The sequence below is a fragment of the Roseomonas sp. TF40 genome (assembly GCF_057219975.1).
The window spans coordinates 1-45,226 of record NZ_JBXVVR010000014.1; the positions used below are offsets into that span (position 1 = coordinate 1).

Annotated in this window: 34 protein-coding genes, 1 tRNA gene and 2 pseudogenes; 14 read left to right on the plus strand and 23 right to left on the minus strand. The window is 69.3% G+C overall.

Annotation, left to right across the window (positions count from 1 at the left end):
* The 5 genes from AC2D9U_RS23935 to AC2D9U_RS23955 all read right to left on the minus strand — a co-directional run.
* A partial coding sequence (locus AC2D9U_RS23935) for a hypothetical protein (protein WP_484754088.1) occupies window positions 1-187 on the minus strand: 187 nt, incomplete at its 3' end.
* A 49-nt stretch (window positions 188-236) separates the two neighbouring features.
* A complete protein-coding gene (locus tag AC2D9U_RS23940) occupies window positions 237-1,019 on the minus strand; it encodes an ABC transporter ATP-binding protein (protein ID WP_484754090.1) in 783 nt (260 codons plus the stop codon).
* On the minus strand, window positions 1,003-1,764 hold the full coding sequence (locus tag AC2D9U_RS23945) for an ABC transporter permease (protein WP_484754092.1): 762 nt from the start codon (window positions 1,762-1,764) through the stop codon (window positions 1,003-1,005). Before AC2D9U_RS23945 ends, AC2D9U_RS23940 begins: the two co-directional genes overlap by 17 nt.
* 10 nt (window positions 1,765-1,774) lie before the next feature.
* The gene (locus AC2D9U_RS23950; protein ID WP_484754094.1) at window positions 1,775-2,752 is read right to left on the minus strand and encodes an ABC transporter substrate-binding protein; all 978 of its coding nucleotides are present in this window, start codon (window positions 2,750-2,752) and stop codon (window positions 1,775-1,777) included.
* Between the two features lie 141 nt (window positions 2,753-2,893).
* Entirely contained in the window at window positions 2,894-3,694 is an 801-nt protein-coding gene (locus AC2D9U_RS23955) for a TetR/AcrR family transcriptional regulator (protein WP_484754096.1), read from the minus strand.
* Window positions 3,695-3,909: 215 nt separating this feature from the next.
* Between AC2D9U_RS23955 and AC2D9U_RS23960 the strand changes: the two genes are divergently transcribed.
* The gene (locus tag AC2D9U_RS23960; RefSeq protein ID WP_484754098.1) at window positions 3,910-6,237 is read left to right on the plus strand and encodes a xanthine dehydrogenase family protein molybdopterin-binding subunit; all 2,328 of its coding nucleotides are present in this window, start codon (window positions 3,910-3,912) and stop codon (window positions 6,235-6,237) included.
* A 298-nt stretch (window positions 6,238-6,535) separates the two neighbouring features.
* Here the strand turns inward: AC2D9U_RS23960 and AC2D9U_RS23965 are convergent, their stop codons facing one another.
* Window positions 6,536-16,936, minus strand: coding sequence for a hypothetical protein (locus tag AC2D9U_RS23965; RefSeq protein WP_484754100.1), 10,401 nt, complete (start codon window positions 16,934-16,936; stop codon window positions 6,536-6,538).
* Window positions 16,937-17,224: 288 nt separating this feature from the next.
* Between AC2D9U_RS23965 and AC2D9U_RS23970 the strand changes: the two are divergent.
* Window positions 17,225-17,370 (plus strand): annotated as a pseudogene (locus AC2D9U_RS23970) (IS3 family transposase); the annotation flags it as partial.
* Between the two features lie 378 nt (window positions 17,371-17,748).
* On the opposite strand, the gene AC2D9U_RS23975 reads toward AC2D9U_RS23970, so the two are convergent.
* The 11 genes from AC2D9U_RS23975 to AC2D9U_RS24025 form a co-directional block, all read right to left on the minus strand.
* Window positions 17,749-18,399, minus strand: a complete 651-nt coding sequence (locus AC2D9U_RS23975; protein WP_484754102.1) for a hypothetical protein — start codon at window positions 18,397-18,399, stop codon at window positions 17,749-17,751.
* A complete protein-coding gene (locus tag AC2D9U_RS23980; RefSeq protein ID WP_484754104.1) occupies window positions 18,396-20,525 on the minus strand; it encodes a SulP family inorganic anion transporter in 2,130 nt (709 codons plus the stop codon). The genes AC2D9U_RS23975 and AC2D9U_RS23980 overlap by 4 nt, the downstream gene beginning before the upstream one ends.
* Window positions 20,522-21,760 (minus strand): adenylate/guanylate cyclase domain-containing protein, encoded by a 1,239-nt coding sequence (locus tag AC2D9U_RS23985; protein WP_484754106.1) that lies wholly within the window; start codon window positions 21,758-21,760, stop codon window positions 20,522-20,524. Before AC2D9U_RS23985 ends, AC2D9U_RS23980 begins: the two co-directional genes overlap by 4 nt.
* Window positions 21,757-22,152 carry a response regulator gene (locus AC2D9U_RS23990; RefSeq protein WP_484754108.1) on the minus strand — a complete coding sequence of 132 codons (396 nt, stop codon included), beginning with the start codon at window positions 22,150-22,152 and terminating at the stop codon, window positions 21,757-21,759. The genes AC2D9U_RS23985 and AC2D9U_RS23990 overlap by 4 nt, the downstream gene beginning before the upstream one ends.
* Complete coding sequence (locus tag AC2D9U_RS23995; RefSeq protein WP_484754110.1) at window positions 22,149-24,092, minus strand: sensor histidine kinase; 1,944 nt, start codon at window positions 24,090-24,092, stop codon at window positions 22,149-22,151. Before AC2D9U_RS23995 ends, AC2D9U_RS23990 begins: the two co-directional genes overlap by 4 nt.
* Window positions 24,089-25,051, minus strand: coding sequence for an ABC transporter substrate-binding protein (locus AC2D9U_RS24000; protein WP_484754112.1), 963 nt, complete (start codon window positions 25,049-25,051; stop codon window positions 24,089-24,091). The genes AC2D9U_RS23995 and AC2D9U_RS24000 overlap by 4 nt, the downstream gene beginning before the upstream one ends.
* Window positions 25,052-25,056: 5 nt before the next feature.
* Complete coding sequence (locus AC2D9U_RS24005) at window positions 25,057-26,004, minus strand: ABC transporter substrate binding protein (RefSeq protein ID WP_484754114.1); 948 nt, start codon at window positions 26,002-26,004, stop codon at window positions 25,057-25,059.
* A complete protein-coding gene (locus AC2D9U_RS24010) occupies window positions 26,001-26,987 on the minus strand; it encodes an ABC transporter substrate-binding protein (protein ID WP_484754116.1) in 987 nt (328 codons plus the stop codon). The genes AC2D9U_RS24005 and AC2D9U_RS24010 overlap by 4 nt, the downstream gene beginning before the upstream one ends.
* Window positions 26,984-27,160, minus strand: a complete 177-nt coding sequence (locus AC2D9U_RS24015) for a hypothetical protein (protein ID WP_484754118.1) — start codon at window positions 27,158-27,160, stop codon at window positions 26,984-26,986. The genes AC2D9U_RS24010 and AC2D9U_RS24015 overlap by 4 nt, the downstream gene beginning before the upstream one ends.
* 323 nt (window positions 27,161-27,483) lie before the next feature.
* On the minus strand, window positions 27,484-28,437 hold the full coding sequence (locus AC2D9U_RS24020; RefSeq protein ID WP_484754120.1) for an ABC transporter substrate-binding protein: 954 nt from the start codon (window positions 28,435-28,437) through the stop codon (window positions 27,484-27,486).
* Window positions 28,434-29,360, minus strand: coding sequence for an ABC transporter substrate-binding protein (locus AC2D9U_RS24025; RefSeq protein WP_484754122.1), 927 nt, complete (start codon window positions 29,358-29,360; stop codon window positions 28,434-28,436). The genes AC2D9U_RS24020 and AC2D9U_RS24025 overlap by 4 nt, the downstream gene beginning before the upstream one ends.
* A 359-nt stretch (window positions 29,361-29,719) precedes the next feature.
* On the opposite strand from AC2D9U_RS24025, the gene AC2D9U_RS24030 reads away from it, so the two are divergent.
* Window positions 29,720-30,463, plus strand: coding sequence for a Crp/Fnr family transcriptional regulator (locus AC2D9U_RS24030; protein ID WP_484754125.1), 744 nt, complete (start codon window positions 29,720-29,722; stop codon window positions 30,461-30,463).
* A 6-nt stretch (window positions 30,464-30,469) separates the two neighbouring features.
* On the opposite strand, the gene AC2D9U_RS24035 is transcribed toward AC2D9U_RS24030, so the two are convergent.
* Entirely contained in the window at window positions 30,470-30,979 is a 510-nt protein-coding gene (locus tag AC2D9U_RS24035; protein WP_484754127.1) for an SgcJ/EcaC family oxidoreductase, read from the minus strand.
* A 206-nt stretch (window positions 30,980-31,185) separates the two neighbouring features.
* Between AC2D9U_RS24035 and AC2D9U_RS24040 the strand changes: the two are divergent.
* Window positions 31,186-31,434, plus strand: a pseudogene (locus AC2D9U_RS24040) (transposase); the annotation flags it as partial.
* A gap of 353 nt (window positions 31,435-31,787) precedes the next feature.
* On the opposite strand, the gene AC2D9U_RS24045 reads toward AC2D9U_RS24040, so the two are convergent.
* The 4 genes from AC2D9U_RS24045 to AC2D9U_RS24060 are packed head-to-tail and all read right to left on the minus strand — an operon-like array spanning window position 31,788 to window position 35,439.
* Window positions 31,788-32,780: a Bug family tripartite tricarboxylate transporter substrate binding protein gene (locus tag AC2D9U_RS24045; protein WP_484754129.1), complete on the minus strand. Its 993-nt coding sequence runs from the start codon at window positions 32,778-32,780 to the stop codon at window positions 31,788-31,790.
* A gap of 16 nt (window positions 32,781-32,796) precedes the next feature.
* Window positions 32,797-33,318 carry a 3-isopropylmalate dehydratase small subunit gene (locus tag AC2D9U_RS24050; RefSeq protein WP_484754131.1) on the minus strand — a complete coding sequence of 174 codons (522 nt, stop codon included), beginning with the start codon at window positions 33,316-33,318 and terminating at the stop codon, window positions 32,797-32,799.
* A 58-nt stretch (window positions 33,319-33,376) separates the two neighbouring features.
* Window positions 33,377-34,663, minus strand: coding sequence for a 3-isopropylmalate dehydratase large subunit (locus AC2D9U_RS24055; protein ID WP_484754133.1), 1,287 nt, complete (start codon window positions 34,661-34,663; stop codon window positions 33,377-33,379).
* Complete coding sequence (locus tag AC2D9U_RS24060) at window positions 34,660-35,439, minus strand: IclR family transcriptional regulator (protein ID WP_484754135.1); 780 nt, start codon at window positions 35,437-35,439, stop codon at window positions 34,660-34,662. Before AC2D9U_RS24060 ends, AC2D9U_RS24055 begins: the two co-directional genes overlap by 4 nt.
* Before the next feature lie 85 nt (window positions 35,440-35,524).
* Here AC2D9U_RS24060 and AC2D9U_RS24065 point away from each other — a divergent pair, with 85 nt between their 5' ends.
* The 10 genes from AC2D9U_RS24065 to AC2D9U_RS24110 are packed head-to-tail and all read left to right on the plus strand — an operon-like array spanning window position 35,525 to window position 44,759.
* Window positions 35,525-36,409, plus strand: coding sequence for an isocitrate lyase/PEP mutase family protein (locus AC2D9U_RS24065; protein ID WP_484754137.1), 885 nt, complete (start codon window positions 35,525-35,527; stop codon window positions 36,407-36,409).
* Window positions 36,406-37,737, plus strand: a complete 1,332-nt coding sequence (locus AC2D9U_RS24070) for an amidase (protein ID WP_484754139.1) — start codon at window positions 36,406-36,408, stop codon at window positions 37,735-37,737. The genes AC2D9U_RS24065 and AC2D9U_RS24070 overlap by 4 nt, the downstream gene beginning before the upstream one ends.
* Window positions 37,734-37,889 (plus strand): hypothetical protein, encoded by a 156-nt coding sequence (locus AC2D9U_RS24075; RefSeq protein ID WP_484754142.1) that lies wholly within the window; start codon window positions 37,734-37,736, stop codon window positions 37,887-37,889. Before AC2D9U_RS24070 ends, AC2D9U_RS24075 begins: the two co-directional genes overlap by 4 nt.
* Before the next feature lies 1 nt (window position 37,890).
* Complete coding sequence (locus AC2D9U_RS24080; RefSeq protein ID WP_484754144.1) at window positions 37,891-39,438, plus strand: ABC transporter substrate-binding protein; 1,548 nt, start codon at window positions 37,891-37,893, stop codon at window positions 39,436-39,438.
* Complete coding sequence (locus AC2D9U_RS24085) at window positions 39,438-40,379, plus strand: ABC transporter permease (protein ID WP_484754146.1); 942 nt, start codon at window positions 39,438-39,440, stop codon at window positions 40,377-40,379. Before AC2D9U_RS24080 ends, AC2D9U_RS24085 begins: the two co-directional genes overlap by 1 nt.
* Window positions 40,376-41,275, plus strand: a complete 900-nt coding sequence (locus AC2D9U_RS24090) for an ABC transporter permease (protein WP_484754150.1) — start codon at window positions 40,376-40,378, stop codon at window positions 41,273-41,275. The genes AC2D9U_RS24085 and AC2D9U_RS24090 overlap by 4 nt, the downstream gene beginning before the upstream one ends.
* Window positions 41,272-42,255, plus strand: a complete 984-nt coding sequence (locus tag AC2D9U_RS24095) for an ABC transporter ATP-binding protein (RefSeq protein ID WP_484754154.1) — start codon at window positions 41,272-41,274, stop codon at window positions 42,253-42,255. The genes AC2D9U_RS24090 and AC2D9U_RS24095 overlap by 4 nt, the downstream gene beginning before the upstream one ends.
* Window positions 42,252-43,283: an ABC transporter ATP-binding protein gene (locus AC2D9U_RS24100; RefSeq protein WP_484754157.1), complete on the plus strand. Its 1,032-nt coding sequence runs from the start codon at window positions 42,252-42,254 to the stop codon at window positions 43,281-43,283. The genes AC2D9U_RS24095 and AC2D9U_RS24100 overlap by 4 nt, the downstream gene beginning before the upstream one ends.
* An 11-nt stretch (window positions 43,284-43,294) precedes the next feature.
* Window positions 43,295-43,936 (plus strand): isochorismatase family protein, encoded by a 642-nt coding sequence (locus AC2D9U_RS24105; protein ID WP_484754160.1) that lies wholly within the window; start codon window positions 43,295-43,297, stop codon window positions 43,934-43,936.
* Window positions 43,937-43,952: 16 nt separating this feature from the next.
* A complete protein-coding gene (locus AC2D9U_RS24110; RefSeq protein ID WP_484754162.1) occupies window positions 43,953-44,759 on the plus strand; it encodes a glutaredoxin domain-containing protein in 807 nt (268 codons plus the stop codon).
* Between the two features lie 391 nt (window positions 44,760-45,150).
* Here the strand turns inward: AC2D9U_RS24110 and AC2D9U_RS24115 are convergent.
* Window positions 45,151-45,224, minus strand: a tRNA-Met gene (locus AC2D9U_RS24115).
* Window positions 45,225-45,226 lie beyond the last annotated feature (2 nt).

The following is a 45,226-nucleotide window of genomic DNA, read 5'->3' on the forward strand; positions in this document are numbered from 1 at the left end:
CCGCATTGGCATCGTAGAAGCCGGGCTTGAGCGGGTTGCCCATGGGGCCGATGCCCGGCACTTGCCCCGGCGACCAGCCTTCATAGGCGATGTTGAAGATGATGCCGACACGCGCCCCGCCGGGAAAGCGGAACGCCTCGGTCGGGCGCATGATCATGGTCGCGGCGGTCTGGGCTGCTGGGCTCACTCACTTTCCTCCATGGCTGGTCGGGCGTCGCCTGCCCGATCCAGGTGGCTCAGCTCATCCCGAGCAGGCCATAGATCTGCCGAGAATAGGCGCCGAAGGCCTCGCCGGTCTTCAGTTCGAGCGTGCGATTGGCCGGCAATTCGATCGGGATATCGGCCGCCATGCGCGCCGGCCCAGCGGTCAGCACCACCACGCGCTGGCCAAGGAAGACGGCCTCGCCGATGCCATGCGTGACCAGCACGATGGTCTTGCCGCTCTTCTCCCAGATGCGCAGCAACTCGACATTCATGCGCTCCCGCGTCAGGGCGTCGAGTGCCGCGAAGGGTTCATCCATGAGCACCAGCTTGGGGTCATGCACCAGCGCACGCGCGATGGCGACGCGCTGCTGCATGCCGCCCGAAAGCTCATAGGGGTATTTGCGCTCCGCCTGAGACAGGCCGACGAGGTCGAGCAGATCGCGCGCGCGCTCGATGCTCTCGCGTCGCGGCAGGCCGAGGATCTCGGCCGGCAGCAGCACGTTCTCCAGCACGCGGCGCCATTTCAGCAGCAGCGGTTGCTGAAAGGCGATGCCGACATCGCGCCCGGGCGTGAAGGGCGCGCCCGGCCCGCCGATGCTGACGGTCGAGCCTTCATCGGCTTTGAGAAGCCCGGCGAGAATGCGCAGCAGCGTGCTCTTCCCGCAGCCCGAGGGGCCGACGAGGCAGACGAATTCGCCCGCGCGGACATCGAAACTGGCATCCGTCAACGCCTTGAACTCGGCCCTGTCGCGCGAGAATGTCTTGGCGACGTTGCGCAGCCGGATGAAGGGCGTGGGCTCAGTTGAGTCGCGCATCACGCACCACCACCAGCGCCTCGAGCGCCGCCACCAGGCCATAGAGCGCGATGCCGATCAGGCTGATCAGCAGCACCGCCATCATCATCGCGGCTGTGTCGAGTCTCACCTGCACTTGCAGCATCAGGTAGCCGAGACCCGCCTCCGAACCGATGAACTCGCCCACGATGGCGCCCGCCACCGCGAGGATGGAGCCGACCTTCATGCCGGAGAACAGGTACGGCAGCGCGCCGGGCAATTGGATACGTGTGAAGATCTGCCAGCGTGTTGCGTGCAATGCGCCGACCAGCTCGAGCAGCTCCGGTTCAGTCTCGCGCAAGCCGCGCAGCGTGGTCAGCAGGATCGGAAAGAAGGCGATGGAGAAGGCGATGACGATGTTGGTCACCACGCCGTAGCTCATCCACACGATCACCAGCGGGCCAAGGGCGACCTTGGGGATCATGTTGAAGGTGATCAGCAACGGCATCAGCAGCGCGATGCCAAGCCGGCTCCAGGTGAACAGCAGGGCCAAGGTCAGTCCGAGCACGGTGGCGAGGAAGAAGCCGCCGAAGATCTCGATGGCCGTGACGGCGGTGTTGTTCCACCAATCGTAGCGGGCGTTGCCCAGCGTGGCCAAGGTGGCCATCGGCGAAGGCAGGATGAAGGCCGGCAACTGCCCGATCTCGACCGTCAGATGCCATGCCAGCACCGCAAGCAGATGGGCGAGCAGCGCAATGCCCGCGACCCGAAGCGTCTTGCGCTGCACGCCCATCGCCTCAGTTCGCGCGGCGCGCGGGCAGGCGCAGCGTGGTGTCGAGCAGCGCGTTGGTGGCCACCGCATCAGCCTCGAAGGGCCGCGCGAGTTCGAAGGTCTGGCGCACCACTTCCAGGTCGGCGCGCACGCGCTCGGGCACGAACCAGCCGAAGGCCTGGTTACGGAAGGCGTCGTCGTCGAACAGGGCGGAGACGGTCAGGTTCCAGTTCTGGATTTCCTCCTCGGCCTTGATGCCGGAGACGGCGGCGGTCATCGCGGCGATGCAGGGATCGGGCGTGGCCACGCAATGCAGATAGGCGCGCTGGGTGATGCGCGTGACGGCGCGGGCCGTCTGCTCCTTCTCGCGCAGGAAGCGGGCATTCGCGATCAGGCTATTGCCATACAGGTTCAGCCCGAGCGAGCGCCAGGACGCGAAGCCGAGATCAGCGCCCATCTCACGCTGCATGATGTAGTGGTAATTGTAGAAGAAGGTCGTGCCTTCGACCTGCCGCGAGAGCAGCGCAGCGGGCTTCGCGGCGGGGTTGATGTTCACCCAGGTGACCGAGCCGGCCTCCATGCCGATCTGGCGCGCGATGGCGGGCCACATGACGCGCGCCGCATCGCCCGGCGGATTGCCGAGGCGCCGGCCCGCGAAATCGCGCACCGACTGGATGCCTGAGGAGCGCAGCCAGTAGAAGCCCTGTGGCGAATTGGCGAAGATGTTCATCACCGCGATGATGTCCGCCCCGGCACCACGCGCCACCATCACCGAGCCGAGGTCAGAAATGCCCATCTCGGCCCCCGCTCCGACCCGCGCGGCGGAGGCACCGGAGCCACGACCGATCTCAAGGCGCAGATCGACACCCGCCTCGCGATACCAGCCCTGCTGGATGGCGTAGTAGATCGGCGCGTGATCGCCCGAAGGCGTCCAGTTCAGCACCAGGGTCACGCGTTCCTGCGCCATGGCCGGGGTGGCCAGCTGCAGACCGATCGCGGCCATTGCCGCAACGAACAATCGACGCATCGACATCTCCCTCCGGCCGGGCGGTTCGATCCCGCCGGCTCCGTTGCGGGCACGCTTGGTCGTGCCTATTAACTAGTTAATCAAGCTATCCTTGCGGTGCGGCGCCGGTCAAGCGGGTCAAGCCGGCTGGCGCAGCCGCTGCGTGCCATCCGCGCCATGGCGGAGATAGGACAGCACGACATCAACGATATGCCGGCGCCGCCGCTCCCGCCGCGCCCGCCCGTTAAGGTCCGTGCGCAGGATGACCCCCAGCGTGTGGCGGTTCGACAGGTAGAAATAGGACAGGCCGGTGATGGTGATGAATAATTCCTCCGCCTCCACCTCGGCGCGGAACACCCCCTGTTCGCGCCCGCGCTCGACCTGGCGGCCGATCAGCGCCAGCAAGGGGTCATAAAGATGCGCGATCCTGGCCGAGCCGCGAATGTGCTCGGCGTGATGGATGTTCTCTGTCGAGAGCAGGCGGATGACATCGTCCGAGGCGACGAACAGGTCGAAGGTCGCTTCCGTCAGCCGCCGGATGGCTTCCTCCGGTGACAGGGCTTCAAGTTCGAGATCGCCGTGATGCGAGCGGACATCACCATAGACCTCCTCCATGACTGCAACGAACAGTCGCTCCTTGGAGCCGAAGTAATGGTAGAGCAGGTTCGGATTCACTCCCGCCGCCCGCACGATGCTCTCGGTCCGCGCCCCGGCAAAGCCCTTCTCGGCGAACTCTGCGCGGGCTGAGGCCAGGATGCGCCGCTGCGCCTCCCCGGGCAGGCGTGCTGGCGTGGTGATGTGTGGCTTCTCCGGGCGCCGCGCACTCTTGCGGGGAGCTGCCTTGGGGGGCGGCGCTGCTTCGTCCGTCGGCGTCGCGGGCTGGGCCGCCGCCTCGGGTTGCGCGTCGCGGGCGCGTTGCTTGCGCAGGGCTGATTGCATCGTCAGCTTTTATTCCCGTTGCCGTCCCGCCGCGCAAGCCACCGCCTCGTCCGCCTTGACCCAGCCGAGCGCCGACGTCTAGGCTTAACTATACAGTTAATATCACTCGCCACCCGGAATCGGCGAGGCTTTTTCCGAGGGAACGTCATGCAGCGCCGCCGCCGATGGGACCATCCCCGGTCCGTCGCCTCTCCAGCCCTCCTGCGGCCCATCGCATGAGCCTGTCGCGGCCAAGTCGGCGACGGGAGGATGCACGCCTGCTGACCGGGCGCGGCGTCTACACGGATGACATCGACCTGCCCGACCAGACCCATGCGGTCTTTGTCCGCTCGCCAGTCGCGCACGGCATTCTTCACGGCGTCGATGTCACGGCCGCCCGCGCGGCACCCGGCGTGCTCGGCATCTTCACCGCCGCCGATCTGCGCGCCGCCGGCATCGGGCGCATCCCCTATCTGCCGATCCCGGGCTTCGCCATGCCTACCCCGGTCGAAGCGCCCCGCCCCGCTTTGGCTGAGGGGCGCGTGCGCCATGTCGGCGAGCCCATCGCCCTGGTCGTCGCGGCCACCCGGGCGCAGGCCGAGGACGCAGCGGAGTTGATCCTGCCCGAGATCGAAGCGCTGCCGGCAGCGGTCGATACGGCCGCAGCCGTGCAACCCGGCGCGCCCCAGGTCTGGGACGATGCGCCGAACAACATCGGCCTGACCTGGCATGGCGGCGATCAGGCCGCCACGGCGGCGGCCTTCGCGCGCGCCGCCCATGTCACGCGGTTGCGCGTGATCAACAACCGCGTCATCGCCAACCCGATCGAGCCGCGCACCGCGATCGCCAGCTATGATGCGTCCAGCGAGGCCTGGAGCCTGATCTGCGCCAGCCAGGGCGTGCAATACATGCTGCGCGTGCTGTGCGACCACACCTTCAACGTGCCGCGGGAGCGCATGCTGGTCTTCACCCATGATGTGGGCGGCGCCTTCGGCGTGAAGGAGCAACCCTACCCCGAGGACGTGTCGATCCTTCATGCCGCGCGCGTCATCGGCCGGCCGGTGAAGTGGCGCGGCACGCGCAGCGAGCATCTGCTCTCCGACAATCACGGCCGCGACGCGGTCATGGATGCGGCGTTGGCACTCGACCCAGACGGCAACTTCCTTGCCGTGCGTCTCAACGTATTGGACGCGATGGGCGCCTACTATTCCGTCCACGGGCCCTATGTGACCATTCGCAACACCACGAATGGTCTGCCGCTGGTCTATCGCACGCCCGCCATCGACGTGACGGTGAAGCTGGTGCTGACCAACACCGCCTCGACCGGCCCCTATCGTGGCGCCGGGCGCGAGGCCGCGGCGCTGGTCATGGAAAGCCTGGTGGACGCCGCCGCGCGCGAGACCGGGCGCGACCCCGTGCTGCTGCGCCGGCAGAATCTGATACCCACCGCGGCGATGCCGTATCGCTCGCCCTCGGGCCGCCTCTACGATAGCGGCGAGTTCGAGGCCGTGCTGGACAAGGCGCTCGTGCTTGCCGACTGGGAGGGTTTCGCCGCGCGCGAGATCGCTTCCCGCGCGGCGGGACGTCTGCGCGGCCGTGGGCTCTGCTGCTTCCTCGAATGTGTTGGCGGGCTGCTCTATGAGAGTGCGGAGATCCGCTTCACTTCGGATGGCGGCGTGGATCTGGTCGTTGCGACCCAGTCGAGCGGCCAAGGTCACGAGACGAGCTTCGCCCAACTCGTGGCTGCTCGCCTGGGTATTCCGGAAGAACTGGTCCGTCTGCGCCAGGGGGACAGCCGCGACGTGCCGCGCGGCCTTGCCTCCATCGCGTCCCGTTCATTGCTGATGGCGGGATCGGCCCTTTCGCTCTCCTGCGACCAGATCATTCGCAAGGCCCGCATGCTCGCCGCCCATAGGCTTGAAGTGGCGGAGGCGGACCTGGAATTTGAGGCAGGCCGCTTCCGTGTGGTCGGCACGGATCGCAGCATGGGCCTGCTTGCCATCGCGCAGTGGCTGCGTCTGGAGCCGCTCCTTCCGGAAGGCCTGCCGCACAAGCTCGACTCCAACGGTGACTTCGACGCCGCCGAGCTGAACTTTCCCAACGGCTGCCACGTCTGCGAGGTGGAGCTCGATCCCGACACCGGCGAGACCAGGGTCGTCCGCTACACCGCCGTGGACGATGTGGGGGTCGTCATCAACCCCGACATCGTGCATGGCCAGGTGATGGGCGGCATTGCGCAGGGTCTAGGCCAGGCGCTGATGGAGCGCATCGTCCATGATGCGGATGGGCAGCTGCTCTCCGGGTCCTTCATGGACTACGCCATGCCGCGCGCGCTCAACGTGCCCGCGATGCAGGTGGAACTGCATGAGGTGCCCGCACGCAGCAACCCGCTCGGGGTGAAGGGGGCAGGAGAGTCGGGCGTCACCGGGTCGCTCGCTGCTGTCTCCAACGCGGTTGCCGATGCGCTCTCACGTGCAGGTGTCGCGGGCCGTGTCGAGATGCCGGCGACGTCCGAGAAGGTCTGGCGCGCCCTCCAAGGGCCCCGAGCGGCGCAGACTCGATAGCGACGACGCACCTGCCGCGGCGATGATCTCGGCCAGGCACGGTGCTGGCGATGCAGGATCGTGACCGAACCTTGTGTCTGGTCCGCCGCGCCCGGGATTTGGGAAGGCAGCCGGCTTCAAGCCTGCGGCGAGTGTCCGCCGCCAGCGCCAGGCACTCGCGGGCGAAGTCATCCACCACGGCCAGGGCGCGGAACTGCCGCCCTCAGGCCACGAGACACCGCAGCCGGTCTCCGCCACCCGGAGGCAGGCACATCGCGCGCCGGGGAATGCGCGCTGGAACCGCCGTTGCTGGCCGAACTCAGCCGATCAGCACGATGTCCGCGGCCGTGACAACCGGCCGCGCGGCGAACTGCATCATCGCCACCGACGCCCCGCCGCCGCCGCCATCCACGTCGAACCACAGGCGGCCGGTATCCGTCTCGTAGATGAATTGCGGCGTGCCGCCCGCCGAACTCGCCACGCCCGTGGTGTTCGAGGCGAAGTTCCCCGCCGCCAACGCACCGGCCGCGAGGTTGCCGAAGCCCGCGCGCGCGAATTCCAGGCGGTCCACCAGATGCTCGAAGCCGAACACGCGGTCGCCCGTCGTCTCCGCGACATTGGCCCAGCGGAAGACATCGGCCACGCCGGCCTCGCCCGTCAGGCGATCCGCGCCCGTGCCGCCGATCAGCGTGTCGCCGCCCCCCCCGGCGGAGAGAATATCGTTGCCCGCGCCACCCTCCAGCAGGTCGGCACCGGCCTGGCCGTTCAGCACGTCATTGCCATCGCCGCCCAGCAGGGTGTCCGCACCGCCCGCGCCGTTCAGCGTGTCATTGCCGCCGAGGCCCGCGAGCAGGTTGGCGCCGGCATTGCCGAGCATCTGGTTGCCGCCCGCATTGCCGGTGCCCGAGAGGTTCGTGCTGCCGAGCAGGCGCAGGATCTCCACCTCCGCCGCCAGCGTCGTCGTGACCGTGGCGCGCACCTCATCCTTCGTGCCCTCGCCCGCGATCTCCAGCACCACGTCGAGCGCATCGCGGATCAGGTAGATGTCGTCATTCGCGCCACCCACCAGACTATCCGCGACACCGGTGCCGCCATCGAGCGTATCGGCGCCGACACCACCCAGCAGCGTATCCGCACCGTCATTGCCGTTCAGCACATCGGCGCCGCCCAGGCCCGAGATCAGGTTCGCGGCGCTATTGCCCTCAATGGTGTTGCCGCCCTCGCTGCCCGTGCCGTTCACGGCACCAGCGAGCATCACCAGCGCCTCGAAGCCATTGGCGAGGGTGAAGGTGACGCTGCTGCGCACCGTGTCGCGGCCATCGCCGCCGGACTCGCTCAGCACATCGCCGGCCGCATCGACGATGTAGACGTCGTCGCCCAACCCGCCGAACATCCGATCCGCGCCGGTACCACCGTCGAGCGTGTCGGCGCCATCGCCACCCAGCAGGCGGTCATTCTCGGTCCCGCCCTGCAACAGGTCGGCGCCCGCCTCGCCCTCGAGCGTATCGGCACCCGCGCCACCTTCGAGACGGTCATTGTCGGCGCCGCCGAAGAGGCTGTCCTGACCGATGTCGCCGAACAGGCTGTCATTGCCGTCATTGCCGATCAGCCGGTTGTTCGCGGTGCTGCCGCGCAGGGAATCGCCGCCGCTACCGCCGGACACATGCTCGACGCCGGTCATGGCCCGCGCCAATCCGTCATCATAGGTTCCAGCGGCGAGGTCGACGGTGATCCGGAAGCCGACATAGCCACTGGCATCAACATGATCGATGCCGCTGCCGCCGAAGATGTCGCCGGTGAAGAACGCATTGCTGAGGATGAAGGTGTCGTCGCCCTCGCCACCGTCACTGCGGGCATTCTCGCCCGGCCCGGTCGTGCGGAACAGGTCGTTGCCCGCGCCGCCGATCAGCGTATCGGACCCGCCGCCGCCTTCCAACGTATCGGCACCGTTGCCACCATCGATCCGGTTCGCCAGCGCATCGCCGACCAGGTTGTCGGCATGGGCGCTGCCGGTGAGGTTCTCGATGCCGGCATGGGTGTCGCCGGTGGCGTCGCCGGTGTTCAGGGCCGCATTGACGAGGTTGACCACCACGCCGCCCGTCGCCGCCGAATAATCAGCCGTGTCGATCCCCGCGCCACCATCCAGCGCATCGCCGCCCGCGCCGCCGATCAGGATGTCATCCCCCGCGCCGCCGTTCACCGCATCATTGCCAAGACCGGCATCGAGCGTGTCCGCGCCCTCGTCACCGTTCAGCGTATCGTCGCCGGCCTCGCCCAGCAGCGTGTCGTTGTCGGCGCCGCCCTGCATCTCATCGGCACCGTCGCCACCGAGCAGGCTGTCGTTGCCGAGGTCGCCCTGCAACAGGTCATCGCCACCCTCGCCCATCAGCGTGTCATGGTCTGCCTGCCCCTTCAGCAGGTCACGCCCCGCACCACCCTCCAGACTGTCATTGCCCGCCCCGCCTTCCAGCACGTCATCGCCGTCAACGCCAAACAGCGCATCGCGGCCAGCACCGCCCTGCAGGCGGTTGTCACCCGCATTGCCGCCCAGCGTGTCGTCCCCGAGGCCACCGAGCACGCCTTCGACATTGAACAATAGATCGAAAATCGCCGCGCCGTCGGTCACGGCCTTGCCGCTGTTGGAGAGCACGACGAAAGCGGCCGAGAGGGCCGCGGCGTAGGAGACGATGTCGAATCCCGCCCCGCCGTCGATGTCGTCAAGGCCGCCGGCGACCAGCGTGTCGGCCCCGTCGCCACCGCGCAGGGTGTCGGCCACGTCGCCAGACGTCAGCAGGTCATCGCCGCTGCCGCCCTCTTGCACGCTTGTGGCGCCGATCCCGCCGATCAGGATGTCGTCGCCCTCGCCACCGGAGAGGCTGTCGAGACCCTCGCCATTGCCACCACGCAGCGTGTCATGGCCGCGCCCGCCTGCGATCGTATCGCCGCCGGCGCTGCCATCGATGCTGTCATCGCCGGTTTCGCCGCGCAGATTGTCGGCGCCCTCACCACCCAGGATCGTGTCGTTGCCCGCACCGCCGAACACGGTGTCGTCGCCGATCCCGGCGTCGATGCTATCGCCCAGATCGGCATCGGTGACGCCTCCGAGGATGCTGTCATTGCCGTCACCGCCCTGCAGCGTGTCCGACAGGTCGCCGCCAAACAGCGAATCATCCCCGCCACGGCCCGAGATCAAATCCCGTCCACCATTGCCGAAAATGCTGTTGGCCAGATCATCGCCGCGAAGGGCATCCGCCTGAGCGCTGCCGATGACGTTCTCCACCGCGACAAGGGTCGCCATGTTCACCCTTGCGCCCGTGCCCAAAGTGGCAGCGCCGCGGTGGAACACATCGACCCCGGTTCGTGTGAGGTCGAGGTCGATCGCGAACTGGAATCCGGCAAAGCTGGCTGTGTCACGGTCGGCTCCGCCATCCAGCACGTCGAGACCGGCGTCATGGATCAACAGGTCGTTGCCCGCCCCGCCGCGCAGCGTGTCATTGCCCGCCCCGCCCGCAAGCACGTTGTTGAGCCCGTTGCCGGTGATGGAATCGTTGAAGCCCGTGCCCTCCACGCCTTCGACGTCGCCGCCGAACGCGGTCACGATCGTGCGGAACACACCACCCGTCGCCGTCGGCGTGTCGTTCGTGCGCGCCGTCGCCGATAGATTGGCCAGATCCACCACGACCGCGGCGGAGAACTCCGACAGGTCCAGCGTGTCGACTCCCAGGCCGCCGGTGAAGACATCAACGCCCGAGGTATAGATCAGCGTGTCGCCGCCATCGCCGCCGAAGAACACGTCATCGCCCTGGCCGCCACGGAAGCTGTTCGCGCCGGCATCGCCCACCAGCGTGTCGGCGCCGGTGCTCCCGAGGATGTTCTCGATCCCGCTGATCGCCAGGTTCGCATAGCTCGCCGTTAGATCGATGTCCCAGCTGGTGAGCCCATTGATCTGCAGGCTGTCCACGCCGGCGCCGCCATCGATCCCGTAGAAAAAGATCGGCAGTTGTCCTTGCGAATCGAAGGCCGGAACGAAGATGCGGATCAGATCATCACCCGCGCCGCCGATCAGGACCGTATCGCCACCAAGCCCGACCAGCGTGTCGCTGCCATCGCCACCTTGGAGTTCCGACACCGTGATGTTCTGCCCAAGCGGGCGCATCACGTTGCCTTCCAGGTAATCGCCATGGCGCGAGCCGACCACAACGTGGATGTCGTCGAACACCGCGGCGCGGCGTGTGCCGTCGCCGGTGATGGTCGCCGCATCGTCGGTGCGCGCAACACCCGAGCCCATCCGCACATTCATCGCGCCGTCGAACTGCGCGAAGCTCAGCGTGTTGCGCCCGCCGAGGAACACGTCGGTGCCAGTGATCTGATCGAAGCCGCCTGTATAGGCATAGGCCTGCAAGAATTCCCGGTTGGACGGGTTCAACGGGTTCACCCCGGACAGCCTGACCACATCATCGCCGGAACCGCCCACGACCTGTTCGATCCCGTCCAGAAAGCCGATCTGGACGCCATTGGCGAAGACCTGGCTGCCATTGATCGTCAGGCCGAGCTCGAACTGGTCGTAGGCGGCGGTGTCGAACCCGGCGCCGCCGAACATGTTGTCGAAGGTCGTCAGGGCATCCGCGACCAGGACATCGTTGCCCTCCTCGCCGCGCAGCGTGTTGCTGCCGTATCCGCCAAACAGCGAGTCCTTGCCGAAGAAACCCAGCAACGTGTCGTCGCCGCCTTCGCCAAAAAGCAGGTCGTCGCCGTTCAGCCCATTCAGGAAATCGTTGCCATCCCCGCCGGATAGTTCGTTGTCATCATCGCTGCCCTGGATGTTGTCGGCAAAGAACGTCCCCTGGATGATCGCGATGTTGAACAGCCGATCGAAATGGCCGTGGCTGTCGGTGCCCGCGATATGCGGTGACAATCCGGGGGTGAAGGACTGGAACACCAGGTCGATGCCCCGCGTGCCGGTCTCCCGGTTGTAGTCGACAAAACCCCGCGTACCGCCGCTGATGAAGGTATCGGCGCCGGCATGGCCCACCATCACGTCGAAGCCGAGCCCGCCATCGATGACGTTGTCCAGATCATTGCCGAACAGGTCGTCGCCAAAATCCGTGCCGCGGATGTTCTCGATGCCGCTCAGGCCGGCGATGGTGGTCTCATTCACGCCGTCGGTGGAACGGACCGGCACGCCGCTCAGCAGGTCGACCGCGATCGCCCCCGTATGCTGACGGAAATCGGCCCAGTCGCGGCCCAGGCCACCGTCGATGATGTCGAACCCGTCGCCGACATACATGACAACGTCGTCACCGTCGCCACCCTGCGCGGTGTCATTGCCGTTGCCGGTCTCGATCAGGTCGTCGTTCTCGCCACCATCGAGGCTGTCATTACCATCGCCGCCACGCAGCACGTCACTGCCGTTGTAGCCAATGAGGGTGTCATGGCCTTCGTCGCCCTGCAGCACATCGTCGTCATTGCCGCCATTCAGGCTGTCGTCGCCGAGCCCGCCGAACAGCGCGTCATCGCCATCGTCCCCGGACAGGGTGTCGCTACCGAGATCCGCGACGAAGGTATTCGCCGTCGCTGAGCCGATCATCAGGTCATCGAAGCGCGACCCTGCCGCGTGCTCGATGGAGCTGTAGAGGTCGCCTTCGGCGTAGTTGCCGGTACCGTTCTGCAGGCGCAGGTTGATCGTCACGCCACCCGTGGCGTCGATATAGGAGACACCGTCCTGGCCGGGGCCGCCGAAGAACCGGTCCTGCCCGGCGCCGGCCCGCGCGAAATCATCGCCCCCGCCCATGTGGATCTCGCGACCGACATGGTTGCCGGCGCCGAAATCATCATCAGAATCGTTACCGCTCATCACCGTATGCACGGCGATCGCGAGGCCGGTGAAGGCCCCGAAGCCCGACAGATCGATGGTGAAGAACGCGTCCGTCGTCATGATCGCGAAATTCGATCCGTTCGGACCAGCCGCGAAGTAATTCTCTACGCGCAAGGTGCTGCTGACGAAGTCTGCCGGCGAGGTGGTGATCACCAGATCCAGCCCGTCTGCCGCGAAAGCGAGTTCGGCGAAGGTCGCGCCGGTGAACATCAGGATGGTGTCGGTGTCGATCTCGTTCAGGATCACCGCTGACCCGAACAGGGCGCTGAAGACATAGGCGTCGGATCCCGAACCACCCATGAGCACATGGTTGCCCTGCCGTACGATCAGCACGTCGTCACCCGCGCCACCGGCAAGCAGGGACTGGCCGTTCCCGCTCATCAGCACGTCATTGCCGGCGCTGCCAGTGGCGAAGACTTCGGTTGCGCCATTATAGAAAATGGAGCTGTCGCCGTGTGTCAGCAGCGTCGCGTAAACTGACGAATCGCCGAGTGCCTGCTGGAACACCGTCATGTCCTGAAGGCCGTCCAGGCGCGACAGGACCGGTCCGATCTGCTGGCCACTGGTGTTGAGGAGCCGGATCTCGGCCGCGCCGCTCGCGGTGTAGATCAGCGTGGTGCCCGACCCGGCACCGAACATCGTGTCGGCGCCGCCGATGTGTTCGAACAGCCCACCCTCATCGCCGACGATGAAGAGGTCATTGCCGGTCCCCGACAGGAAGGTGATGAAGCCGGTCGTGCCCTCGACATGGTCACCGAGATCGCCACCACGTACCAGATGAGCGCCGTCGCCGAGCAGCAGGTGGAAGCGCTCGAAGCCGCCGAGCTTCAGGTCCTCGGCGGCCTCGTAGACATCGCCGGTGCGGGCATCGAAGACCATGTCGCCGAAGCTGCGGCCGGGATCGATCTTGAAGCGGAAGTCGCCTGCGAAGAGGTCCGCATCGCCGCTGCGTTCGCCACCGAGGTAGTTCTCGCCGTACTGGAACAGCACGATCTCGTCATGCGCATCCGTGCCCGCGAATTCGACGCGCGAGATGTTGGCGTAATCGAGGGTGAAGGTGCCCGCGTCGTAGAGGAATCGCGACGCGAACAGCGCCTGTTCGACGGCGCTGGCCAGGGCCTGGTGGCTTGAAGCGGCGGTCAAGGGCCCGCCCGTGGTCAGTTCCACCCCCGAAGGCAGGAAAATCCGAAGGCCGGACGCCGCATCGCCACCCGATTGCACGAGTACGTCGCGTGCATTCAGGTCGCGGGACGCACCGCCGGTGATGGTGCCGTTGCCCTCGGCCATCCACATCAGCAGGTCGTTGCCGTCGCCGCCGTGCAACTCATTGTTGCCGGCCCCGCCATACAGCCTGTCCGCGCCGGCCCCGGCCGAGAAATAATCATCGAGCCGACCGCCGACCAGCAGGTCATCGCCCGCCCCGGTGGTCAGAACGCCGCGGTCGATGCCCTCGATGTAGATGGTGTTGGCGAGCGTATAGCCGTCGGACCCGTCCAGCGCCTCATCATCCTTGATGACGAAGGTGATCGCGGCGCCAAAGGCGGAGAGATCGGCGACGAAGGTGTCCTGGTCATTGGCCGTCTCGCCACCGACATAGGTGATGCCGCCCTGGTAGAGCAGCACATCGTCACCCGTGGCCGAACCGCGGATGTTCGTCGTCTCCAGCTGATAGGTGCTGGCGTAGACATCGGTCACGAAGCTGATGTCCATGGAATAGAAGCTGGAAAGCGTGCGGGTGAAGTCCAACGCATCCAGCAGCAGCGAGGCGCTGTCATAGGCCCAGTAGAACACCTCGCTGCCGGAAACGACCTGATTGTTGCTGAAGCTGACGAAGCGATAGCGCAGCCCGTGGCTCTCCAGCCCATCCGCCGCGATGTCCAGACGATCGATGCCCTCGCCGCCGCGGATGTTGTCAGCCCCGCCATTGGCCCAGAACATGAGGTCATTGCCGCCGTCACCCGACAGGGTATCGGTCGCGTTGCCACTGCCGCCCGACAGCACATCATTGCCGTCGCCGCCACCAAGGTAGTCGGCCAGCACGCCGCCCACCAGCACGTCCTTGGCCTTGGTGCCCGCGACCAGCAGACGCTCGAATCCGTCGATGACGGTCTCGCCATAGAACCCGTCGATCCCGTCACGACCGACGACGATGTTGATGCCGCCACGCGTGCCGAAGACGCTTTCCGTCTGGCTGAAGTCCGCGGCGAAAGCGTCGATCCCCGCACCACCCTCATAGCGGGTGCCGCCCATGAAGATGGCCAGGTCGTTGCCCGTCCCGCCATCCACGATGCTGACGTATTCCACGTCGCGCGCCAGCCGCAGGCCGTGCGGCCCTGCACCGTCGCTCAGCAGCACATAGTAGTCGGGCGTGACGGCATCGACCGTCGCGACGAGTGGGGCCGGATTGGACGCCACCGTGGCATAGCCGAAGGCGCGCAGATCGAAATAGAATTGCTGAATGTCGCCGAAGCCGGCATCGGCGCCGATCCCGCCGGCAAAGCGCGGCGCCGGCGTGGGTGAGTCGAAGGTGTCGACGATGATGTTGTACCGCAGGCCTTGCGTCGCGGTCGTGACGAAGACGTTGTCGATGCCGCTGCCGCCATAGACCACGTCCGACACTGTGGCCGCACTGGTGCGGGTGACGAAGGCGGTGACATAGACATCGTCACCACCTTCGAGCACGGCCAGATCAGCAGCGTTGTCGGCTGGCATGATGACGATGTCAGCACCGCCACCGGTGACGAACACATCGCCCTGCAACCAGCCCACAAGGTAGTCATCGGCGCCTCCCGTGCGCAGCATGGCGCGCTCGACATTGCGCACGGTCAGGTCGGTGATGGCTGGGTCATCGTTGAACAGCGTGATGCCGCCCCCCGCACCGGCCTGCTCCGCGGTGACCGAGGCGTTGAGGTCCCAGCGGATCGCGGCATCGCCGTAATAGGCCGCGAAGTTGGCCATGAAGGTGTCGAACCCACCCGATCGCTGCGCACCGCCATCGATGAAGCTGGTGTCGTCCTTGTAGAGGTAGATGAAATCGTTGTTGGCCGTACCTTCGACATTGACCGAGCCGTTGGTGAGCAGATCCTTGCCGTTGACGCGATAGAAGACGTTCTCGAAGGGATTTGCCAAAGTCAGGAAGCTGTAGCCGCTCGCATTGCCCATGCCGGAATTGGCGAGGCCGGCGGTTGCGAGGCCCGAGAAAATCGCCGCGTTCGAGGGCACGACCGGCGGTCCGGCCAGATCGAGCGTCGCCACGCTGCCATTCGTCGTGTTCAGTGTGACCGTCTGGCTGAACGCGCCCGACCAGATGAACATGACCGGCGTGGCGTTGCCGGTGAAGTTGAAGCTGGTCTCCAGGCTGTTCGATGGCGGCTGGATGTTGAATCCGCTGTCGTTGTACGTTGCCTGGATGGCGGCAAGCTGTTCGTGCGCAGCGCGGAAATAGGCGTACAGGGTCTCTTCGGCATTGGGCAGATTCGTGTCGTAGCCGGTCGGCGCCAGCGCCCGTTCGACATGGAGGACGCGATAGGTCTCGGTCTCGATGTTGAAGGCGGATCCGGCGACTTCGAACGTGTCCTCGTACAAATTGCCCAGGTTGATCTGGAATCCACCATCGGGGATCTGCGTGGAGAACAGCGGGCCGAAGCTGAAGCGCAGCGCTTCGGGCACCCAGGACCCGCTCAGGTAGCCGGACAGCGCATCGATGTTGATGGAGGCGTTGATGCCCACGCCGACACCGTGAAAGAAGGTGGCGCGGTTGACGGCGTAGGTCGCGGTGATGATCGCGTCACCCACACCGGGCAGGGTGGGCGAATCGATGTTCAGTTGCTGTCCCAGCGCGCCGCGCACGGTGATGTCGTCGCCGGTATTGCCCGCCGTGCCATTGTCCGACACCAGCGTCACCAGGATATCGGGCGTGTTCGTGCCTGGCTTGTTGATGTCCAGGCTCACTTCCTCGGTCACGCTCAGCCCGGCATTGGCGGTGATGTCCAGCAGGGTGAAATTGAACGCAGCCTTGCCCTTGCCAATGAAGGGCAGGTAGTCGCCGATATCGTAGGTGTGCTCGGCAAAGACAACTTCGCCCAGGAATTTCGCCACCACCTGCACCGGAGGCAGGGCGATCTTGTCCAGCATCCTGACCAGCAGCGCGTCCAGATCGGCATCCAGCGACAGGAATTGCCGCTCCGAAGCGCCCTGGCCCGCGACCCGTCCGCCACCGTTGCTGGCGATGCTCTCACGGATGCTCGCCCCTGTTGGCAGGCGGGCAGTCAGGGTAACGCCTTCGGTCAGGTCCAGCGAGAATTCCGGATTCAGCGGGCTGACCGCGATCAGCTCGATCCGCTCCTTGATATCCAGAATCGTGAAATCGTAGGGGCCTTCCTCGCCGAACCAATGACCGACCAAGATGTTGCGGAACCCGGTCTCGGCCTCGACGATCAGATCCAGCCCCGCGCCGATCTTGCCCGCGGCGGAGGATTCCGGCGTGCCGAAGCCGGCGGTGGTGATGCTGGAGGAGGTGATCTCGAATTTGGTGAAGTCAAACGTCATCACCTCGCCCGCGATCACCGCCGTAGGCAGGTTGACCGCAACCGAGAAGGTGAAGGCGGCGTCGAAATGACCGCCGGTACCGAGGCTGGCATAGGCCAGCAGACCGAACTTCACATCGAGGAAGAATTCCGCGTCAAGCGAGAATCCCAGGGCGCTGAAACCGAACTTCTTGACGATCGGGTCGGGGTCCCAGATCAGTGCGGTGCCCGAGTCGATGGTCAGATCGGTTGCCGGCCCGGGCCTCCACAGCGACTGTGTCGATGTGGAAAAGGTCAGGTTCGTGTTGACCGTAGCCATCGCAGTCCATCTTCCTCAGCTATCGTGGCGCTGCCGCACCGGGAGAAAGCTTCGGCATCAGAGGACCTGCATCCGCCCGATCAAGGCCAAAACTCCTCGCGACCGTGGAGCCCAGGGTCATTTCTGTCCAGTGAAAAGCGGAAGGCTGAAATATTTGCGTCGCCCCGCTTCGGCCGGCAGTTTGCGGGTTGCGTCAAGCCTTTCTCGGCCATCCACCACGGTCTTGTGATGAAAGGGGCGAACCGCCCCGGGTTTGTCGGGGGCTCCCACTCCGGAGAGGGCGGAGCGATGGCGGACAAGACGACGAACAAGTTCTCGACTGAGGTTCGAGCGCGGACATGCGGATGGTGCCGGAGCATGAGGCGCAGCACCTGTCGCGCTGGGCGGCGATCCTGTCGGTCGTGGCCAAGATCGGCTTTACGGGTCTGACGATCGTCCAGGCCACCTGTCACTCGCCTGCGGCCCGTCGTCGCGATCAAGCGACGCTGCCGGCTCGTGCCAGGCGTGATGCTGTTAATGCTGAGGTCGATTCCCTCAGAAGTGCTGGCTGAGAACTCGTCAGTTTGGCTCCGTTGCGGCTGTGGGCGCCGCGATGCGTGTCTCGGGTGGTCGCCTGCGTCTGCGGGGCTGCGGGTCGGATGGGTACCAACGACGCTGGGCAATGGTGTCCGGCAGCAGGTCGGCGTGGCGACGGAGGCGATAGCTGGTGCCTTTGATGCGCCCGACGACGGCGTGGTGGAGGTGGCTGTCGAGCAGCGCGGTGCCGTTGAGTGAAGGGACGCTCACAAACGGCAGAAGCAAGGTCCTGCGCCTCAGACCGCAGCCTCGCGCAGGGTACGCACAAGATTGGCCCGGGTTCTGCTGCCGAAGCGCGCCGACAAGCGTCTCGTACGGAAGACCCTGGGCGCACCGGCCATGCGCCCGACAAAGGCCAGACGGCCAGCATCCCAGGCGGCTTGGGACAAATGCCCGAACTCGCGACGCAGCCGTCCGGTATTGGCGGCGAACTCACCCGGCCGCTCGCCAAGCGGGGACAGGTCGAGGTCCAGCAGCCAGGCACGCGCCAGCCGCGCCCGGCCGGAGGTTCCACGGAGCTTTCCCTCGTCGAGGTGATCAGCGGTCGCCAGGATCGTCATCTCGACCCACCGCTGCTGCGGCGCCGCGAGACGGCGGGCGCATCGCCGCCACAGCAGGGCGGAGGCGGCCTCATTGTCGTTGCGGCGCCCATCATAGCTTGCGTCGTGAAAGGCGATAGCGCAGGCGATCAGGCGGTCCCAAGGCGGCCGGACAAGGAAGCTGCCCGCGCCGAGCCTGCGGTGACGTCGCCAGAGCAGCGCGACATGTGCCGGCCCGTGGTAATGCCGCCCCCGCGCGGCCAGGCGGAAATGCAGGGCCCGTCGCGCCGCGGCGGCGATGGGCAATTGCGCAAGCAGGGCGGCGAAGCCGGCGGGCGCTCCCTTCATGCTTCCAGCCTGTCGATGACCGCATTGGCCGCGCCGACATGCAGGGCGAGTTGCCGCGCCACCAGCGCCATCAGGTGCCAGGCTTGGCCGGGCGCCTCCGTTCGCCAACGCGCCACAGCGGCGGCGTCGAGCCGCAGGCACACGACATCGCCCCGCGCTGACGCGTCGGCGCTGCGCCGCGACTGGCCCAGCAGTGCGGATTCGCCAAAGATCACCCCCGGTGCGAGGACCGCGAGGCGCGTCGCTGGCCGCCCTTCGCCGGTGGGCAGGCTGATCAGCACCTGGCCTGACAACAGCAGATAGGCCGCATCGGCGGCTTCGCCCTGGCGCAGGATGAAGGCGCCGGCGGTAAAGCGCTGCTCGATGCACAGCGCCAGCAGCGCGCCAACCGCCGAGGGCGGCATGCCAAGCGCGACCAGCATCTCCCGCGAGGAGCGCGGCGCCGGCTCCTGCAATGTCTGCGAATCGGCCAGGAGCAGTTCCTCCGCCACCTCGACCGCCGCGGGCATGTCCGCCTGCGCGGCGCCCGGGGGCAGCCGCGCGTAGAGGCCGAGCGCATCCAGTTCCGCCCTGGCACGGCTCTGCCCATGCAGCGGCGCCAGGAGGACGCGGCCAGGCGCGACCCGGCAGACCTCGATCAGCCGCCGCCCACCCGACAGGTCGATCCGGGTCACGCGCGTCAGGTCGAGGATCAACACGCCGGCCCCGGCGGCGCATTCCAACTCGGCCTGCACCAGCACACGCTCGGCGCTGCCGAAGAAGATCGCGCCTTCGAGTTCCAGCAGCGCGATCGCCTCCCCGGCCTGGCGCAGCGCACGCTCCTGCTCAGGCGGGCGGCGGATGCGCGAACGTCCGATCGGGTTGCGCGTCACCCGCCGGATGGAGGAGGTCGCCATGGAGGCCGTGAAGATCAGGATCGACAGCAGCACGCCCACGCCCACCGCCGCGACCAGGCCGAAGATCAGCGCGGCCCCCGCCACTGACAGCACCACCAGCGCATCGCCGGCCCGGCGTGCCCGGCCGAGGCCGCTTCGCCAGGGCGAGGCCGGCACCTGCACCAGCCGCAACACCGCGCCCACCAGCACGCCGGACAGGGCGGCGAAGGGCAAGGCGGCCACGGCCTGCCCCGCCAGCAGCAGCGTGGCGCCGGCAATGGCCGCGCGCGTCAGCATGGCGAGCCGCCCTCGCCCGCCCCAGCGCCAGCAGGCCATGCTGTGGGAAACCAGCGCCGCGGCCGGCACCCCGCCCACCGCACCCCCGGCCATCATGCCGAGCCCGGCGGCGGTCAGGTCCCGGCCGGGCTCGGCACGTTGGCCGGAGGCCTCGCGCAGCGCGTTGCCAGCCACCAGCACCTCCAGGGAGCCGAGCACCGCAAGCGACAGGGCCGCCGGCAGCAGCAGGCCCCAAAGCGCAGGGGACCAAGGCGTGGCGGGCAATCCGGCATCCCAGGCCAGGGCAAGGCCCTGAAGCAGTTGCTCCGGCCCCGGCACCACGCCGACCAGGGGGCCCAGCGCCACGGATGCCGCATCCAACCCGTGATGCAGCGCCCCGGCCACCGCCAGCGCCACCAGCGGCGCAGGCAGGCGCGGGACGGGCCGCAGCATCAGCAGCACGGCGACACCCGCCACCAGGACCGAGCCGGCCCGCGCCTGCTCCAGCGAGACTGGCTGCCCTGGCGCGTGGCCCAGCATCAGCGGGACCTGGCCGACCAGGACCAGCAGAACCGTGGCATTGGCGATGCCCATGGTGACCGGGGTCGGCGCCAGGACCGCAAGACGGGCAAAGCCCACCCGGCCCAGCAGCAGCATGATCGCCCCGCCCAAGACTGCCAGCAGCATGGCAAGCGCGATGCCTTGCCCCAAGGGCAGCGGCCCCATGCCGTGCAGCAACGCCGCTGTCACCAGCGCCGTGGCTGCCGTCGTCGTGCCGATCAGGGGCCGGCTGCTGCCGAGCCAGGCCACCACGAGGCCTGCCAGGGCGGAGGCCGTCAACGCGGCCGCCATGCCGAAGGCCGCCCCAGCCGGGCCGAGGGCGGCGAAGGCCATCATGCCGTGGGTCAGCGTCTGCGCCGCGGCAAGAATGCCCGCATTGGTGCCGGCGCCGAACTCGCGCCCGACGCCCTTCATCGCAGATCGACCAGCCTGCCCTGGCCGGCGCCGCGCAACCGGCCCGCGTGGAACAGCGCCAGGGAATCGGCCGGCGCCGCGGCCAAGGCGGCCAGTGCCGCGGCATTATCGGCACCAAGCAGGGCGAAGGCCTCCAGATAGGCCCGATTGGCCGGCTGGGCGAAGCGATCCGGTGTGAGGGGTTCGTAGCACGCCACCGGCTGGGCACAGCCGCGCAGCAGGAGATCGCCCACAGGCCGGCCCTGGAAACCGGCGATCGCGCCCGCCGTAGCTCCGGAAACCAGCAGCCTGGTGCCGAGCGCCTTGTTCGCCGCTTCCAGCCGGGCGGCGATGTTCACGGTCTCGCCATAGGCCGTGTAGTCGAAATGTCGTCCCCCGCCGAAATCGCCGACCAGCGCCGGACCGCTGTTCAACCCGATGCGGGTCACGCCCAGCGCCATGCCCTCCGCCGCGCGCTGCATCCGGAATGATTCGGCGAAGGCGTCGAGCGCAAGCGCACAGGATACCGCGCGGGCGGGGTGGTCGGGCTGATCATCGGGCGCGCCGAACAACAGCAGCATGGCGTCGCCCATCACCTTGGCCACCGTGCCGCCATGGGCGAAGACGATGTCGGTCATGCCCATGAAGTAGCCGTTGAGGAGGCTGACCAACTCCGCCGCTTCCAGCGTCTCGACCAGCGCCGTGAAGCCCGCGATATCGGTAAAGCCGGCCGTCAGCTCTCGGCGCTGGCCGCCAAGTTCCGCCGCCCGCGACGAATCCGCCAGACGGCGCGCCAGATTCGGCGAGAAGTAGCGGGCCAGCGTCGCCTGGGCGCGCTCGGCGGCAAGGCGCTGCGCCTGCGCCGCGCGGCGCCCGGCCACATGCCGCAAGGTCTTGGCGAGCGTGGCTTGAAGATCGGCCAAATCAATGGGCTTGGTGAGGAAGTCGAAGGCGCCCCGATTCATGGCGGTGCGGATGTTGGCCATGTCGCCATAGGCCGAGACGATCACGGTCGCCGGCGGGTCGGCCATCTCCTGCAGCCGGGCCAACAGGGTCAGCCCATCCATCCGCGGCATGTTGATGTCGGCCAGCACGACCAGGGTCTCGCTCGCCTGCGCCAGCCGCTCCAGCGCCTCCACACCGTCCCGGGCGAAATGGAAGGCGAGCTCACCCTCGCGCCGCTCGCGGCGGAACTTCTGCAGAATCAGTGCCGCGAGGTCGGGTTCGTCATCGACCACCAGGACGAGGTTCGTCATCGCGCGGCCCAGGCTTCCAGGCGCCGGTCGATCTCCGCGCGCAACTGCGCGAAGTCGATCGGCTTGGCGATCAACCCCGCCGCACCGGCGGCGGCGGCATGAGCGCGCGTGGCCGCGTCGTCATAGGCCGTAATCATCACCACCGGCAGATCAGGCCGCAGCGACTGGGCGCGTTCCAGCAGGTCGAAGCCGCTCATGCCCGGCATATTCACATCCGACAGCAGCAGGATGATGTCGCGCCCGGCGCTGGCGGCGATCTGCCCCAGCGCCTGCGGTCCGGAGGTCGCGAATTCCATGGCAAAGCGGCCCTGGCGCAGATCGCGACGGAATTGCTGGCGGAACAGCGCCGCGATGTCGGGCTCGTCATCCACCACCAACACCAGCACGCTCACGCCGCCCGCTCCTGCACCGGGGGATGGGGGTGGGCCGCGCGCGGCAGCGTGATGGTGAACTCGGTCCAGGAGCCGGGCTCGGTCGCGACCGCGATGCGTCCGCCATGCTGTTGCACCACGATGTCGTGCGACAGGGAAAGCCCGAGCCCGGTGCCCTGGCCGGGCGGCTTGGTGGTGAAGAAGGGCTCGAAGATGTGGCTGCGCACGGCCTCGGGGATGCCCGTGCCATTGTCGCGCACCACCACCGCCACCTCGCCCGGCTTGGCCTGGGTTGTCACAAGCAGATGCGGCTCGAAGCCCGGTGCCGATTTCTGGTGCACGGCGTGGAAGGCGTTGCCGAAGAGGTTGAGCAGCACGCGGGTGAATTCCTGCGGATAGACATCGAGCTCACCCACCGCCGGGTCGAGCCGCCTTTCGATGGTGACGTTGAAGCCGGGCCGCTCGGCCCGCGCGCCATGCCAGGCCAGGGCCAGCGTCTCCTCCAGCAACGCGTTCACATCCACCCGCCGCCGCTCGCTCTTTCCCTCCCGCGAATGGGCCAGCATGTTGCGCACGATGCTGTCAGCGCGCTTGCCATGCGCGGTCACCTTGGAGAGGTTGTCCTCCAGCATGGCGCACAGTTCCTCGACTTCCGCGCGCAGCGCAGGATCCAGCGCGACGCCCGCCATCGCGGCGCGCAGTTCGGCCAGCAGTTCCACGGACAGTTCAGAGAAGTTATTCACGAAGTTCAGCGGGTTCTTGATCTCATGCGCGATGCCGGCGGTGAGCTGGCCGAGCGAGGCGAGCTTCTCGGTCTGCACCAGCCGGTCCTGCGCGGTGCGCAGATCCTCCAGCGACTGCGCCAATTCGCGCGTGCGGTCCGCCACCTTCGCTTCCAGCGTCTCCTGCGCCTCCTGGATGCGGCCGGCCATCTCGTTGAAGCGCAGCGCCAGCGTGCCGATCTCATCGCCCGTGGTGACCGCGATGCGCTGGTCGAGGTCACCCTGGCCGAGCCGCTCCGCGCCCGCCTGCAGGGCGCGGATCGGCCCGGTCAGACGCCGCGCCAGCACCACGCCGGCGAACAGCGCCAGCACCACGCAGAGGACAAGCAAAGCCAGGGTCTGGTAGAGCGCGGCATAGACCGGTGCCAGCGCCTCGGCCGTGGGCTGCTCGACGAAGACGATCCATCCCAGGCGTGGGATGGTCGCGTGCGCCGAAAGCACTGATTGGCCGCCCGGCGCGCGTGCCGTGCTCACCCGTTCACCCGTGCCGGCCATCGCACCCGCCACCTGCGGCAGGGCCGAGAGATCGGTCTCGCGCAACACCAGACTCATGTCGGGATGCGCGATCAGTCGGCCGGCGGTGTCCGTGACGAAGGCATAGCCGGTGCCGCCCACGCGGATGCCGGTGATGACCTCCCAGATCAGCTTGAGGTTGACCTCGCTGATCGTCGCCCCCGGATTGCGCCCGGCATGCGCCATGGCCAGCGACATGTAGGGCTCCGAGCCGCGGCGGAAGGTGACGGGGCCGTACCAGACCCGGTTGTCGCGCACTCCTTGGAAGCGCGGATCGGCGGTGAGATCGAGCCCGCTGTCCAACGCATCCGGTTCGAGACGCGACAGGCGCAGCCTTTCGCGTCCGGCGCTGTCCACATAGAGCACCTCGGTGATGGCCGGCGCCTGGCGCAGCAGGCGGATGAAGTCGTAGCGACGCTGCTCCATCGGCACGCGCGCCCAATCCGCGCGGGTGGTCCAGCCGATCTGCTGTTCGATCTCGGCGATGAATTGCGCCACACGTTCGGCCGCGGCATCGGCCTTCTCCTGCTCGACGCGCACGGCGGCGGCGGTGGCCTCGCGATAGGCGAAATACATCGAGATGCTGCCATTGACGACGAGCACGCCCGCAACCAGGCCGAGGAAGGCAAGCGCCAGGCGCTGGGCGAGGGAGAGGCTGCGCGTCATTCGATCACGAGATCCGCCCGCGCGAGGAGCGAGGTCGGCACGTCTAGGCCCAGCGCGGCGGCGGTGCGCTGGTTGAGCGTGAGCTCGAACACGCTCGGGCGCTCGATCGGCAGGTCCTCGGGCGCGGTGCCGCGCAGGATGCGGTCCGCGAAATGGGCGAAGCGGCGGTAGGATTCGGCAAGGCGCGGCCCATAGGCAATCAGCGCGCCGGCCTCGGCGAAGGCGCGCCAGCCGCCGATCAGCGGCATGCGCCGCGCCAGCGCGAAGGCCGCGATGTCGGCGCGGTTCTGCAGCACGAAACCATCGGTGAAGACCAGCAGCGCCTCTGCCTCGATCGCGCGGAAGGCGGCGTCCAGCTCCGCGCGGCTGCGCGTGTGGTGCAGCGTGACCGCGATGCCCAGGCGATCGGCCATGCGCTGCGTCTGCTCGCGCTCCAGCATCTCGCCCTGATGGTCGGGATTGGCGATCACCGCCACGCGCTTCAGGCCGGGCCGCAGCTCATGCAGCAACTCCATCCGCTTCGCGTTCAACTCGGCCGAGAGCAGGGTCAGGCCGGTGAAGCCCGGGGGCGGGCGGTTGAGGCTCGGGGCAATGCCGGCAGCCACCGGATCGCTGCTGAGCACGAAGACCACGGGCACGGGGGGGCGGGCGCGCACCACCACCGGCACGGCCGCCCCCTGCACCAGCAGGAGCTGCACCGGCAGCCGGACCAGTTCGGCCATCAGCGCGGGCACACGGCCGAGGTCGTCATCGCCGAAGCGGGTCTCCAGGGTCAGGTTGCGGCCCTCGACCAGCCCTGCCTCGGCCAGACCCGCCCGCAGTGCCGGCAGGAAGGGTTCCATGCTGGCCGCGCGCTGCGCGGTCAGCAGGCCGATGCGGGCGGGCGGGCGCGTGGGTTGGGCCGCGGCGGGGGCCGCGGCGAGCAGAATGGGTGCTGCGATCAGACTTCGTCTGAGCATGGCGTTCACTCCAGCACGAGATCGGCGCGGGCGAGAATGGGGATGGGCACGGTCAGGCCGATGCGCGCCGCGACGCCCAGATGGATCACCGTCTCGCTGCGCTCGGGCGCCTCGATCGGGATTTCGCCCGGCGGCACGCCGCGCAGCACCAGGGCCAGGTGGTGCGCCACGCGCTGATAGATCGCACCGAAAGAGGGGCCGTGCGAAAGCAGGCAGCCCGCCTCTACCATCATCGCCCAGAGGCAGATGGTGGCGATGCCGGCGGCGCGCGCGGCCGGTGCCAGGCTGCCGATGTCGTTCAGCGCCTCGGGCGTGCCTGCCAGCACCACGGCGCCGATGCCTTGCGCGCGCATGGCGGCCAGGGAAGCGGGGAATTCGCTGGCCGAGGCGATCTCGAACACGTCGAGCCGCTTGCCCGAACGCGTGGCGGCCAGGCGCATCGCCGCCTCCCTCTCTGCCCGCCCGGCCGTGCCGCGATAGAACAGCGCGGCAATGGCCGTGGCCTCGGGGGTCAGTTCGGCGGCAAGTTCGGCACGCTTCAGCTCGGATTCCACGGTGTTGAGCGCGACCCCCGTGGCATTGCTGCCGGGCCGCGCCATGGGCGTGCCGGCCAGCAGGCGGAAATCGGCGCCATGCATGATGATGGGGATGCGGCTGGTGGCCGCGCGCGCGGCCTCGATGGCCGGGGCGCTGACGGCGATGATGGCATCGGGCGCGGCCGCGACCAGGGCGCGCGCGGCATCCGGCTGGCCGCGGGCGGGTGCCACGTGCAGATCCAGGCTGAGCGTCTCGCCCTCGCGCCAGCCACGCCGGGCGAGTTCGGGCAGCAGGTGCGCGCGCAGCAAGGAAGCGGCGCGATCCGTCAACACCAGCGCGCCAAGGCGCCGGGCCGGGCGCTGCGCCAGGGCCGGCGCGGCGAACAGCGGGGTCGCCAGAAGGGCGCGGCGGTTCATTCGATCACCTCATCGGCGCGGGCCAGCAGCAGGTCCGAGAAATCACGCCCCAGGGCTCGTGCGGCAGGCCGGTTGATGAAGAACTCGAAGCGCGTCGGCAGTTGCACCGGCAGGTCCCCGGGATTCTCGCCCCGCAGGATCCGATCCACATAGCTGGCGGCGCGGCGGAACAGGTCCAGCGGCTCGAACCCATAGGACATCAGCCCGCCCGATTCCACGAAAGGCCGGAAGGGGTAGATGGCGGGCATGCGCGAAGCCTCCACGGCCGCGATCAGTCGCGTGCGCGCCAGCAGGTTGAGCGCGGTAGGCAGCGCGATCAGCCCCGCGGCGCCGCCCTTCGCGAAGGCACTGATCTGGGCTTCCACGGGTTCCTCCGGCAGGCGGAACTCCAGCGTCTGCGCCGTCAGCCCCAGCGTCGGCGCGTGCGACAGCACATGCGCCGCCAGCCCGGCGAAGCCTCGAAAGGCGGAATCGCCCACCACCGCGATGCGCCGCAGCCCGGGGTCGAATTCCCGCAGCAGGTCCAGCCATTTGGCGCCAAGTTCCGGCTCATAGGTGGCAAAGCCCGTCACATTGCCGCCCGGCCGGGCCATGGAACGCACGAATCCGGCGCCAACCGGGTCCACGACCACGACGAAGACCACCGGAATGGCGCGGTTGTGGCGGGCCAGGGCGGCCAATTGGGGCGTACCGTTCGAGACAATGACGTCCGGCGCCAGTGCCACCAGTTCGCGCGCATGAGCCTCGGCGCGGGCGATGTCGCCGGCCCCCCAGCGACTCTCGATCTGGATGTTGCGCCCTTCCACCCAGCCCAGGGCGCGCAGCCCCTCGCGCAGCGCCGTGGCGCGACCGATGGCGTCCGGGTCGCCCTCGGCGCTGGAGACGATGATGGCGATGCGCCGCAGGCGGGCTTGCGCCACGGCCAGGGAGGGCAAGGCCAGCGACGGCAGGGCGAGCAGGGGCAAGGCGCGGCGGGCGATCAATCCAGCACCTCCTTCGCGTCGGCCAGCAACGGGGGCGGCACGCACAGGCCAGGATCCGCCAAGACGTTGAGGTTCGGTATCGGTTCCCTGCACATTGGCAGTACGACGGGCAGCTCGGTCCGCTGCACGCCGCGCAGGATGCAGTCCACAGAGGTGACGCCGAAGGAGGCCATTCCGGCGATCATTGGCGAGAACACGATACGTGCCTCGAAGCCGAGCCGCTCCGCCTGGGCCAGGACATCGGAGCGGTGCGGCCATGGATGGGATGACCGGCGTTTTCGAGCCGCGCGACGGCGCGGCGCCCCTCGGGCAGCAATTCGCGCAGCATCGCGAGCCTTTCGCGCCAAAGCAGCTTCGCAGTCTTGGCTGCGCCGGTCAGGTTGCCGCCTGGCCGTGCCCGCGAGGCGACGAGTTCGGCCGCCAGCGCGGCGCCGCGCCTGCGCACGGGCAGTTGCGGGGGCGGCCGGGGTGGCGGCAGACAGGATGCGCCGCGCGATCACTCGATCACCTCCTGTGCCGAGGCCAGCACCAGAGGCGGCACCTCCACGCCGATCTCGCGCGCGGTGCGGAGGTTGACCACCGTCTCGAAGCGCTCGGGCTGGAACATCGGGATCTCGCCGGGCGGCTGGCCGCGCAGGATGCGCGCGACATGGCGCGCCACCTGGCGACGCAGCTCCTCATTCACCGGGCCGTGGCTGAGCAGGCAGCCGGCCTCGGCCATGGACTTCCACTCGCAGATCGTGGCCAGCCCGGCCTCCCGCGCCAGCCCCGCCAAGGTCGCCGCGTGGGTCGAGAAGCCGGGGAAGGAGGCGATGACCAGCGCTTCCACCCCGGCCGCCCGCAGGGCGGCGAAGGCAGGACCGAAGCTCGCTGGCCCGCCGGCACTCACCGGCACCAGGTCCACCCCCATGCGCTCTGCTGCCGCCACCATCGCCGGCACCCGCGCAGGCACGAAGGTGGCCCCGGCGAGGAAGCCGATGCGCCGGGCCCGCGGCATGGCGAGGCGCAACAACTCGAGCCGCTTGAGGTCCAGCTCCTCGGCCAGCATCACAACACCGGTGACGCTGCCGCCGGGCCGCGCGAGGCTCGCCGCCAGCCCATCGGTCACCGGGTCGGTACCGGCGAAGCCCATGACGATGGGCAATTGCGCGTCCCGCTGGCGGATCGCGTGCGCGGCGGGGTTCGAGACCGCGATCACCACATCCGGGCGGTCCGCGACGATCTCCGCCGCCAGCGAAGCGAGGCGTGCGGCATCGCCATCCGAGGAACGGGCGATCAGCGCCAGCGTGCGGCCCTCCACGAAGCCCTCCCGTGCCAGTTCGGGCAGGCCCCATTGGCGGAACTGGTCGATCGAAATCTGCCCGGAGGAGAGCAGACCCAGCCGGGCGACGCGGCCCTGCGCCCGTGCCGGCATGGCCAGCGGCAGTGCGAGGAGAAAACGCCGCTTCACTCGATGACCTCGTCGGCGCGGTCGAGCACGGCGGGCGCGATCTCCACGCCCAGCGCCCGCAGCGCGCGCTGGTCGATCACCAGCTCGAAATCCGTGGGGTTCTCGACCGGCAGGAAGTTGATCGGTGTGCCGTTCGCCGCCCGCACCACCTGTCGCGCGGCGCGGCGGAAACCCTCGCTGATGTCGGGGCCGTAGCTCATCAGCGCGCCGCCCGTCAGGTAGCGCTTGTTCGACATCATCATCGGCATGCGGTGGCGCAACGCGACCTCGCCGAGCCGGAAGCGGTTGGTGATGGTGGAGACGTCGGAGACCACGAAGAGCGCCGCCACCCCCTCGCGCTTCAGCGCCGCGAAGGCCGCATCAAGCCCCTCGGGAACGGCGATGCCCTGGAACACCAGCTCGATGCCCAGCGCCGCCTGGGCACGCGCGGCTTCCTCGATCTGGATCTGCGACGGGTAGTAGAGGTTGAAGATCACGGCGAATTTGTCGGCCCGGGGGAAGGCGTCACGCATCAGCTGCACGCGCTTGGCCGAGAGCTCGCCAGCATGGAAGGATTGGCCCGTGACGTTGGCCTCCGGCCGGCTGAGGCTGTGCACCAACCCATCCTGGATCGCATCGCGCGTCGCGCCGAAGACGATCGGGATGGTCGTGGTCGCGGCGCGGGCGGCCAGCACGCCGCCGCGCGTGGAGGCGACAATGGCATCCACCCGCGCCGCCACGAACTCGCGCATGACCTCGCTGAGGTCGTGGTCCGGGCGCAGCTGGTGGCGATAGTCGATGGCGAGGTTGCGGCCCAGCACATAGCCATTCTCGCGCATGCCCTGCTCGAACTTCTCCTCGAAGAGGGTGCGCTCGGGCCCGTTCACGATGTAGCCGATGCGCAGGGGCCGTTGGCCCTGCGCGAAGGCGACGGGCGCCGGCATCGCGGCCAGCATCAGCGCCGCGGCTACGCGACGCCTGGGCAGGCCGGATCTCGTCACCTTGTCCCCGGCGGGACAGAAACGAAGTCGATCGGCCTTCATGCGGAATGCCCCCCTGCCGTCCCGCCGCGCCGTCGGCAGCGTAGCCCGCGCGGTGTCATCGGCCGGTCCCGATGGGCGCAGCTGGCATCGGGGAAGCGCCCAGGGGTCGCGGCAGGCGGGTCGTCATCGGCATGGATCCTGCGCTTGAGTGGAACACCTTGCCACGCAGGATGCCATCACCAGCCGTGCGAGGATGTGCTATTTCGCACATCGCTTGGCGGCGGCTTCGCAGAGGCTCGGCAGGCACAGGAGACGAGGCGATGGCAGCGCGCAACCAAGGCGACACGGGCCGGGCCGTTGTGCCGGATCCGAGCGGGCGCGCTTCCCGCAGCCTTACGGCACTGCCTTTCTTCGACGGCCTCCCGCCCGAGGTCGCGCAGCGCTATGCGGCACGGGCGCAGTGGCTAAACGCGGAGCCCGACCAGTTGCTGCTGGACTTCGACGACCCTTCCGATGACGTCTTCTTCGTCCATACCGGCACCGTGCGGGTGGCGCTGCGCACCGCCGGTGGGCGAGAGCTGATCCTGGATGACATCCACGCCGGGCACTTCTTCGGCGAGATGGCGGCGGTGGACGGCGCGCCGCGCTCTGCCAGTGTCGTTGCTCTGCATCGCAGCCTGATCTGCCGCATGTCCGGCCCGGCGTTCATGGCTCTGCTGGCAGAGGTCCCGGCGCTCGGGCGACGGCTGATGCAGGTGCTCGTGCATCGCGTGCGAGAGATCAACGGCCGCATGCTGGAACTGACAACGCTCGACATCCGCCACCGCCTCTACGCCGAATTGCTGCGTGCCGCGGGTCCCGCCCAGGCCGGGGGCGCGAGGCTGATCTCCCCGCCGCCGGTGCAGCAGATCATCGCAAACCGCATCGGCGCACGGCGCGAGGCCGTCTCACGCGAAGTGGCGAGGCTTCTGCGTGCGGGCGTTCTCGCACGCGGACGCGGGGCGCTCATCATCCGCCAGCCCGCGATGCTCGAGCAGGCGCTGGCAGAGGTGAACGCCGATTGACGCCGCTCAATTCGCCGGCGGGAGACGGGAAGAATGATGGTCGGCGATGCGCCACACGCCATCAGCGCCGCGAACCAGTGTCATCGAGAAGCGCGACGGCTCCAGCTGTTCCGACCCATCGAAGCGGATACGAACGAAAGTGTAATGGCCAGAGGCAATCGCTGTGTCGGGCGTCATCTGGCGGAGAGTATGCTCGCCAAAGCGCACATCAAGTTCGGCCGCGCCGGGGCGGACACGACCGAAATACTCGGCGATGGCGCCCTGCCCCACCGTCTGCGTTCGGCTGACGCTGCCCCACAGCCTGGCATCGCTCGTATAGAGCTGCGCGGCGACCGGACCCTCATTGGTGGCATAGGCGACGGCCCAGGCCTGCAGGGCGGCAGCAGGACTCTCCTGCGCCGCAGCGGGCAGCATCGGCAGGAAGGCCGTGAGCATCGCGCAACGCAGGCACCTCGGTACGGCCGTCGCAAGCTTGCGGGCCGAAGCATGAAGGATGACTGTTCGCAGGGCATTCATGATTGTGTTTCCACCGCTCCGGCCGACCGGGAAGGTCAGCCTTCGAGCGCAACATTCGCCCCCGGCAGCGCGCCCTGCTGTGCGAAATGGCACCACATCGCAAGGCTCAGGGAGTCCCGCCCAGGTCGGAAGATGAGTCGGAAGATGAGTCTGACCTGCCCCTGCCTGATGCCTCGATCCGGGTAAGAGTCCGTCCCCGGCAGGAGATGGACGATGAGGAAGCGCAGATGTTTGGTGTACTGCGGAAGCAGGAGGCCGGTGCGACGACGGAGGATGTCTGTCGCCGGCACGGCGTCGGCCAGCAGACGTTCTACCGTTGAAAATCGAAGTCCGGCGGCATGGAGGTATCGGACGCGCAGAAGCTGAAGGCGCTGGAGGACGAGAACCGGCGTCTGAAGAAGCTGCTGGCGGAATCGGCGCTGGCTATCTCAGCGTTGAAGGAGCTGCCGGGAAAAAACTGATACCCAGCGCACAAAGGGCTGACTCTCTGGTGTTGAGCCGACGCGGGCGGTCGTGATTCATCGGCGGGCATGGCTTCGTGGACCGCACGCTGCCCTGGGGCAGCTGACGCCGCAGGAATTCGCTGCCAAGGCGGCCCGGAAGGGCTGCTCGTGAAGCCCGGACGCTTTCCCCTCGGGCCAACCAGTTTCGGGTCCACGGTCAAGGCCAGGGGGGATCCCGCACGAACACGATCGGGAAGCCGGCGCGGCTGCGAACGCGTTCGACGCGGGGAATCACGAGGTGGCCGCGGCGTGCCCTGTCTTGTGGTGACCGTGCCGCCGGCGACGCGCAGCGGCGCGAACAGTCGCTATTGCGGTTCGATCCGGGCGTCCCGGACCACGCGCGTCCACTTGGCGAGGTCGCGTGCGATCTCCTGACCAAAGGCGGTCGGCGCCTCCGGCGGGAAGGCCTGGATGAAAGTCTGCGCAAGGCGCCGCGCGACGGCGGGATCGGACATCACGCGCCGCAGCGCCTCGACCCACCAGGTCACGATCTCGGGCGGCGTGCCGGCCGGCGCGAGCATCGCCGTCCAGGACAGCGCCTCGATGCCGGCGAGTTCCGGCACGCCGCTCTCCGCCAGGCCCGGCACTTCCGGCACCAGTTCGGAGCGCTGCGGCTGGATCAGCGACAGCGCGCGCACCGTGCCGCCGCGCGCCTGCGGCACGGCCGAGGCGAAGCCGTCGATCATCAGGTTGACGCGCCCCGCGGCAAGGTCGGTCAGCGCCTGCGCGCTGCCGCGATAGGGCACGGATTCGATCTTCGTCCCGAGCGAGAGCCCGAGCAGTTCCATCGCCAGGTGGCTCATCGTGCCGAGGCCCGGATTGGCCGCGGTGAAGCGGCCCGGGGGTGCGGCGCGCAGCACCGCCGCGGCCTCCGCCATGGTGCGCGCCGGGAAGTCCGGCGCGACGACCAGCACGAAGCCGTTGCGCGCGAAGACGCCGATCGGCGCCAGGTCGCGGATCGGGTCGTAGGGCAGGTTGCGCGTCAGCGGCGGGTTGACGACCAGCGGCGACTGCGTGGTGCAGAGCAGCGTGTAGCCATCGGGCCGCGCGCCCGTCACCGCCTGCACGCCGAGCGCGCCCGACGCACCGGCGCGGTTCTCCACCACCACCGTCACGCCCTGGCGTTGCTGCAATTCCTCGGCCACCAGCCGGGCGAGGATGTCGCTGGTGTTGCCCGGCGGGAAGGGCACGACGACGCGCACGGCGCGCGACGGATAGGCCTGCGCGAAGGCGGGCGTCGCCAGCGAGGCAGCGGCCGCACCCAGCAGCGCGCGGCGAGGTAGGCGCATCGAGGTCATGTCGTTTCTCCCGGTTTCAGGCGGCGGCCATCGCGTCGAGGCGGCGGCGGAACATCGGCCCCCAGCCCCCGGCGCGCAGCATCTCGATCAGATGGGGGGCGAGCGGGGCGAAGCTTGCTTCGACGCCGCGCGTGAGGTTGCGGATGCGCGCGGCGACGAAATCCACCTCGATCCCGTCCTCGTTCTCGAACATCGCGCGCACACCGGGGCAGCGCGGCAGCACCGGCAGCCCGGCGGCGAGCGCGTTGCGGAAGGAGCCGATCGGGATGCTCTCCGCCACCAGGCCCACGCCGCAGCCCTTCAGCCCGATCATCCCCTGGATATGCGCGTTGCCCTGCGCGAAGCGCCGACCGCCGACGACGATGTCGCCAGGGCGCGCGCGCTTCGGGAAATCCGGATCGAGGCCGGCGAAGACGTGGTCCTTCAGCACCTCCGGCCGCGTCTCGCGCTTCAGCGCCCATTCCAGTGCCATCAGGTCGCCGTCGATCGCGACGTTGTCGGGATAGACCCAGGCGCGGCCGCGCATGATCAGGTCCATCACGCGGCCTCCGATCGGTGAAGCGCGCGCAGCGCACGGGAGCGTGAATCGGCGGCCATCAAGCAGCCTCCTTCCAGCCGGCGTCCCGCAGCAGCGGGCGCGGATCGGCGATGGCGCCGGCAATGGCGGAGGCCGCGACGGTGGCCGGCCCCGCGATGTGCAGCACCGCCTCATGCGCGCCGAGCCGGCCCGGCTCGTTGCGCGTGCCGGTGCCGATGGAGCGCTCGCCCGCCGCGACGCCGCCGATCCGCCCGCCCGCGCAGACCCCGCAGCCCGGGGCGGTGACCATGGCGCCGGCGCGCATGAAGACCTCGATCAGCCCCTCGGCCGCGGCGTCGGCGGCGACCTGCTGCGTCGCCGGCGTCACGATGAAGCGCACGCCGGGCGCGACCTGGCGCCCGCGCAGCACGCTCGCCGCCACGCGAAGATCGTCCAGCATGCCTGACGCGCAGGAGCCGATGAAGGCGTGCTCGATCGGGCGTCCCGCGACCTCGGTCACGTCCACGACGTTGTCGGGCGTCGGCGGCAGCGCGACCTGCGGCGCGAGCGAGGCGAGGTCGAGCGTCACGCGCGCGCGATACGCCGCATCGGCATCCGGCAGCGCCGGGTGCATCGGCCGGCGCGACCGCGCGCGGACGTAGTCCAGGCATCGCGCATCCGGCTCCACGACGGACGACACGGCGCCGAGCTCGACCGGCGTGTTGCACAGCGTGTGCCGCGCATCCATGGGCAGCGCCGCCAGGCCCGGCCCGCCATATTCGACGACCGCATCCTCGAACAGGGCGGCGTCGTGCGAGCCGATCAGCTTCTGCGCGGCATCGCGCGCGAAGACGCCGAAGGGCAATTGGCCCGTGATGTCGACACGCAATGTCTCCGGCACGGCGAGCCACGCGGAACCACAGGCCAGCACTTCGGGAATCTCAGTCAGCACCGCGATGCCGAGCGCGCCGACCGAGCCGAAATTCGTGACATGCGGGTCGTAGGCGAAGACGAACATGCCGGGGACGACGATGCCTTCCTCGACCGGGAAGACATGGCCGAGGCCGCCGCGGCCGGGCTCGCGATGCGCGACGCCGAAGCGCGACGCGATGCCGCGGATCGCCTGCTGTCGCGCGAAGGCCTGGGGCGAGACGGCGAGCGGCTCGTGGTCCGTCACCAGCAGCACGCGCGACGCATCGTGCAGCCGGGTCACGCCGAACTCCTCCAGCGTGCGGAAGGCGTTCACGGTGTACCAGTCATGCACCGTGACCAGCTCGGCCTCCGGCATCACGATCTCGCCCGCCACGACCCGGCGGCCGCAGATGCGCGAAAGAATCTTCTCGGCGATGGTCTGTCCGCCCGTCACTCCGCGGCTCCCCTCCTGTCCATGCGGTGGCCCATGGCGGCGGAGATCTCCGCCGCCGCGGCGCGCAGCGCGTCGGCCACGCGCCTCTCCCGCGCCTTGTCGAAGCGAACCGTCGGCACGCCGACCGACACGCCCGCGCAGGGCGCGCCGGATGCATCGAAGACCGGCAGGCCCATCGCGACGATGCCGGGCACCATCTCCTCTCGGCTGTAGGCGATGCCGCCACGCGCAACCGCGTCCAGCTCGCGCCGCAGCGCCGCGGGGTCGGTGACGGAATGCGGCGTCACCCGGCACAACGCGCCGGAGGCCAGCCAGGCCTCGCGTTCCGCCTGCGGTGCGAAGGCCATCAGCGCCTTGCCGCCGGCCGACGCATTGACCGGCCCGCGCTGGCCGAGCTGCTGGGAATAGAGGATCGGCTGGTCGCAATTCTCCTTGCAGACCACCACCACCTCCGTGCCCTGGCGCAGCACCAGCGCGGCCGATTCGCCGGTGCGCAGCATCAGCGACGCCACGATCGGCTGCGCGATGCGCGCGACATCCGTCCGCCGCAGCAGGGTGCCGGCCAGCGTCAGCAGCGCGGGGCCCAGCCGGTAGCGCTCCGCCTCCACCGCGACATAGCCGCGCGCCTCCAGCGTCGCGAGCAGCTCCGTCAGGCTGGATTTCGGCATGGCCAGGGCGCGCGCGATCTCGCCATGCGCCAGGGGCTGCGGCTGGGCGGCCAGCAGTTCCAGGACATCCAGGGCGCGCGTCGCGGATTTGACCGGGGCTGGCGGCATGCTTGCTTTTCCGAACGTTGTTCGTCATATCGAACATCGCGCCCGACGGCAAGAAGCCCGTCCGTGCCTGCGCCGAGGAGAGTCGATGGCCGCGACCAGTCCCGCCGCGCGTCTCGCCGCGCTGATGCGCGCCGCGCAGCACCGCCCGGTGCTGGCGCCCGGCGTGTGGGACGGGTTGTCGGCGCGGCTTGCGGTCCATGCGGGGGCGGCAGCGCTGCATGCCTCGGGCGGCGCGATCGCGCGCGCGGCCGGGCAGCCCGATCTCGGCCTTCTGGACCTGTCGCAGATGTCGGCGCGAATCGCGGAAATCGTGGAGGGCGCGGGCGACGCGCCGGTGATCGCGGACGCCGATACCGGCCATGGCGGGCTGCTGAATGTCGCGCAGACCGTGCGCCGCTTCGCCCGGATCGGCGTTGCCGCGCTGCACCTGGAGGACCAGCCCTTCCCCAAGCGCTGTGGCCTGCTGGACGGCGTGCAGGTCGTCCCCCGCGACGAGATGCTGGCGAGGCTGCGCGCCGCGCGCGAGGCCCGCCCGGAAGGCGGCCCGCTGCTGATCGCGCGCACCGACGCGCTGAAGGCCGAGGGCGAGGAGGCCGCGCTGTCGCGCATGCAGGCCTATCTCGCCGCCGGCGCCGACATCGCCTTCGTCGAGGGGCTCGAGGACGCACATGCCATCCGCCGCATGGCGGAGCGCCTGGCCCCGGCGCCGCTGCTGTTCAACGCGAGCATGGCCGCGCGCGGCCTGCCGATGGCACTGGACGAGTTCGCCGCCATCGGCGTGCGGATCGTGATCTATCCCGGCGACGCGCAGCGCGCCGCCATCGCCGGCATGACACGCGCCTTCGCGACCCTGCTGGAGAGCGGCGACAGCCGCGCCATCGCGGGCGACCTCGCGCCCTCCGCGCTGCGCGACGGCATCGTCGGGACCGAGGCCGCGATGGCCACCGAAGCACGGTGGATGGCGGGATGAGCGCCGCGCCAACTACCCTCGCCGAGGCGCTCGCCGCGCTCGACGCCGGACGGACCACGCCGGCCGCGCTGCTCGACGGCTGCCTTTCCGTCGTCGCCGCGCGCAACGGCGCGCTGCACGCCGTCCATCACCTCGACGAGGCCGGTGCGCGCCGCGCGGCGGAGGCGCCGCGGCGCGGCCCGCTCGGCGGCATTCCCTGGGGCATCAAGGACAACGCCGACGTCGCCGGCCTGCCCGCGACGACGAATTCGCGCCTGCGCGCCGGGCGTGTCGCGACGGCCGATGCGCCGATCGTGACGCGGGCGCGCAAGGCCGGTGCCGTGCTGATCGGGAAGCTGGCGACCTGGGAATACGGCACCGGTACCGGCGCCGAGCATTTCGACCTGCCCTTCCCGCCCGCGCGCAATCCCTGGGACAGCGCGCGCTTCACCGGCGGGTCCTCCACCGGCGCGGGCGTCGCGGTCGCGACAGGCATGGCGCTGTTCGCCGTCGGCTCCGACACCACGGGATCGGTGCGCCTGCCCGCGGCCGCCACGGGCTGCTGCGGCGTGGTGATGACGCCCGGCATCCTGCCGCTGGACGGCTTCCTGCCCAACACCTTCTCGATGGACCGTCCCGGCCCGATCGCCTGGACCGCCGAGGACGCCGCCATGGTCTGCGACGCGCTGGCCGGCACGCAGCTGCGTGAGGCCGGCCAGGCCGGCGCGAAGGGCCTGCGCGTCGGCGTGCTCCGCGATCCCGGCCCGGGCTTCCCTGCCCCCGACGCCGAGCTCGCCGCCGCGCTCGAGGACGGGCTGACCGTGCTGTCCCGCCTCGGCGCCGAGCTTCGCGACATCGCCCTGCCCTGGCCGGCCGCCACCTGCCTCGACGCCGCGCGGCTGATCGGCGCCGCAGAATCCGCCGCGATCCATGAAAAGGAATTGCGCGAGAGCCCCGACCTCATGGGCGCCGCGCTGCGCGACAAGCTGCTCGCGGGCATCGGCGTGCGCGCCGTCGACTATCTCGCGGCCCAGCGTTTCCGGCGCGCCTTCACTGAGGCGATGCAGGCGCTATGGCAGGACCACGACGTGATCCTTTCCCTCGGCGCGCTGCACGTCCCGCCGCGGCTCGGCGTCGAGCCGGAATCGACGGCCTACACCAGCGAGACCATGCTCACCCCCGCGAGCCTCGCCGGCCTGCCCGCGCTGGTGCAATGCAACGGCTTCACCCCCGCCGGCCTGCCGCTGCACTGGCATGCCATGGCGCGCGCGGGCGGCGAGGCCGCGCTGTTCCGCCTCGGCATGGCCTATGAGGCCGGGACGCCCTGGCGCGACCGGAGGCCGGCATGATCCGCGATCGTGATGCGCAGCGCGCCACCGAACTGGCGGCCGCGATGAAAGCCGCCGGCGCGCGCCTGCCGCGCGACTGGCCCAAGGAACTCCGCCCGGCGAACCCGGCACCGGAGCGACAGACCAACAAGGGAGAGCTTGGGGATGAATGACATGCAGTCGCCGCCTGGCTTCGGCAGGCGCGGTTTCCTGACCGGGGCGGCGAGCCTCGCGCTCGGCGGCGCCTTCGGTTCGCCGGTGATGGCACAGGGCACGCGGACGCTGCGCGTGCGCTTCGGCTCCGACATCTCGCAGCTGGATCCCGCGCGGATCTTCCAGAACGAGAACCAGTCCATCGCCAGCCACGTCTATTCCGGCCTGGTGCAGTACGACCAGGCGACCAACGCCATCGTGCCGGACCTCGCCACGGGCCATGAGGTCTCGGCCGACGGCACCGTCTGGACCTTCCGCCTGCGGCCGAACGTCACCTGGCACAAGGGCTACGGCGCCTTCACCTCGGACGACGTCAAGTTCTCCTTCGAGCGCGTGCTCGATCCCGCGACGGGCAGCCTCTATCGCGGCCAGCTCGCCGGCCTGCGGGAGATCCAGACCCCCGACCCGATGACGGTCCGCTTCGTGCTGGAGGCCGCGAATTCCGGCTTCCTCCACAAGCTCTGCGCCTTCAACCAGGGCTGGATCGTCTCCCGCCGCGCCGTGACGGAACTCGGCGAGCGCTACAGCATGAACCCGATCGGCACCGGCCCCTTCGTGTTCGAGCGCTGGACCACCGGCAACGAGGTGCGGCTGTCCGCCAACCCCGACTATTTCGGCGGCGCCTCGACGCTGAACGAGGTCGTCTTCCGCATCGTGCGCGACGAGACGGCGGCGGCGATCGCGCTGGAGAACCGCGAGCTCGACATCTTCTACGCGCTGCAGACGCCCGAGGTGATCGAGCGCCTGCGCCGCGCCCAGGGCATCTCCGTCCTCGACCGGCCGGCGAACAACACGGTCAACCTGGTGCTGAACACCACCGCCGGCCCGCTGCGCGACATCCGCGTGCGCCGCGCCATGGCCCACGCGATGAACCGTCGCGCGCTGATCGACGGCTTCTTCCGCGGCACGAAGTTCGAGGCGACGAGCGTGCTGACCTCGACCTTCCAGGAATTCTCCGAGGACGGCGTGCCGCGCTACGCCTTCGACCCCGACCGCGCCCGCGCCCTGCTGCGGGAGGCCAACGTCTCCAACTTCCGCTTCGAGATCACGACGGTCGGCCTGAACCCCTTCGACCGCTTCCCCGTCGCGCTGGCCAACGACCTGCAGCAGGTCGGTATCCAGGCGACGGTGCGCGTGCTGGAACGCGGCGCCTATGTCCAGGCGCGCAGCAGCGGCAACGTGCAGTCCTGCATCACCGCCGTCGTCGGCCCGCCCGACCCGGACAGCCCGCTGGTCACGCTGTACCACACGCGCAGCCATCCGCCGGGGCTCAACACCTCGCGCTACGACCGCGCGGACGAGTTGCTGGCGGAAGCCGCGCGCGCGCCCGACCTTCCCGCGCGGCGCGCCGTCTATAGCCGCCTGCTGCGCCAGACCATGGACGACCTGCCGGTCATCCCGCTCTACGCGGACCGGCTGTTCATCGCGCACGGCCCGACGGTGGCAGGCTTCGTGCAGAACAGCCTGTTCACGGTGAACGTGGCCCCGGTCTCGCTGCGCAGCGTCTGATGCCGCTTTACGTCGCCCGCTGCCTCGGCCAGCTTGCCGTCGCATTGGTCGGGATCGTCACGGTGGCCTTCTTCCTGATGAGGGCCATCCCTGGCGATCCCGCGCTCTACATGCTGGGCGACTTCGCAACGACCGAGGCGCTCGCCACGCTGCGCGCGCGCCTCGGTCTCGACCTGCCGGTCTGGCAGCAATACTTCGTCTTCCTCGCCCGCGCGGTTCAGGGCGACCTCGGCAATTCCGTGGTCACCGGCCAGCCCGCGCTGGCCGAGATCTGGGCGGCGGTGCCGCCTTCCGCCGCGCTCGCGGTCGCCGGCATGCTGGTCGCGGTGCTGGCGGGCGTGCCGCTCGGCATCGTCGCCGCGGTGCGACAGGGCACGGCGGTGGACGTCGCGGTGATGCTGGTGGCGCTGGGGGGCATCTCCTTCCCCGTCTTCTGGGTCGGGCTGGTCGCGATCCTGACCTTTTCGCACGCGCTCGGCCTGTTCCCTGCCCTCGGCGCCTCCAGCGAGCCCGGCTTCTGGAAGGGGCTGCACCACCTGGCGCTGCCCGCGCTGGTGCTCGGCCTTTCCGTCGCGGCCTACATCGCACGGCTGACGCGCTCCGCGATGCTGGAAGTGCTCGGCCAGGACCATATCCGCGTCGCGCGCGCCATGGGCGTGCCGGAGCGGCGCATCGTCTGGAAGCTCGCCTTCCGCAACGCGCTGATCCCCGTGCTGGCCGTGATCGGCGTGACCTTCGCCTGGTCGCTCGGCAACGCGATCCTGGTGGAGGCCGTGTTCAGCCGCCCCGGCCTCGGCTCCACCATCCTCAAGGCGATCCTCGCCCGCGACTACCAGCTGGTGCAGGCCGGCGTGCTGGTGCTGGCCGCCGCTGTCGTACTGCTCAACACCGCGCTCGATCTGGTCTACGGCGTGGTGGACCCGAGGCTGCGGCGCCGATGAGCACCATGGTCGAGGACATCGACGCCGCCGCCGAGGCCGCCGCGCGCCGCCGTGCCGCGATCCGTCGTTACACCAGCCATCCCGGCTTCATGATCGGCGCCGTCGGCATCTCGATCCTGGTCCTCGTCGCGCTCTTCGCGCCCTGGATCGCGCCCCATTCGCCGACGCGCACGGACCTGATGAACAATCTGGCGCCGCCCTCGGCCACGCACTGGCTCGGCACCGACCAGTTCGGGCGCGACGTTGCGTCGCGCCTGATCTACGGCGCGCAGGTCTCGCTGCAGGTCGGCTTCTTCGTCGTGCTGATCTCGCTGAGCCTCGGCACGCTGATCGGTGCCGTCGCGGGCTATGCCGGAGGTTTCGTGGAACGCGCGCTGGTCGCCGTCATCGACATCCTGCTCGCCTTCCCCTCCTTCCTGCTGGCGCTGGCGCTGGTCGCGGCGCGGGGCAACACGCTGGATTCGATCATCCTCGCGGTCGCCATCGCCTATACGCCGCGCGTCGCGGCGGTGATGCGCTCCGTCGTGCTGACCATCCGCCCGCGCCCCTTCATCGAGGCCTCGCGCGCCATCGGCCTCACGCCCTGGACCATCGTGCGCCGCCACGTCATCCCCAACGCGCTGCCGCCGGTGATCGTGGTCGCGACGGTCAGCGCGGCGACCGCGATCCTGGCGGAGGCGGGCCTATCCTTCCTGGGCCTAGGCGTGCAGCCGCCGACGCCGACCTGGGGCAACGTGATCGCGGAGGGCCAGACCTCCATCACGACCAATCCGCTGATCTCGCTCTCGGCCGGGCTGTGCATCGCCTTCACCGTCGTGGTGCTGAACCTGCTGGGCGACGGGCTGCGCGACACGCTCGATCCGCAGATGCGGCGCAACACGGGCAAGCTGCTGTGACCGCGGCCTTCGAGCTGCGCGGCCTGACCGCCGCCGTCCCCGGCGAGAAGACCGCCGTCCGCCTGGTGGAGGACGTCTCGCTGCACGTCCGCGCCGGCGAGACGCTGGCCGTGGTCGGCGAGAGCGGATCGGGCAAGACGGTCACCTTCACCTCTGCCCTCGGCCTGCTGCCGAAGCCCGGCCGCGTCATCGCGGGCCAGGCGCTGCTGGAAGGCGAGGACCTGCTGACGCTGCCGCCCGCCGAGCTCCGCCGCCGACGCGGCGCGCGGATCGGCATGGTCTTCCAGGACCCGCTGACCGGCCTCAACCCCGTCTTCACAGTCGGCGAGCAGATCGCGGAAGTCCTGCGCGGCCACCTGCCGATCCGCCGGCGCGAGGCGCGGGAGCGCGCCGTCGCCCTCCTCGCCCGCGTCCAGATCCCCGACCCCGCGCGCCGCATCGACGACTATCCCCACCAGTTCTCCGGCGGCATGCGCCAACGCGTGCTGATCGCCATGGCCATCGCGCTCGGCCCCCGCGTGCTGATCGCGGACGAGCCGACGACGGCGCTCGATGTCACGGTGCAGGCGCAGGTGCTGGATCTGCTCGGCGAACTCCGCGACGCCGAAGGCATGGGAATGGTGCTGATCACCCACGACCTCGGCGTCGTCGCGCGACAGGCCGACCGCGTTGCGGTGATGTATGCCGGCCGCGTCGTCGAGACCGGCACGGTCGCCGAGGTCTTCCGCGCGCCCCGCCACCCCTACACGATCTCGCTCTTCCGCAGCATCCCCGACCTCGACGCGCCGGCGGGTGCGAAGCTCGCGCCGATCGCGGGCAGCCCGCCCGATCCCGCGCGCCGTCCAGCGGGCTGCGCCTTCGCGCTGCGCTGCTTCGCCGTGTCCGACGACGCGGGCTGCCGCACGACACGCCCCGCCCTGACCGGCGCCGGCCACGAGGCCGCGTGCCACCGCCAGGGCGCGCTGGAGGCAGCGGCATGACCGCGCTGCTGGAGGTCGAGGACCTGCACCGCAGCTTCGCCGGCGGCAGCAGCCTGTTCGGCGCGAAGCGGCCCGCGGTCCGCGCCGTAGACGGCGTCTCCTTCACCCTCGCGCGCGGCGAGACGCTCGGCCTGGTCGGCGAGACCGGCAGCGGCAAGAGCACGCTGGGCCGCCTCGTGCTGCGCCTGATCGAACCGAGCGCCGGCAGCGTCCGCTTCGAAGGCGCCGACGTCACCGCCGCCTCCGCCCGCGCGCTGCGCGCGATGCGGCCGCGGATGCAGATGGTCTTCCAGGACCCCTACGGCTCGCTCGATCCCCGCATGACAGCGGCCGAGATCATCGCCGAGCCCATGACTGCGCATGGCGTCGCGCGGGCGGAGGCGCGGCGCCGCGCCGCGGAGACGCTCGGCCGCGTCGGCCTCTCGCCCGCCATGGCCGCGCGCTACCCCCATGAATTCTCCGGCGGCCAGCGCCAGCGCATCGGCATCGCGCGCGCCATCGCGCTCGATCCCGCGCTGGTCGTGCTGGACGAACCCGTCAGCGCGCTCGATGTCTCGGTGCAGGCGCAGATCCTGAACCTGCTGCAGGAAATCCAGGCGCGGTCTGCCGTCGCCTTCCTCTTCATCGCGCATGACCTGGCCGTGGTGCGTCATGTCAGCGACCGCGTCGCGGTGATGTATCTCGGCCGTGTGGTGGAGATGGCGCCGCGCGACGCGCTCTATGCCGCGCCGCGGCATCCCTACACGGTCTCGCTGCTGTCGGCGGTGCCGCGGCCCGATCCCGCGAGGGAACGCGCCCGCGCACGCATCCGGCCGATCGGCGAGATCGGCAGCGCCGCGGCGCTTCCGTCGGGCTGCCGCTTCCACCCGCGCTGCCCGCGCGCGCGGATCGTCGCCGCGCGCGGCGGCGAGACCGCGGAGGCCGCCGGCACCCGCCTGCCGCGCGCCTGCGTCGAGCAGGACCCCATGCTGACGCCGGCCGGGACCACCGCCCATCTCGCGGCCTGCCACTTCCCCGACGAAGCCTGAAGGAGACCCCCATGACCGTGACGCGCGAGCAGAACTATGTCGGCGTCTTCGACGGCAAGGTCGGCTACGGATCGAAGCCCGCGGTGATCGTGATCGACTTCACCCTGGCCTACACCACCCCGGGCTCGCCCTTCTTCGCCGAGGGCGTGGTGCGCGCCGTCGCCGACACCGCCCCGTTGCTCGCCGCCGCGCGCGCCGCCGGCATCCCCGTCATCCACACCCGCGTGGAGTACCACCCCTCCGGCGCCGATGGCGGCTGGTTCGTCCGCAAGGTGCCGGCGCTGCGCAGGATGATCGCGGGCGAGCCGCTCGCGCAGATCGACCCGAAAGTCGCGCCGCTGCCGGAGGAAGTCGTGCTGGTGAAGCAGTATCCCAGCCCCTTCTTCGGCACGCCGCTGGCGCCGATGCTCGCAGCCCTCGGCATCGACACGCTGATCCTGGCGGGCTGCTCCACCAGCGGTTGCGTCCGTGCCGGCGCACTGGACGGCGTGCAGCACGGCTACCGCGTGATCGTGCCGCGGGAATGCGTCGGCGACCGCCACGACGGCCCGCACGACGCCAACCTCTTCGACATCAACGCGAAGTATGGTGACGTGGTGGCCCGCGACGAGGTCATCGCGTATCTCAAGGGCCTGCCCGCGACGGCGGCGTGAGGGAGGAAAGCGAAGAATGAGTACGACGACGGCCGACGACGCGATCCGCGTCTACTGGATGACCGGCTGCTCCTCGTGCCTGCGCACGAAGGAGTTCCTGCAGAAGCACGGCGTCCCCTTCCTCTCGCGCAACGTGCTGGAGGACGAGGCGGCATATGAGGAGCTGGAACGCTTCGGCCTGAAGCAGGTCCCGATCGTCACGCGCGGCGATACCTGGGCCAACGGCCAGATCCTGCGCGACGTCGCGCAGCTCTGCGGCATCGCCTATGGCGCGCCGAAGATGCTGTCCGTGCCGGAGATGCGCAAGCGCCTGGATGCCGTCCTGGCCGGTACCGCGCGCTTCATCGCGCAGATGCCGGACGAGGCGCTGGCGCGCGAGCTGCCGAACCGCCCGCGCACCTTCGCGCAACTCGGCTGGCACATCTCCAACATCGCCGACGCCTTCCTGGAACACGAGGACGGCATCCCGCTGACCTTCGACAGCTACATGCGCGTGCCGGAGCCGTTGCAATCCGGCCGCGCCGAGCTCATCGCCTATGCCGAGACGATGCGACGTCGCATGGATGAGTGGTTCGACGGCCCCGGCCGCGACCGCGACTTGCGGAGCCGCGCCGACGTCTATTACGGCGAGCAGACCATGCACGAATTCCTCGAGCGCACGGTCTGGCACGCCGGCCAGCACGCCCGGCAGTTCATGTGGGTGCTGGAAGGGCTCGGCATCGCGCCCGACGGCCCGCTCGGCCGCGAGACCTTCGATGGGCTGCCGATGCCCGAGAAGGTCTGGGACGAGGCCGACCCTGCCAAGGTCCGCCGCGCGTCCTGACGCGCCGAACCCTGCGGCAGGGCATCGCCGGGACGATCCGTGCTGCCCATTCGCGGAAGGGTGGCGCCTTGCCCGGCATGAGCGCGACGATGAGCCCTTGCGTCCAACCGTCGAACGACCGCTCCGGCTCGCTGTCGGAGGCGCATCGACGAGTTCATGCCATGGCGTTGGGTCGCCAGCGACGAGGGCTGATCGTCGAGGGACGCCGCCAAGGCCGCGCGGGAGATGGCGCGCGGGTTGATCGAGGCGATCCACCTCCACCCCGAAGAAGGCAGCCTGCGTGTGGAAGTCCGCGGCGAGCTTGGCGCCATTCTTCGCTTGGCGGAGGGTGCCCGAAACGCGAAAAGCCCCGGCGATGGTGCCGAGGCTTTGGTAGGGCAAATCAAGGGGGATGCGGGGACAGGATTTGAACCTGTGACCTTCAGGTTATGAGCCTGACGAGCTACCGGGCTGCTCCACCCCGCGGT

What these genes read in the sequence shown, in the direction of transcription:
- AC2D9U_RS23940 (WP_484754090.1), bottom strand. Translation starts at nt 1,019, where the DNA reads ATGCGCGACTCAACTGAGCCCACGCCCTTCATCCGGCTGCGCAACGTC.
- AC2D9U_RS23950 (WP_484754094.1), bottom strand. Translation starts at nt 2,752, where the DNA reads ATGGCCGCGATCGGTCTGCAGCTGGCCACCCCGGCCATGGCGCAGGAA.
- AC2D9U_RS23955 (WP_484754096.1), bottom strand. Translation starts at nt 3,694, where the DNA reads ATGCAATCAGCCCTGCGCAAGCAACGCGCCCGCGACGCGCAACCCGAG.
- AC2D9U_RS23960 (WP_484754098.1), top strand. Translation starts at nt 3,910, where the DNA reads ATGAGCCTGTCGCGGCCAAGTCGGCGACGGGAGGATGCACGCCTGCTG.
- AC2D9U_RS23965 (WP_484754100.1), bottom strand. Translation starts at nt 16,936, where the DNA reads ATGGCTACGGTCAACACGAACCTGACCTTTTCCACATCGACACAGTCG.
- AC2D9U_RS23975 (WP_484754102.1), bottom strand. Translation starts at nt 18,399, where the DNA reads ATGAAGGGAGCGCCCGCCGGCTTCGCCGCCCTGCTTGCGCAATTGCCC.
- AC2D9U_RS23980 (WP_484754104.1), bottom strand. Translation starts at nt 20,525, where the DNA reads ATGAAGGGCGTCGGGCGCGAGTTCGGCGCCGGCACCAATGCGGGCATT.
- AC2D9U_RS23985 (WP_484754106.1), bottom strand. Translation starts at nt 21,760, where the DNA reads ATGACGAACCTCGTCCTGGTGGTCGATGACGAACCCGACCTCGCGGCA.
- AC2D9U_RS23995 (WP_484754110.1), bottom strand. Translation starts at nt 24,092, where the DNA reads ATGACGCGCAGCCTCTCCCTCGCCCAGCGCCTGGCGCTTGCCTTCCTC.
- AC2D9U_RS24000 (WP_484754112.1), bottom strand. Translation starts at nt 25,051, where the DNA reads ATGCTCAGACGAAGTCTGATCGCAGCACCCATTCTGCTCGCCGCGGCC.
- AC2D9U_RS24005 (WP_484754114.1), bottom strand. Translation starts at nt 26,004, where the DNA reads ATGAACCGCCGCGCCCTTCTGGCGACCCCGCTGTTCGCCGCGCCGGCC.
- AC2D9U_RS24015 (WP_484754118.1), bottom strand. Translation starts at nt 27,160, where the DNA reads ATGGCCTCCTTCGGCGTCACCTCTGTGGACTGCATCCTGCGCGGCGTG.
- AC2D9U_RS24025 (WP_484754122.1), bottom strand. Translation starts at nt 29,360, where the DNA reads ATGCCGGCGCCCGTCGCCTTCGCGCAGGGCCAACGGCCCCTGCGCATC.
- AC2D9U_RS24030 (WP_484754125.1), top strand. Translation starts at nt 29,720, where the DNA reads ATGGCAGCGCGCAACCAAGGCGACACGGGCCGGGCCGTTGTGCCGGAT.
- AC2D9U_RS24035 (WP_484754127.1), bottom strand. Translation starts at nt 30,979, where the DNA reads ATGAATGCCCTGCGAACAGTCATCCTTCATGCTTCGGCCCGCAAGCTT.
- AC2D9U_RS24045 (WP_484754129.1), bottom strand. Translation starts at nt 32,780, where the DNA reads ATGACCTCGATGCGCCTACCTCGCCGCGCGCTGCTGGGTGCGGCCGCT.
- AC2D9U_RS24050 (WP_484754131.1), bottom strand. Translation starts at nt 33,318, where the DNA reads ATGGACCTGATCATGCGCGGCCGCGCCTGGGTCTATCCCGACAACGTC.
- AC2D9U_RS24060 (WP_484754135.1), bottom strand. Translation starts at nt 35,439, where the DNA reads ATGCCGCCAGCCCCGGTCAAATCCGCGACGCGCGCCCTGGATGTCCTG.
- AC2D9U_RS24065 (WP_484754137.1), top strand. Translation starts at nt 35,525, where the DNA reads ATGGCCGCGACCAGTCCCGCCGCGCGTCTCGCCGCGCTGATGCGCGCC.
- AC2D9U_RS24070 (WP_484754139.1), top strand. Translation starts at nt 36,406, where the DNA reads ATGAGCGCCGCGCCAACTACCCTCGCCGAGGCGCTCGCCGCGCTCGAC.
- AC2D9U_RS24075 (WP_484754142.1), top strand. Translation starts at nt 37,734, where the DNA reads ATGATCCGCGATCGTGATGCGCAGCGCGCCACCGAACTGGCGGCCGCG.
- AC2D9U_RS24080 (WP_484754144.1), top strand. Translation starts at nt 37,891, where the DNA reads ATGCAGTCGCCGCCTGGCTTCGGCAGGCGCGGTTTCCTGACCGGGGCG.
- AC2D9U_RS24085 (WP_484754146.1), top strand. Translation starts at nt 39,438, where the DNA reads ATGCCGCTTTACGTCGCCCGCTGCCTCGGCCAGCTTGCCGTCGCATTG.
- AC2D9U_RS24090 (WP_484754150.1), top strand. Translation starts at nt 40,376, where the DNA reads ATGAGCACCATGGTCGAGGACATCGACGCCGCCGCCGAGGCCGCCGCG.
- AC2D9U_RS24100 (WP_484754157.1), top strand. Translation starts at nt 42,252, where the DNA reads ATGACCGCGCTGCTGGAGGTCGAGGACCTGCACCGCAGCTTCGCCGGC.
- AC2D9U_RS24105 (WP_484754160.1), top strand. Translation starts at nt 43,295, where the DNA reads ATGACCGTGACGCGCGAGCAGAACTATGTCGGCGTCTTCGACGGCAAG.
- AC2D9U_RS24110 (WP_484754162.1), top strand. Translation starts at nt 43,953, where the DNA reads ATGAGTACGACGACGGCCGACGACGCGATCCGCGTCTACTGGATGACC.